This is a genomic window from Paraburkholderia sp. (genome assembly GCF_028283785.1).
GTDB lineage: Bacteria > Pseudomonadota > Gammaproteobacteria > Burkholderiales > Burkholderiaceae > Paraburkholderia.
In genome coordinates this window covers 1-56983 of record NZ_JAPWKB010000020.1, presented here as the reverse complement: position 1 = coordinate 56983, position 56983 = coordinate 1, and the positions used below count along the sequence as shown (strand labels likewise).

The window sequence follows — 56983 nt, the reverse complement described above, 5'->3', positions numbered from 1 at the left end:
GCCGACATCGACCAGCCGCTCGTTCAGCGACTTCGACGAGAAGCCGCCGAACACGACCGAATGCGTCGCGCCGATTCGCGCGCACGCCTGCATCGCGACGATGCCTTCGACCGACATCGGCATATAGATCACGACGCGGTCGCCCTTCTTCACGCCGCGCTTCTTCAGCGCGTTCGCGAAGCGCGACACGCGTTGCAGCATGTCCGTGTACGTGACGTTGGTGACGGTGCCGTCGTCCGCTTCGAAGATCACCGCGACGCGATCGCCGTTGCCTGCTTCGACATGACGGTCGAGACTGTTGTACGACGCGTTCAGCGTACCGTCTTCGAACCAGGTATAGAACGGCGCTCTGGATTCATCGAGCACCTTGGTGAACGGCGTATTCCAGCTCAGCGTCTCGCGTGCGAGACGTGCCCAGAAACCTTCGTAATCGCGTTCCGCTTCGGCGACGAGCGCCCGGTACGCATCCATGCCGGAGATCGACGCCTCGGCCGACGATTCGGCGGATGGTGGGAAAACGCGGCGTTCCTGAAGAACCGATTCAATCGCTGACATCGACAACCCCTTGGTGAAGATGAAACGTCAATCTGTGCCGGCGCGTGCGTGACGCGCCCTATAGTGCGCGCGCAACGATGCGCGCGTGTCTCCTGTTCCGTGGCCGGCGCGCGGCGATTGCGCACCGCAGCATACGCGTCGGACCCACGGGATGCTGCCACGATAGAGGCCCCGGCTTACCCGGTACTTACATGCGGGCGGTGCCGTGCGTGGTGTTGCGCAACCCTTGCGCAAGGACAGGATCGATGCGCTTTTCGGGTGACGTCGTGCGCATGGGCCGGTGACCGTCGAAGCCCCTTCTCTCATCATGGTAGCCGATGCGTCCCCGCAGTGTCATGAGCCACGCAACGGCAACGCGGATTGCTTCGCGAGCGACACCAGGGTTATACCGGAGGCGATGATGCGTGCATGGCGCGGACGAACGACCGGGCGCAGGTGAATGCGCCGGGTTGGTCGTCGTTGGGGGGAAAGGATCGCTAGAACGGCGGAAAGTCGAAATCGGGAAGCGCGTCCTTGTGATACTGCGCCCGGATCAGACGCACCTGCTCCACGGTCAGGTGCATGTCGTGCGCGATGGCTTCATCCGATGCGCCCGTTTCCATCTGGTGGATCACCGCACGCTGGACGTCGGCGGCGGTTGCTGCGTGTTGAATGCCATGGCGAGCGTGGATCTGGGCCGTGTAGACCGCCAGTTCGCGTAGCAGATATTCGTCGCGAATCTGCTGGACCTCTCTTTCAGGAAGGTGCAGGTTCTGTGCGATCTGAGCCGTGGATGTCCCGTCGCCGATCTGCTTGATGATCTGTTCCTTTACCCAGGGGTGATAGGGGAATTGCGTCTCCTCGACGCGCTGGCGTTTAGCGGGCGGTCCCGACGATGTTTCAGGTTGACTGGTCGGTCCCGTCTCGCCGCCGGTGGAGGTGCCGGGTTGGGGCTCGCCCGACACTCCCGCGCGCCCGATCGCTGTAGAAGGTTGCGCCTGCCTGATGCGACGCACCGTCTCTACCTGAACATTTAGATCCTTCCCCACCTGCGCTTCCGTAGCGCCAGCATCCAACCGGGCGAGAATTGCGTCTCTCTTGGATTTTGTGAGTAGCGACCAGTTATAACCGACGCCTGCCAGCTCTTGCTTCGCGCTCGCCACTGTCCAGTTAGAAACATGCAGTTCTTTCACGACCTCGGCATTGCTCCAGCCGTCTCTGAGCAGTCCTCGAACCTTGTCCTTCGTATCCAGCTTTCTCGACCCCGATGGCTCGACAGGACCAGCCTCACCGCCTCCAGATGGGCCCGGTTGGGGTCCGCTTTGCTCCGGAGTTCCCGCGTGCTGAGTTGTAGCAGATGGACCACCTTGAGCCCCGGTCGCGTGGCTCGACGCAGCGTGAGCAGCTTGTCGGTTCTCACGAAGTACACGCACGGTCTCGGGCTGAATGCCCATCTCTGTTGCTATTTGCGTCTCTGTTTCGCCCCTACCCAGTCGATTGAAAACATCCTCTCTTCTAGTGGTCGTGGCCAGCACATTGGAATATTCCGCAGGTGGCTTTTCACGAAAGTAACTCTTGACCGTGTTCACGGCTACCCCTACTTCTCTGGAAATGGCCGAAAATGTCCAGCCGTCCCGAAGCAAACCGAAAATCTTTTCCCTCACAGCGGGAGGTAATCTGGGCGGCCCGCCGCCCTTCAACCCCACCTCGTCATGAGGTTCAAAAACGCCTTCCCTGTTCTTCGCAACGGGAATACCCGGTTTTGTCGGGTTCTCCGGCGGATAGACCCGCCACGTCTTGTTGTCGCGATCGTAGCGGACGGCATAGGTGTTCTTGCCGTCGCTGATGTAGTGCTCCCCTGCCTCGTCGATCTGCATGCCAGGATTGTCGTGATCCGGAAGGAGAACACCCTTGGGTTTCGAAGCGTACGACTGAGGCAGCATACGGTCAGCCGTTCCCGCACCCGTTCCGCCTTCATGCGTGCCTCCGCTCGCACTGCCTTTGCCTTCGACCCCGCCAATCTTGCCGCCGCCCAGGTGACCTGACTCGCCTCCCTCCGCGCCTTTCGCTGCGCCTCTCACCTCGCCTTCCTTCGGGAGACTCACGCGAGGTTTTTCCCCGTTTGCTTCAGCCGGTTTGATGCGCGGTGGACTTATCTTGAGATCCGCCATCCCGCCCAGCACACCCGACATGATGTCGATCCCCGTTCTCACATCCGGAGAGAGCGACTTCGCCGGCACGATCACATCCGCAAGCAGGTTCACGCCCGGAATCAGTCCGATGATGAACCGTCCCACCACGTCTTCGGTCTGCTGTTGCCACAACGGCTTGGGCGGCGTGTGGGTGTCCAGATACCGATCTTTGATCGGTCCGCGCTGGCTGGCTGCGTGATACATCTCCGCGTCGGCGCCCACACCCTGATTCATGTCCTTGTACCGGTCCAGCAGTTCCGCGCCGTAGTTGCCTCGATGCAAATCGTCCGTCTTCGCGTTCAGGAAGTCCGGCAACGCGGCCGGCAAGTTCGCCGTGCGCCGCAACGGATCGCTCTGGATCGTCGAGCGCGCCCATTCGGTTTTGGCGGATGCGTCGTCGTACCAGCTCTTGACGTCCTTAAAGCTGTCGGGATGCTGCTGCATCAGGTACTGAAACTCCTGCGCGTTACGCTCCGATGTGAAGGCCTGCTTGCTAAACGTGGTCAATCGATTGAAGGGCGTGGCATTGTCGAATTCGCCGGAATTTGCGCCGTGCAAGCTTTTGGCGTTGCTCAGCGCCGCATACAGTTCCTTGTCGGCGGCCGCCCACTCCTGGTCGATCTTCTTGCCGGCTTGTCCGATGCGGTTCTCAATCTGCTGCTGCATCTGATGACGGATTCCGGCAGCCTGCGCAAACACGGACTCACGCTCCTGAGGGGTTTTCGCGTCGTTGAACCGTGTGCGCAGTTCGTCGAGTGAGGCCGACTGATGCTCCCCTGCCGCGCCGAGGTATGCCGAACCATAGGGTGTGTTGAACTCCTGCTGGACCCGCTGCGCAGGGTCGGCGATGTGCTTCCCGTAGGCCGCATCCACCGCCGCGTCTACGTTTTTAGCTACGGCCTCTCCGGCCTTCTGGCGATCCGCGTCCGTGGTCGCGGACTCATATGCGTTGATGCCTTTTGCCTGCATCCCGCTAAACCGGTCGCGATCCTGTTGCGGCAACGCTTCGATCTTCTGGCGGGTCAGCGCCTGCCGCGTTTCGAACTTGATGTGATCGTCGGACGTGCCGCGCAGGCCGTTCGCCTGCACAGTCGCCAGTGCTTTGGCATTTGCGCTGTCATTCGGATAACCCTGACCGTTCTCGTGACGTTCGATCAGTTGCTTCGCTTCGGCAGGTGATATGCCCTCTGGTTTCGCTGCATGCGTGGCGGATCGCGTAGCCGGCGCATTGGCAGATTGCGCGTGTTTTACCTGCGTGAGCGTCGGGATCGACTTCGGTTTTTCCGCCGGTTGGGATTGCGGGGTGTGTCGGCTCTGCTGAGCAGGTTGCGTCTGTTTGCCCTGCTGGCTCTGCTCACTCCGCTCCCCATCCTCCACCGCCTGACCGGCCCATACACCCGGATCGCTACTGCTGACTGAAATCGACATGTGCTCACCTCGCGTCGCTATCGGGAACGTCCGCACCAAATTGCGGACATCGTCATCACAGCCGATTCGCCGCAGCACACGGTAGTAGCCAGGTAGCCCGATCAAACCCACCGGCAGCGTCAACCGCTTCGTCATCAATACATAGATACGCCCGGACGATATTTCGATGTCTTTACGATCTGCTGAGCGGAGCCCATTCCACCTTGTCGGCCACGCGGTTCCGGCTTTCAAACACCCGCCGACTTTTAATCATGGAATCTCGACATGCAAGCAGCAATGCAAAGCAAGCTTTCCCAATACCCTGTCAACGTGAATACGAGCGTCAATAATGCGGCTGCGCAACTCGCTCGCAATGCCGCGTGCGGCGACGTCCGCGACACGAATGGCCGGATGACCGACATGATGGGCGGCTTCTCGAAGGCGTTGTACACCGCCGTCGGCCAGCCCACGATCAATGCTCGAACCGACACCGCCAACGTCGCCACGCAAGCCACGACCGGCAAACCCGGACAGACGGCAACGCAGGCGCAGATCAATGCCGCATCCAGCGACGCGCGCGGCATCGGCAACGTGCCGGCCGGTCAAGGCAGTAAAAACACGGGTTCAAAATGCGATACGCCGACCGGTCAACCCAGCAAGAATACGGATGCCAAATGCGATACACCGCCCAACCAAAGCGGCAAAAAAACAGATCCCAAATGCGACACCCCACCCAACCAGAACGGTAAAAACACCGACGACAAACACACGACTCCACCCAATCAAAACTGCAAAACCTCCACCGACACATGCAATGACGCAAGCAAGACACCGCCGCGCCGCGACGCCGACTGCAAAGACAATCCCACGACCCACTGGACCGACTCCGGCGTCTGCGACAACAAGGCAAGCGTCGATCTCGGCAACTACACGCTCGCCTTCAACAAGTGCGATTCGTCGATGACGATGATCAATTCGAAGAACGGCGACACCACCACCGTGTGGGGCGATCCGCATCTGTCGCAACACGCCGGTACCTCCAGCGCATCGGTCGGGATGTTCAACGGTCCGATGACGTTCATGCTCCCCGACGACACCAAAGTGACGGTCGGCATCGAGGCCGTCAAGAACAACGCGGCGCTCTCGTATGCGAACACGGTGACGATCACGCACGGCAACGACGCGTACCGGGTCTCGGGCCTGAGCGAACAAAACAGCGCGGGCCTCAGCATCCAGCGCAGCAACGACGGCCGCCGACTCGACGCGGCGACGCCCGATGGTTACACCGTGCTCGCGAAACGCGACGGCAGCGGCTGGATCGATCCGGTCAGCGGCAAGCAACCGACCGCCGCCGACCTCGCGAAAGCCAAGGGCTGATCGACGTCCGATACCTGAGGGCGATCGCCCTCTGCGGATGCCGCGCATCGTCCAACGCCTGCGCGGCATCCGGCGCGTCACCCCGGCCCGTCTTCGATCCCGTCACCCGACGCCCACGCGACCGCGATCCGCAACCGGCGTTTCGCCTCGTCATGCCGAACCCGCTCGATCCGCCATCGCGACAACGCGTCGCTGGCGGCATCGCGCGCCGCCGCATGCGCGTGTCGTGCGTCGTCGAGACTCTGATGCAAACTCGCCGCGCCGGCATCGTGCGCGCGCAGCGTCGCATACCATTGGGCGCCCGCACGCCGATCGCGGCGGCATTCGGCCAGCACCCGCAACCGTTGCTCCGCATGCCGTTGCAGCGCGTCGAACGACTCCGTCACCTGCACGGCCGCATGCCGCTCTCGCCGACGCGCCTCCGCCAGCGCACGCAGCTTGCGTCGAACCCGCACGCCGCGCACCCGCGCGAGCAACGCCCATAGATCGGCGTCTCGCGCCGCGCGCGTCGTTGGGCCCGTCGTTGTGCGTCGTCGTGGGTCACTCATCGGCCGTCGCGCCAATCTTCGGCATCGCTCGCGTCGTCGCTCAACACCGCCAGCATCGCGCGCGTTTCCTGCCACGTGCTGCACACGTCGTAAGGCTGACGCAAAAACCGCTGGATTGCCGGACGTCGGTCGATCGCCCGATCGGTCAGTGGATCGTGACCGCGCTCGTATTCGCCGATCTGCAGCAGCATCTCCACATCCTCGTAACGCGCGAGCCAGTCGCGGACCCGACTCGCATGCGCCTGTTGCGCGGCATCGGTGACGCGATTCATCAAGCGGCTGCGACTACGCAGGATATCGATGGCCGGATAGTGTCCCGACGCGCCCAGCGCCGACGACAACTGGATATGCCCGTCGAGCAGCGAGCGCGCCTCTTCCGCGACCGGATCCGACAGATCCGCTTCGTCGGCGAGGACCGTGTAAAACGCGGTGATGCTGCCCTGCGCGGTCACGCCCGCCCGCTCGATCAGACGCGGCAGACGCGCGAACACGCTCGGCGGAAAACCGCCTCGCAACGGCGGTTCGCCGACCGCCAGTCCCAGCTCGCGCAACGCGCGTGCATAGCGCGTCAACGAGTCGAACAGCAGCAGCACGTTGCGTCCGGTCGCACGCAAATCCGCCGCCACCTGCGACGCCAGTTCTGCGGCCTTGATCCGCTCCGCTGCCGGACGATCCGACGTCGCGACGATCACGACCGTCGAGCCGCGCCGATGGTCGAGGTGATCGTGAATAAACTCGGCGACTTCCCGGCCGCGCTCGCCGATCAGCGCGATCACGATGGCGTCGGTGCGCGCACCGTTCGCGATCATGCCCATGATGGTGCTTTTGCCGCCACCCGCCGACGCGAAAATGCCCGTGCGCTGACCGACGCCGCAGGTCAACAGTGCGTCGATCGCACGCACGCCCGTGACGAACGGCGTCGTAATCACCGGCCGTTCGAGCGGATTCAGCGAAGCGGCGTGGTCCGGCGTGTCGCGCGAAGCGACCGGCGTTTCGACCACGGTCTCCGCGCCAGACAACGCCGCGCCGCCGTCGAGCGGATTGCCGAGCCCGTCCACCACGCGTCCCAGCAAGCTCGCCGCATCGACGCGACTCCACGCCGAGCCGCAGCCCTGCACTTCGGTGATATCGGACAGCCCGGCCAGTCCGGCGAGCGGCATCACCAGCGCGCCGTCCTGCGCAAAGCCGACCACTTCGCCGTATTGCGCCTCCAGCGTGTCGGGGCGCACCAGCCGCACCTTCTCGCCGATCCGCAACGACACGCCGACCAGGCGCGCAATCACGCCGCGCGCTTCGACCACCCGGCCTCGCAACGATGGCACGGACGCCACCATGCACGGCAATTCCATCGCGCTGTTGTCAGAAGGATTCATCGTGCGCGCCTCACGCTGCACCGAGCGTCGCGATGGTCTGGACGCGATAGAGGTCGAGCGGAATCTCCTCGATCGCCAGCACCTCGACGTGTCGCCCAAAGTCGCGCAGCAAACGCGCCAGATGCGGACGCAGCACGGCGTTCGTGACGACCAGCGGGATTCCGTCGAGCTCGGTCGCGAAGACCTGCTGCACGTGCTCCAGTTCGTCGGCGGACAGCGTGCATTGCGGCTCGCCATCGACGCCACTCCTGATCTGCGCTTCGAGGCTCGCTTCCCAACTCGCCTCCAGCACGGCCGCGTCGATCGTCCACGTCGTGAGGTCGGCGTAGTTGCGCGCGATCTGACGGCCCAACTGGATCCGCGCGTCGCGGACCATCCGGTCCATGCTGCGTTCGGCGGCCGGCACGCGCACCACCGCTTCGAGAATCGCCCGCAGATTACGGACCGGAATGCGCTGTTGCAGCAATTGCCGCAGCACGCCCGCGAGCTGGACCGTGCTCGCGGCCTGTCCCGCCTGCGTGACCAGTTCGCGGAATTCGACCGCCAGTTGATCGAGCAGAAAGCGGGTCTCCTGCGTGCCGAGAAAATGCGCGGCCGATCGCTCGCAGACTTCGCCGAGGTGCTCGCACACCACTTCGTCGGCGGTGGCTTTGAGAATCGCCGGATCGTCGATCGACGCGGCGGTCGCCTCCGTCACCCACACCGATCTCGCCGCGAGCGGCCGGTACCCTTCGACGCCGTCGAACACGATGCGCGCCGCCTCGCCGCTGACCAGCGTATGCGCGGCGACCAGCGAACCGCTCGACCAGGGCACGTCCTCGATATCGACGATGTAGCGCTCGGGTGCAAGCCGCCCATCGCGCAGCAACGCGAGTCCGGGAAACGGCACACCCAGTTCGACCATCAACCGACGCCGCAACAGGGCCAACTGCCGGTTCAGCGCGTCGGGACGCAACGCATCGAACGCGCCCGCGCCGAGCCGGAGCCGCAGCGCCGCGCTGGTGCCGAGTTCGACATCGTCGAGTATGCGCGGCACGTAATGGCCGCCGTCGCGCGTCATGGCCCGGCATCAGCGCGCGCTGTGCGTGCGTCGCGAGCGCGGCCTTGCGCATTAACGTGAGCGCCAGCGCGAGCAGCACGCCGCCCGCGATCGCGAACTGGACGTGCGGAAAATCCGGGATCGCCGCCAGCGACAGACACGCGACGCCCGCCATCGCGATCGCCTTCGGATGCAGCGTCAGTTGCCGGTAGATATCGCCGCCGAGATGCGTGTCCGGACGATCGGCCGACGCGACGCGCGTGACCAGAATCCCCGCCGCCACCGACACGATCAGCGACGGAATCTGCGACACCAGCCCATCGCCGACGGTCAGGATCGTGTACGTGCGCAGCGCGTCGCCGAACGACATGTCGCGCTGCGCGATGCCGACCGCGAGCCCGCCGACGATATTCACCAGCGCGACGACGAGGCCCGCGATCGCATCGCCCTTGACGAACTTCATCGCACCGTCGAGCGAGCCGTAAAAGTAGGTTTCGCGTTCCAGCGACGCGCGCATCGCGCTAGCCTGCGCGGCGCTCAGCACGCCGCTGCGCAAGTCGGCGTCGATACTCATCTGACGGCCCGGAATACCGTCGAGCGTAAAGCGCGCCGCGACTTCGGCGACGCGGTCTGCTCCTTTCGCGACCACGATGAACTGGATCGCGGCCAGCACGACGAACACCACGAGGCCGACCGCGACATTGCCGCCCGCGACCATTTCGCCGAACGCGCCGATGATCTTGCCCGCGTGCGCGTGCAGCAGGATCATCCGCGTCGACGCAATCGCGAGCGCGAGCCGCAACAGCGTCGTGACCAGCAGCAGCGACGGAAAACTCGCGAACTCCGCGGCTTTCGACATATATAGCGTGGTGGTCAGCATCATCAGGCTGACGGCAAAACCCGCGCAGATAAACAGATCGAGCACGAACGGCGGCACCGGCACGATCAGCAGCGCCAGCACCGACAACAGCGCGACACCGACCGCGAGATCCGCATGACGCGCGAACAGCGACGACAGATCGTAACGGACGAGAATGGAACGGTTCGACATGTTATTGACCAAGCTCCCGATGAATCGCGCGTCGACGGCTTTTGATCTGCGGGTCGCCTTCGTCGTCGCGGAATTCGCGTTTGATTTCGCTTTTGTCCATGCGCATGTCGCGCATCCACAGAAAGCGCTGGATGAAATAGTCGGCGGCGCCGGGCACGATCTGCGACGCGGCCATCCACGCGAACAGATGCGAATGCGTGATCGCGATATAGCCGAGATGCGCCGGCACCGGCCACGCATAGACCGGCGCGAGTTGCCGCAACGCGGTTAGCAACGCCTGCACGAACAGCGCCAGCAGGATCGCGAACTGGAGCAAGGTCAGCGCACCGTCCCACAGCACGCGGATGCTGACAAGCTGCCTGAGTCCGTTAACTGGATTCAGGTGTTTGGGATCGGGCGCGACGCGCTTCCATGCGAGCATGCCGCGGGTCTGCATCGATTCCGGCACGAGCACGGCCAGCGCGCCGACGCCGAGCGCGACCAGCGACGGCAGCACCAGCACGTCGAGCATCGCGAGCGTGTGCGCGAGACGCTCGCGAAACGGCAGACGCGCATCGAGACTTGTGATCCGTTCGATCAGGCTCGCAAACAGCGCATACAGACGCGGCGCCTCGATCGACAGATACAGCCACCACGCGAGACCGCTGAACGCCGTGGTCAGATGCGCGCTCTTCGCGGTCTCGCCGTCGCGGCGCGCGCGGCGCAGGCGTTTGGCGGTGGGCGCTTCGGTCTTGTTGCTCATCGCGCGCTCATCGCAAATGCAGCGCGTGATCGAGCACGATGCGCAACTGCGCAAACAGCGCGGGCACGCTGAGCATCGCCGCGAACGAAAAAATCAGCGCCTTCACCGTGCGCGCGGTCGCGAACGGATTGAGCCGCTTCGCGTGCCGCGACATCAAACCGAACGCGATATCGACCAGCAGCGCGAGACCGAGCAACGGACTGGCGAGCCGCACGCCATCCGTCAAAACCTGTGCAAGCTCGCGCAACGCGAGCCGCTGGAACACGTCGTGGAAATCGACACGCCAGCGGCCCGGCGGCCACACCACCCACGCATCGATAAAAAAGCCGAACAGTAGCGGCAAGCCCGGACCCGTGAACATCGTCAACGCGGCGAACTGCAGGAACAGCGTTTCGAAAAGCGCCGCTTCCGACTGAAAATGCGGATCGTAAATGGCGCCGCTCGCGTAGCCGCCTTGCAGATCGAGCACCGCGCCCGCTGCGGCGGCTGCCTGAAACACGGTGCCGAGCGTGAGTCCGAGCACCACGCCGGTGACGGCTTCGACGCACATCGCCGCGAGCAGATGCGGCGGCCATCCGACCTGCTGCGGCAGCATCGCGATCGACAGCAGCACCGGCAGACGCAGCGCGATCCCCACCGAGCCGCTCTGACCGAACGGGATCAGGAACAGCGCCACGGCCGGTCTGATCGCGCAGAACGCCCAGCCTTCGAGATATGCGGTGTGTTCCATGATCAGTGCGAACGCCCCGCCGCGATATACGCGAACACGTGCCCGAGAAAGCGCGCCAGTTCGCGCCCCGCCCACGGCGCCGTCACGATCAGCACCGCGCCGACGCAAATGATCTTCGCGCCGTACGGCAGGCTCTGATCCTGAATCTGCGTGATCGACTGCAACAGCCCGAGCAACAGACCGACGAGGGTTGCGACCGCGAGCGCGGGCAGCGACAGCCAGAACACCAGCAGCAGCGCGTCGGCGGACAACGACGAAAGCGAAGGCATTGCGTTCATCCCGCATGCCCGACGTTTCCAACGTTTCCGGCATAGCCGACGATCAGGCCGTGCATCAGCTTCGACATCCCCGACACCGACACGAACAGAAAGAGCTTCAACGGTATCGACACCGTGCTCGGCGACAGCATCACCATGCCCATCGCGGTCAGCACGTTGGCGACTACCAGATCCACCACCAGAAACGCGATGTAAAGCAGAAAACCCGCTTCGAATCCGCTCGAAATTTCGCTGATCAGAAATGCTGGAACCAGCAGCGTCAGATCGGTCTCGCGCGCGTCGCGCGCCGGGTCGATCCGCTTCGCCGCGCCGACCAGAAACACACGCTCGTCGGCACGCGAATGCGCCAGCATGAATTCGCCGAGCGGACCGCGCACCGCCTGCAACAACTCGCCGGGACGTGGCAGCACCAGCGCGTCACCGTCGCCATCGCCGTCGCCCGGCGGCAACGCGGCTTCGATCTTCGCCAGCGTCGGCGACATCACGACCAGCGTTGCGGCGAGCGCCAGTCCGGAGATCGTCAGGTTGCCCGGCGCCTGTTGGACGCCGAGCGCCGAGCGCAGCAAATTCAGCACGATGCTGAACTTGGTGAACGAGGTGGTCATCACGACCGCGAGCGGCAACGCGCCGAGCATAAAGAACGCCGTGACGACCTGAAGCGGGTCGGGTTGGGACATCATGCCGCGACGTCCTCGTGCGTCATGCGCGTGATCCGCACGCCCATCGATCCTTCGACATCGATCAACTCGCCGCGCGCGAACGGAATCCCCTGGCACAACAGCGTGACGGTCCGCTCGCGCGCGGGCAGCCGGAACGCGACGATCGATCCCTGACGCAGATGCGCCAGTTCCTCGACCGAGAGCGACAGCGTGCCGAGCACTGCATCGAAGGCGAAGGTCAGCGCATCGATCGGCAGCAGTTCGCTCGTCACTTCGACGGGCGGCGTTTCATCGTTCATCAGTTGATCGATCAAGGTGTACTCCTCGGTAAATTTCAACAGGATCCGGCACGCGCCGATCCGCAGCGACACGCGCAGATGACACGAATGCCGGTCGAACAGCAGCGCATCGCCGACGGCGAGTCTGCGCAAACGCGGCAGCGACATCGACGGTCCGGTCACGCAGACCGGCAGTCGCACATACAGCCGCCGCCATACCGCGTCGCGTTGCGGCGACGCGGACGGATGCAGTCGCAACCAGGTATCGACGGCTGCGCTGCGAAACGAAAAATGCGCGGCGCGGCCGCTTCTCAGATGCGTGACCGCGATCCCGTAAGCACCGGGTTCAGGAACCGCGTCGAACGCAACGGCGGTCAGTTCGATCGTGAAACCGAACAGGCCTTCGATTGCGCAGAGCCAGTCGCTCAACGCGTCGGCGAGATGGATCGACGCGCTGTCGCCGCGCGCCGCGATCACGGCGGGCGTCAGTTCCGGCAGCAACGCGCCGGCATCGCAGACCGCGGTGAACGGCGCGCCGGCTGCCACGCCCAAAAGTTGCACCGGATAGCGGGCGCGGCACGGCTCGAACGCGAGCGAGAAAGCCCGCGCGCCGACCTGCACGTGTCGCGGCCGACCGACGTGCTGCAACGCGAGGTTGTGGCGTCGCGCGTCGTCGAAACTCAGGGTCTCCATGTCAGGCCAAAGCGTCATACGGCCTCCCGTGCGCGGGCAATCGGCATGGATGGCGTCGGCGGTTCCGCGACCCGCGATCCGCTCAATGCCGCAACGGCGTCGCGGACATCGTGTTCGAGCAAGGCGAGGCTTGCCCGTAGCGCGACCGGATCGTCGCCGCGCAATGCGTCGGCGACGCCGTCGCGGATACCGCACTCCAGCGCGCGCAACTGCACCGCGAGTCCGCCGTCGATCACGCCGCGCTCGGTTTCGATCACGCACGAATGGCGCGGCAGTCCGGCATCGGCGAGCACACTGCATAACGACATGCCGAGTTCCCGCTCGATCGTGGCGAGCAGTCGCACCGCGTCGTCGAATGCGGACGGCGCGACCCGCACCGACACCAGCCGCTGCGACTGCGACACTGCCAGCGCACGACGCAACTGCTGGGTCAACGCAGCCGACGGCGGCAACTGGCCGACTATGTCGGTGACGGCGCCGAGCACGATCTGCGTCAGCCGCGCTTCGACCGACCGCGCCGCCAGCGCCACCGACGCCGCGCCGCCGACGAACGCGCACAGCGCGGCGCGTTTGCCTGCCGCGTGTCCGCGCCGCCATGCGCGTCGCTTGAGTTCGCGCACCCGTCGGCCCAGCGTCTGCCGCGCGTCGGCGGCTTGCGCGGCGCGTTCGGCCTCGATCGCCCGCAAGCCATCGAGCGACGCAAGTTCGGTTGCGCTCAGCATGCCGTCCGACTCGATATGCCATGCGCCCAGCCGGCAGATCAGCATGGCAAGCTCCCCATCAGCCGCATCGCATCGGTCACCAGCGCGCGCGCCACCTGCACCGGCAATCCGTCGATGCGATACACCGCCGCCGCGTCCGACACCGCGCGCGGCAAACGCAGACGCCACCAGAACGCATGACCGTCGTGCGCGGCCGCCCGTATCGCTACCGCGAGGCCGAACGCGGTCATCCCGAACCGGCTATCCAGCGACACCCCCGGCGCGATGCACAGATCGGCGTCGGCGGCACGCGGATGCCGTTGAATCGCCGCGAGCAGATGCGGCGCGACGCCCGCCGCGAATGCCGCGCGCGAATCGGCCGTCACCACCCGGCGCATCGCGTTGGCAAAGCCGAGCGCCGCCACCACGCGGCACAAGCGCGCGCACGCAGGCCGGGGCCAGCCCGGCAGCATCGGCGGCACATCGGCGGTGGAACTTAGCCGGGTCAATTGCGGATAGCGGCCGAACAGACTCGCGTGCGCCGCGCGGGCCGCGCGCTCGTCACGCAGCGGACGGCCGTCGTCGAGCCAACTGTGATGCGCCCAGTCGCCGGGCGCGCAAAAACGGGGGGACGTCATGCGTCGTCTCCAGTGCGGTACGCGGACGCGGACGCATCCGCAGCGGTGGGTGAAGCGGCCGGATCGGCTGCGTCCGGCCCGGTTTTGCCGGCCTCGCGCGACGGCTCGCGACGGCGGGTTTTGCGTTCGAACCACGCACGCGTCTCCGAGCGCCACAACCACGTAAAGCTGGACACGAGCAGCACCATCAGCGTGAGCACGACCAGCGTTCCGGTGACGCGCGACGGTCCTTGCGGACGGTCGGACCGGCATGCGGTGGCGACCACGCCGCCTGCGGCGCTATCGACATCGGCGGCACGCGCGCAGGCATCGGGAAACGACAGCACCGGCGTCACCGCGAGCAGCGTCAGCGAGACCCGCTCCGGCGTCAGCCCTTCGACGCTGCCGGCCACCAGCGCGCGAATCCGGTCGCGCATCGGTTCGAGGTTGTAGTCGCTGCGATAGCGCATCATCACGGACGCCGACGGCAGCGTGTTCTGCGCCGGGTCCATCGGATCTTTTTCGGGCAGCACGAGATGCACGCGCGCGAGCAGCACACCGTCGATCTTTTCGAGCGTCTCGGACAGTTCCTGCGACAGCCCGTACACGTAACGCACCCGATCTTCTTCGGGACTGGAAATCAGTCCCTGGCGGCTGAACAGTTCGCCGAGATTCGCGTGACCGCCGCGTGGCAACGCATACGCACTGGCGAGTTCGGTGGCGACCACCGCGTCGCCGTCGTCGACGGAGATATTCCATGTGCGATCGGGGTTGCGCTCCTTGTAGCCGCTGATGCCGTGATGACTCAGCGCCGCGACGATGCGGTTGGCCTGGTCCTCGTCCAGGCCTTCGAACAGCGAGGTTCTGCAACCGGCGAGGAGCAGCACGGACGGCAGCAGGATCAGGGCGCGGCGCATCAGTTTCGCTGCGACAGCGTCTGGATCGCGCGGCCGACCTCGTCGGCGATGCGCACCGTCATCTGCACCTGCACGGCGAACGTGCCCATCTCGCCTTGCAGACGCAACATATCGACGGTGGACATGCGGCCGGTGCCGATCTGCCCGAAGCGCGTATTCAGCGTTTGCGCCGACGTGTCCTGCAGGGTCTGCGCATGCGTCAGCAGACGCTCGACCAGCGAAGGCGTCGGGCCTGCTTCGTCCGCGAGAAGCGCGGTGGACGGCGCGGCGGACGGTGAGGCGAAAGCGGTCGCCGGGAGCGCGGCGCCGGTAGGTGCCGGAATCGGTGTCATCGGAAGTTGCAACATATCAATGGCCGCCTCGAAGGGTCAGTCGTTTCAGGGTGGAAAAGGCAACCGCCGCGCGGACGACGTTTGCCGCGTTCGCCGCGTTGGTTGCATTTGCCGCGTTCACGGCGGCGCGGTACGGCGCGCATTCGGGCAGATCGAGAAACGCCGCCGCCATCGGCGCCGCGCCCGGCTCGTCGCTGTCGACGGCCGTCGCCAGCAGGCGCGCGCCGCGCGCGTAGTGCCCGTCGAAGACCAGGCAGACGCCGAGCCACGCGCGCGCCAGCGCGCTGTCCGGCGCAACCTCGACCGCATGGCCGAAGCGCTGCGCCGCAGCCCGATAGTTCGCGCGATCGAGTTCGACGAGTCCCAGTCCGAGATACGGAAAAGCGCGCTGCGGATACAGCAGCGCGAGCCGCTCGAACAGGTAACGCGCCTCGTCGAAGCGCCGGAAGACGCGCGCGGTGTGGCCGATCGAAATCAGCAGTTCCAGGGTGTCGTCGTGCATCGGCATGGTTTCCGAAGACGCCGCGCGGACGTCTTCGTCCTCGTTGAATGCGTCAAGGCCTGACAGCGCCGACGCGTTGAAGGGAGTCAAGGGTCGCGGCTCGCGGCCCTCTGGCGCTCGCCGGCGGCAGCGTCAGCGCGACGCGCGTGCAGTCTCCTTCTGCGCGTCGGTCATGCCCTGCACGCACGCGGTCGCCGTGCTCTGCGTGACGTTGACCGAGCCCATCGCCTGCTGGACCTTGATCATTTCGACGTTCTTCTGCTTGTCGGGCGCGGCTTCGGCAGCTGCCAGCTTTCGCTCGAAGTCGCGGTTTTGCGCCGCGAGGATCTTCGCGAGGACTTCGCTGACCTTCTGCGACGACATCCCGCCCGATTCCCCAGTCACCGAACTGTTGGCGGTGGTGCCGCCCAACTCGGTTGCCGTGTTCGGCGACATCGTCGTGTTGACGGTGGTCATGGTTCACTCCTTACTGTTTTGATTGCGCGCGTGTGTGAAGCCGACGCTTCGTTGCACCACCAGCCGAGCCGCGCGCAAACACTCGACCAGCAGGATCAGTTCTCTTTTCGACGCGGGCGATGCCGTCGCGAGCGCGTCGTTCGCACAGCCGATTTCAGCGGCGAGGCGCGCGAGCAGCGCGTCGCGTCCGGCGCTGCCGGGACCGGCGAGTTGCGCTTCGAGCGGCAGATCGGCGCACGCGCCGAGCGTGCTTTTATGGGCAGGTTCGCGGCGCATCGGCGGCATCCAGAAAGAATTCGTAGATCGATCCGTCGTCGCGCACGACATCCGCCGCGCAGCGCGACAGCCGCGCGATCCGCCCGACCGGCAGGCGTGCGCCGGTGAAATAGCGGACGCCCTGCGCATCGGTCAGCCACGTCGCGTGACGGCTCGCGAGCAGGTTCAGACCCAGTGCATCGAGCGGCACGCGCACGCGTTCGCCGTCTTGCGCGTGACCGGGAAAATCGAGGCGGCGCAAGCCGTCGATCTCGGCGCGCGCGAGACGTGTCACCCGTGCGTAATCCCACGATTCCGCCGACACGAACCCGCTCGCGTCCGGCAGGTGCGCGATGAATACGCCCGGCTCGCCGTCGCGTAACGCGACGCCGCGGTAATAGCGCGCGAGGAATTCGCCGACCTGGTCGTGCAGTTGCGTCAGCACGATCACGCGCATCACCGGCGCGCGATGGCGGCTCCATGCGCTCGCCGTCAGCGCGGACAGATCGGCGCCTGACTGCACATAACCGTCGTAGACGATCGCGCCGGACTTCACGTCGGGATGCGTCGCGACGAAACGGAACCGGTCGTCGCGCGGCGCGGCGGACGGCGCGGGATGCGACCACATCGACGCGATGCACGCAATCAGCCCGCAGACGAGCGGCGCCGCGAGTACGACCGCTTTCGACACGCGCGGTGCATCGCGCCAGCGCCGCGTCAGATAAGCGAGCGGTGCGTGGCGCAGCAGATACGCGCGCCCGGCATCGCGGGCGAGCGCCGCGCTCGACGCGGCAAACGGATCGCCGCCACGGAACTGGAAGGTCACGGCGCCCAGCGAAAACGTCGCGCCGCGTGCGAGCAACGTGCGCCGCTGCGGCGTCACGCGCTGGCCGAACACGGTGACGTTCGGGTGATGCGCGAGCAGTGCGAGCGCGTCGCGTTGCAACTCGACGGTGACGTGCAGCGCTTCGACACCGTCGTCGATCACCATCAGGTCGGCGTCGCTGCCGCTGCCGATGCGTAGCGGCTTGCCCGCGACTAGCGGCACGCTTGCGCCGGTGTGTACGCCGTCGATGACGACGATCGATGCGTCATCGGTCATAGCGGCGCTCCCACGGCATGCTGTGAACCGGCAACAGCGCATCGCGTATCGCCGGTCGCGGTGCGGGTGTTGTTGCGTCTGGTGATGGTGATGGTGATGGTGATGGTGATGGTGCTGGCGTTGATGCCCCCACCGGTGCAGCCATCGCCGGCAACGTCACGGGCATCGGCGATGCAAGGGTCACGGCGGGTCGCACCAACGCATGCAGCGATGCGTCGATTTCGGTCGCGGTTCCATCGTCTGCCGCACGGAACTGCGCCGCGTCGTCCGGAATCCGCTTGATGCGCGGCGTAATCACGATCAGCCGTTCGAGGCGCTCGCGTCGGGTTTCGGTATCGCGGAACAGCGCGCCGAGGTACGGCACGTCGCCCAGCACCGGCACCTTCGACGTGCTGCTCTCGCTGCGTTCGTACTGATAGCCGCCGATCAGCAGACTGTCGCCGTCGCGCACGATCGCCTGCGTGACGACCGAATGCCGGTCCACCTTCGGAATGCCGTCGACGACCATCGCCGAGCTGAACGCGCCGTCTTCGATCTGGATGTTGAGCCGGATATTGCGGCGCGGATCGCCACCCGATTCGACGCCCGGCGTCACCTTCAGCGTCAGCCCCGTATCGATGTTGAACAGGTCCACGGCTTCGTTGCCCGCGACGCGCACATACACCGAACTGCGCGACGTCAGCGCCGCCTCCATGTTGTTCAGCGTCAACACCTGCGGCCGCGACAGCACCCGCGCCTGACCCGCCGCCTCCAGCGCCTGGATCTGCGCGAACAGATAGCGCGCCGAATTGCCGACGAGTGTGGCGAGGTTCAGGCCGGCCATCGCGCTGGCGGGCATCAGCAGATCCGGCGCACCGAAACCCGACGGCGCCGCGGCCGCGCCCGACGCCACATTGATGCGTCCGTCCGCGCCGCCCCACCGCACGCCGAGCGTGCGCGATGCATTCGACGCCACGTCGATCACCACGGCGTCGATTTCGACCAGTTCCTGCGGCTGATCGAGCATCGCGATTGCGCGCTCGTAGTTCGGCATCATCGACACGAGATCGCTGATGACCACCGAATTGGTCCGCTGATCGGCGACGATGTTGCGGCGTGCCTGGGTCGCGGCGGGTTGCGCGGTCGCGGCTGCGCTGTCGGGGTCGCTTTCCGTGCTGCTATCCGCGTCGTTGCCGGGCAGCGGCACGGGCGCACCGCCCAGACCGAGACCGAGCAAACCCGGCAGCGGTGGCGGCCCGCCGCGTGCCGCGCGGGCGTCGGCACGAACGTCGGCACGGGTGTCGGCGCGTGAGCGCAGCGCGAGCGGCGCGGCGGACTTCCACGTATCCGACATCAAGCGGCGCAGCAGCGACGCGACGCCGGGCATCGTCTGCTCCTGCGCGCCGACCGTGTAGTGAATGTCCTGCGCCTGCGCATAGCGCAACGGAAACACGCGGATCGCGGTCTCGTCGTACGACGGCTCGACGGTGGCTTGCCGCTGTGCCTTGTCGATCGCTTCCGCGACCGCATCGACGAATTTCGACGGCCCCGCGACCCTGACCGTGGTTGCCGAATACCGGACCGGCAAGCGTGCGTCGTCGAGATCGAGGTTGCGCAGCAAGACCGCGACCGCTTCGCGGGTCATCGGCGCGAACGGAATCACGCGGCTGCGGACATCGGACGCGGTGCCGATGTGCATCACCTTGCCGTCGAAATACCAGACGAGCCCGTACGCCTCCACCAGTTGCGTGAAGACATTCCCCGGCGTGTCGTCGAACCGGCCGTTGACCGCGCCCTTCACACCGCGACCGATATCGACGCTCATGCCTTCGACGGCCAGCACATCGCGCAATACATCGGACAGCGGCGCACCGTGCACCGCGTAGTGAACCGGCGCGCCCTGCCACACCGGCGTCGCGGCATCGGCGACGGAGATCAGCCCCGCCATCGATGCGACGCCGAACGCCATCGCGAGATGCCGCGCCGCAGCCTGCGCCGGACACGCCGTCAGGCGCGGCAGGCCGCTGTTGTTCATCCGGTCGATTGGGTCGTTGCGCCGCTTCCTGAGCATTAAAAGTTTCCGCCTCGTTCATTGACTGCATGGAGGAGAAATTTAATTCCATCGAAAAATGCAAGGTGATACAGATTTAATACAGCGATAAATATCCTGGCAGAATTTGCACTGCCGGCATTCGTGTATCGAAATACATAAAAACATCAACAAATCGGGTTTTTAAAATGACCGGTCGCATCTTCCGCTTATCTATAAATAAGGAAAAACACAGGGTTTTGTGCGTCATACAACTGTACGACCCATCTGTTTTTATGCAGATCAGGATTGATCAATCGACAAATCGATTTAAACCCACCATGACAAACGACTCGCTCCATTCACGCCGGCGCTTCAGATATGTCCCGACGCCGCGTCACGCCGCTTCAGGCGTTCAGGTCGTGCTCGCCGCTGCGCGGCGCAACGCCCGGCGGCTCGGGCTCCAATGAGGACCACACAGTACTGCAACTTTTCTCCGCGACTCACGCGTCCCAAATTGCGTTCTATCCGGGTTAATGGATTTGCAACATGTTTGCGACTCGAGGAGATTTATTGGCGAATCATTGAGGAAATAGCCCGCCAGGAATCGCTGACAGTTGGGAAGCTGATTTCAAAGTGGTCTCTTGAAATTGATATGACGCAGGAAACCATCTGCAACTTCACGTCATTGATCAGGATCATCTGCGTGACTCAGGTTCTGGAACAGAAATACCGGATCGATATGACGACCATCGACCCGGAGCCACTCCCCAATAATCACTTCGCCGATCAGGGAGGATAAGCAGCCCACATTATTCATTTTTCAACTTGCGTTCCCGAGAAACTGTAAAGATTAATTCCCGATTAAACAGGATCCGACAATGACAGATGCAATCGACGGTATGGGCAGCGGCGCGTCATTCGACATGAGCACGTCCGCCAACACGCAGACCGACGCGGGCGCGGGCGCCAGCGCGTCGCCGCAGATTCACAGTCCCGACGCCGGCGCGGCGGGTGGTGGCGAACACGCTGCCGGCGGCGCGGGCGGTCAGGGCAAGAAAGGCGGCGGCATGGAAGCGATGAGCCAGATCATGGACGTGGTGAAGTCGATCGTGTCCGCTGTCTCGTCGGTGGTCGCGCCGGTGCTCGACATGGTCACCGGCCTGTTGGGCGGCGCGGGTGGCGCCGCCTCCGGCGCGCCCAGCGCGGCCAGCAGCAGCGGCAGTTCCAGCAGCTGAACCGCGTGACGGCGCGATAAGACCGGCCGGCCGCGCAACGGCCGGTGCGGGTCCAGGGCGGCGCGGCCGCCCTGCTCCAAGGCCCGCTGTTTCTCGTCGATCTTGTTCGACGCTTTCCGCGACCTTTTCTTCGACTTATTCCTCGACCAGGCAATGACTCTTTCTCGCGGGCCGAGCCCGATCGATCGCCAGCGCGTCGACGCACTCGCACGACATTCGAACGCAATGCTGTCCCATCCGGTCGCCGGTTTTATCGACGGCAGCTACCGGCATATCAACCCCGCCCTGCGCGGCGACGCACTCGTGGACGTGGACATCGAGGCGCAGCATTTCATCGCCGCGCTGGCGTCGATGAACGACTACGTCGGCACGTCCTACCGCGTGTCGCAGATCGCGCACCAGGGTCTCGCCACGCTGTTGCTCGTGCCTGCGCAACCCGACGGAACCACGCCGGTGTTTATCGACGCCGCGCCGCAAGCCGCGTTCGTGCTGCCCGGTCACGCCGCTGCGTGGGCGCAGCGTGCGCCGGGCGTGATGCCTGTCGTCGGGATGTGCCGGCTGTTCTCGATCTTCGATGAATCGGTGCCGCAAAAGAATCTGTCGACGCCGCGACATCCGGATCTGGTGGTCGTGGTGCCCGACACGCCGTTGCGTCTGAAAGCGTTGCGGATCGTGCCCGCGCGCGAGCGGAACCCGTCCGCAGCGCGCGACGGGCGGCACGACCCGCACGACCCGGATGAGCCGCCGCGCATCCGGTGCGGCGACCGGCGACCGTACATCGTCGCGCACTTCGGCGCGGCGGCGGACACGCATCCGCACGCACCGCGCTACGTTCTGTTCAGCGGCGCGCGGCAGCAAGCGCCGGTGGCGTGCGAGCCAGCCCCGGCAAGCTGACGGATGCGATTCGCCGACGCGTCCGGTAAACTGCGCGACGGCATGCGCAACCGTGCGCATGCCGCCTGCACTTATCCGGATCGACCTGTTTTGAATCGCTATTCCCTGTTACTTATCGCGTCGATGCTGCTGGTCGGCAGCAACGTCGGTATCGGCAAATCGATCGTCGCGTTTATCCCCGTCACACTGTTCGCGTTGTTGCGCTTCGTCATCGCGATGGCGGTGCTGTGGCCTGTGCTACGGCCGGCCAAGCTGCGCCGGGTTCGATCCGGCGAATGGGTCAATCTGTTTCTGCAGGCGCTGTTCGGCACCTTCGGATTTACGCTGCTGATGCTCAACGGCGTGCATCGCACGAGCGCGGTCGCGGCCGGTGTGATCACCAGTACGATCCCGGCCGTGGTCGCGCTGTTCTCGTGGGTGTTCCTGCGTGAGCGTCCGGACAATCGCGCGTGGGCGTCGATCGGTCTCGCGATCGTCGGCATTCTGGTGATCAACCTCGCCCACGTGCAGCAAGGCGACGGCGGCGCGAGCCAGGCGGAATCCGCGAGTTCGTTGGCGGGCAACCTGATGGTGCTCGGCGCGGTGTGCTGCGAATCGCTGTACATCATCCTGTCGCGTCGTCTGACGCAAACCCTCGCCCCGATCGACATCTGCGCGTACACGCACCTGTTCGGCCTGTTGCTGATGCTGCCGGTCGGCGTGAGCGCGCTGCGCACGTTCGACTACGCCAGCGTGCCGTCGGGCATCTGGATGCTGGTGCTGTGGTACGGACTGTCGGCGAGCGTGTTCTCGTTCTGGTTGTGGATGAAGGGCATCCGTCACGTGCCCGGCAGTCTTGCCGGCGTGTTCAGCGCGGTGCTGCCGGTGGCCGCCGCGATCTACGGCATCGCGTTTCTCGGCGAACGTCCGACGCTCGCGCACGGCATCGCGCTCGCGTGCGTCGTCGCGGGGATCGGGCTCGCGAGCATGAAAGGCAAACGCGTGCCGCCGGTTGCCGCGCCTTGAACCGGCAGTGAGCGTCGCGCGCCAGCACACCTGCCACTGTCACGACGCGCCGCCATCCTGCCCCCTGTAGTCGCGTGCCCGGCCCGCGGCATCCCGTCGCAGGCACGCTGTACAATAGCGCGCCTGGCGCGTGGGCAAACGGCTTCGTCTGACCGTTCGCCGGCTGTCGCGCCTTCCGGTTTTTAGCGTTTTCATCACCACACATCCGACTATGTCCGCTCCGCGCCCCACTTCCGGCCACGGCCGTCGCCCGTTGCGTCCGCTGCCGGCGATCATCTTTATGAGCCGCTGGCTGCAGGTGCCGCTGTATCTGGGTCTGATCGTCGCGCAAGCCGTCTACGTCGTGCTGTTCCTGAAGGAAGTCTGGCATCTGGTGAGCGCGTCGATGACGCTCGACGAAACCAGCATCATGCTGGTCGTGCTCGGTCTGATCGACGTGGTGATGATCTCGAACCTGCTGATCATGGTGATCATCGGCGGCTACGAGACGTTTGTGTCGCGGCTCGGCGTCGAAGGTCATCCGGACGAACCGGAATGGCTCGACCACGTGAACGCGGGCGTGCTGAAGGTCAAGCTGTCGATGGCGCTGATCAGCATCTCGTCGATTCATCTGTTGAAAACGTTCATCAGCCCGGACCAGAACACGACGCACGCGATCATGTGGCAGGTGATCATTCACTGCACGTTCCTGCTGTCCGCCGTCGTGATGGCGGTGGTCGATCGTCTGACCACGCATACGCATCCCAAGCATTTTCAGGAACCGGCGCACGGCGCGGGTTCCAACGGTTTTACCTCCCCGAAGGCGCACGACTGACCGCGCAGCCCTTGCGATCAGGACAACACGCGCCCGTAGTCTCCCCACTGAGCTAGCCATGACCGTCATCAAACAGGAAGATCTGATCCAGAGCATTGCTGATTCGTTGCAGTACATCAGCTATTACCATCCGCTCGACTACATCCAGGCCTTGGGCCGCGCGTACGAGCTCGAACAGAGCCCGGCCGCGAAGGACGCGATCGCGCAGATCCTGACCAACAGCCGCATGTGCGCCGAAGGCAAGCGCCCGATCTGCCAGGACACGGGCATCGTCACGGTGTTCGTGAAGGTCGGCATGGACGTGCGCTGGGACGGCGCGACGATGGGCGTCACCGACATGATCAACGAAGGCGTGCGCCGCGGTTACATGAACCCGGACAACGTGTTGCGCGCGTCGATCGTGAGCCCGCCAGAAGGCGCGCGCAAGAACACGAAGGACAACACGCCGGCCGTGATCCACTACGAGATCGTGCCGGGCAATACCGTGGACGTACAGGTCGCGGCCAAGGGCGGCGGCTCGGAAAACAAGTCGAAGTTCGCGATGCTGAATCCGTCGGATTCGATCGTCGACTGGATCCTGAAGACCGTGCCGACGATGGGCGCCGGCTGGTGCCCGCCCGGCATGCTCGGGATCGGCATCGGCGGCACGGCTGAAAAGGCGATGGTCATGGCGAAGGAATCGCTGATGGACCCGATCGACATTCAGGACGTGATCGCGCGCGGCCCGCAGGACTGGATCGAAGAACTGCGCGTCGAACTGCACGAGAAGGTCAACGCGCTCGGTATCGGCGCGCAAGGTCTCGGCGGCCTCGCCACCGTGCTCGACGTCAAGATCATGGCGGCACCGACGCACGCGGCATCGAAGCCGATCGCGATCATCCCGAACTGCGCGGCGACCCGTCACGCGCACTTCACGCTCGACGGTTCGGGCGTGGCGAAACTCGAAGCGCCGTCGCTCGACGCATGGCCGAAGGTCCAGTGGGAACCGGACACCGAGAAGAGCCAGCGCGTGAATCTCGACACGCTGACGCCGGAACAGGTCGCGGCATGGACGCCGGGTCAGACGCTGCTGCTGTCCGGCAAGATGCTGACGGGCCGCGACGCCGCGCACAAGCGCATCGCCGATATGCTGGCGAAGGGCGAGACGCTGCCGGTCGACTTCACGAATCGCGTGATCTATTACGTCGGCCCGGTCGATCCGGTGCGTGACGAGGCAGTCGGTCCGGCCGGCCCGACCACCGCCACGCGGATGGACAAGTTCACCGACCTGATGCTGTCGCAAACCGGTCTGATCTCGATGATCGGCAAAGCCGAGCGCGGCCCGGTCGCGATCGAGGCCATCAAGAAGCACAAGGCGGCGTATCTGATGGCCGTCGGCGGCGCGGCGTATCTGGTGTCGAAAGCGATCCGCAGCGCGAAGGTGCTCGCGTTCGAAGACCTCGGCATGGAAGCGATCTACGAGTTCGACGTGCAGGACATGCCGGTGACGGTCGCGGTGGACTCGACGGGTACGTCGGTTCATCAAACCGGACCGAAGGAATGGCAAGGGAAGATCGGAAAGATTCCCGTCGCGACGGTTTGATTTCACTGATCGACGGTTGACAACGCATCGAAAAACAGAAAGCCGGGGCATTAAACCCCGGCTTTTTACATGTGAAATGAGAACGTTACTCAACACGCCAAAAACCCTATGAAATCAAGCTAAAAACTGGTTTTTGACCTTGGCTTTTTCAACGCTGGCGTTTATTGTTCTGGGAAATTCAAAAGCCCCTACAAGGAAACCCTATGCAAGGCGATAAAAAAGTCATCGAATTCCTGAACGCTCAGTTGAAGAATGAACTGACCGCGATCAATCAGTACTTCCTGCACGCACGGATGTACCGTCACTGGGGTCTGGAAAAGCTCGGCAAGCACGAGTACGACGAGTCGATCGGTGAAATGAAGCACGCCGACTGGCTGATCGAACGTATTTTCATGCTCGACGGTCTGCCGAATCTGCAAGACCTGCACAAGCTGCTGATCGGTGAGGAAACCAAAGAGATTCTCGAGTGCGATCTGAAACTCGAATACATCTCGCAAGGCACCTGCAAAGAAGCAATCGCATATTGCGAATCGGTTCGTGATTTCATCTCGCGCGAAATCTTCACGAAAATTCTCGACGACACCGAAGAACATATCGACTGGCTGGAAACGCAGATCGATCTGATCGACAAGATCGGCATCCAGAACTATCAGCAAACGGCAATGGGCGAAATCGGCGCCTGAGATCGCGCCGGTTAATCGGCTCGATTCACGCTGTTCAAGCTGCTTAAGCTGTATCCATGCCGGAATCTCCATCCGGCATCGCAACACATCAGCACCTGTTTTACGCGATTCGTGCCGTGCGTCCAGAGTCGACGCGCGGCACCGGACATTCGCGCTTCACCCTGCTATGCTCTCCCCGTCTTAACTGACCGCCGCTGTCGCCCCGCGTGATGTCCACCAATCCGTCGCTCCCGCTTTCCGCTCCTGCTGCATCATCGCCTTCCACGCTCAATCGCGCGCCGATCGGTATTTTCGATTCGGGCCTCGGCGGGTTGTCGGTGCTGCGCGCGGTTCATGCGCATTTGCCGGACGAGGCGATTCTCTACGCGGCGGATTCGCGTTATGCGCCCTACGGCGAACGCGACGACGATTTCATCGGCGATCGCACGCTCGCCATCTGCGAATGGCTGGCCGCACAAGGTGCGAAAGCGCTGGTCGTCGCCTGCAACACGGCAACGGCGCAATCCATTGCGCTGGTTCGCGAGCGTCTGTCCATTCCGTTGATCGGCGTCGAGCCGGGCATCAAACCCGCCGCGCTCCGGTCGACATCGCGCGTGGCCGGCGTGCTCGCCACTCAAGTGACATTGCGCAGCGCCCGCTTCCAGGATCTGTTGAACCGTTACGCAGCCGATTGCCGGTTTCTGTGTCAGCCCGGCCACGGGCTCGTGCAGGCCATCGAACGCTGCGATGTCGGATCGGACGCGTTGCGCGCGTTGCTGGTCGGCTATCTGCAACCGATGCTCGACGCGGGCGCCGACACACTGGTGCTCGGCTGCACGCACTACCCGTTTCTCGACGCGACGATCCGCGACATCGTCGGTGACCGGCTGGCGTTGATCGACACGAGCGTTGCGATCGCACGGCAGCTCGAACGCGTGCTCGAACAGCGCAACCTGCGCGCGGCGCCCGGCAGCGCGCCTGGTCTGCCCCGCTTTTTCTCGACCAGCGACGGCGCGCATCTGCATCAACTCGCCGCCACGCTGCTCCATCTCGACGCACCGGTCCAGCACGTGTCGATTCCGTCGCGCCGCACGTCGGCGTCGGATTCGCAGCCGGACTCGCTGCCTGCCTGAGCGCATCCGTCGAGCTTTCGACCTGATTTCATCCATATTTCAGGCCAGTAACCGCTCGATTTCGACACGCTTTCGGCCCCTTTTTCACCCGTTTCGAACCGTAGCAGCACGTTGATTCAGGTCATTCTGACCGCATCGCCGGCCAGGAGACCCTGCTAACCGGCTGGTTTTGTTACAAAAATCCCCGTTAGGCGCTTGCCAAACGATCCAAACAAAATGATAATAATTCGCATTAACGTTAGCTATCGATGCCAACCATGATCGTATGCGTGTGCAAGTCAGTATCAGATCGGAAGATCCGTGCGTCTATCGCAGAAGGCGTCGATTCTTTTGATGAACTGCAATTCGAATTAGGTGTCGCAATGTGCTGCGGCAAGTGCGAAGCCACCGTGCGCGACGTCATGGCGCAAAGCGGGGTCTGCGCAAGCCGGTGCGGCGTCGAGCATCACGCGCAGCCGGTACCGCTGACGTTCTACGAGCGCAAAGCCGCCTGATTTCCGCTGAAGGGTTTACCGCGGTTCACGCCGCGTGAAGCGAGACCCCGCTTTCTGCGGGGTTTCCCGTTTAGTCCACTGCCGTCAGCAAGCCAGTACGCGTACAAGCCAGCTACCGCTCACCCTTGTAGGAGTTCGAGATGGAATTGCTGATCGGTTTCGTGACCACCTTGTGTATTTCGCTGCTGATCTTCCGAAAATGACGCCGTATCGTTTGACATGCCGTTTTGACGGCGCGCGGCCCCGCTAGCATGCAGGCTTCGCAATCAGTTACGGCCGGCGGCCCGCCGGCGCCCTCCCGTTCGTCGAATTCCCGTGTGGTGGTGGCAACCGTCGCAGTCGCGGCGCTGCACGTGGCGTTGCTCGCGGTCCTTCTGACACTTCGTCACGAGCCAGCGCAGCCCGTCGCACTCGAATCGCGTGCGATTACCGCTCAATTGCTGCCGCCGACGCCGGTGGCCGCGCCTGTCGCGTTGCAATCCACTGCAACGCCGCCGCCCAAACCGACGCCGCCCGTGCAGAAGCCCAAGGTGCAGCCCAAGCCGCACATAAAGCCGACGCCGACGCCCTTACCGCAAGCCGCAGCCCCGTCGCCGAACGAAATCTCGTCGCCCGAGCCTACGCCGCCAGCGCCGCCCGCACCCCCGGTGCCGGCCGCTCCGGCCGCGCCCGCGGCACCGGCTCGCCCTACAATGGACATCAGCGCGCCGAAAAACGTGTCGCACCTCGATTGCAAGATCGTGGAACCGGAATATCCGGCAATCTCGAATCGTCGCGGTGAAGCGGGCACGGCTTACGTTCACTTCGTGGTGGGTTTGACGGGCAAGATCGAGTCGATCGACCTCAAGAAGAGCAGCGGCTACAGCCGTCTCGACGACGCCGCGATGGATGCGCTACGCGCCAGCACGTGCAAGCCGTACCTGGAAAACGGCCAGCCGATCCGCGCGCAATTCACGCAGCCTTACGAGTTTAGTCCGCGAAACTGAGTGGATCACAGGGGTTGATCCATCGGCTCGTTTCGCCGGTTTCCGAATATTTATCGACCAGATTTCAAGAAAGGAATGGCAATGCAGAACTACGGTATCGCGCACGTGTGGGCGCAAGGGGATTTCGTTACGCGAGGTATCGCGCTGGCGCTGTTGATCATGTCCGTGCTGTCGTGGAGCGTGATCGTCGTCAAGGGCTATAACGTGATGCGCCTGAACCGTCTCACGAAGAACGCCGAACAGGCGTTCTGGCATTCGGACGACCTCGCCGACGGCATCCAGAAGCTCGGCAGCAATACGTCGTCGCCGCAGGACAACCCGTTCCTCGCGCTGGCGCTGTCGGGTCAGGAAGCCGCCGATCACCACCACCAGACGCAACCGCATCTGCATGACCGGATGGACGTGTCCGACTGGGTCACGCGTTGCCTGAAAGACACGATGGACGAAAGCGTGTCGCGCATGCAAAGCGGCCTGGCCGTGCTCGCGTCGATCGGTTCCACGGCACCGTTCGTCGGTCTGTTCGGCACGGTGTGGGGCATCTATCACGCGCTGCTGTCGATCGGCGCCGCCGGTCAAAGCTCGATCGACGCCGTCGCAGGCCCGGTCGGCGAAGCGCTGATCATGACCGCGTTCGGCCTGTTCGTCGCGATTCCGGCCGTGCTCGGCTACAACGCGCTGACCCGTGCGAACAAAGCGATCGTCAGCAAGCTGAGCCGCTTCGCACATGGTCTGCACGCCTTCTTCGTGACGGGCGCGCGCCTGTCGTCGAGCAAGCGTGGCGACGGCCTGCGGATCGCCGCACGCAATCAATAATCAGCGAGGCAATCGATGGCAATGAGCCCTTTCGCCGGCGACGATGACGACGGCCTGATGAACGAGATCAACATGACGCCGCTGGTCGACGTCATGCTGGTTCTGCTGATTGTGTTCATGGTGACGATCCCGGTGATCCGTCACGCGGTCAAGATCGATTTGCCGCATGCAAGCAGCCAGAAGGAAGACACGAAGCCTGCCCAGGTCAACGTGTCGATCGATGCGAACGGCGCTGTGTCGTGGGACGACCAGAAGGTCACCGACGACCAGTTGCAGGCGAAGATCGCACAAGCCGCGCAGCAGAATCCGCAACCGGAACTGCACCTGAACGCGGATCGCAAGGTGGCGTATGAGAAGGTCGCCGAAGTGATGTCGGAAGCGCAGTCGGGCGGCTTGACGAAGATCGGTTTCGTCACCCAGCCGAAGAGCAAATAAGCGGCAAATCAGCGCTGAAAAGCCCTTGTTTCAAGGGCTAAAAGTAAAAGGCCTTCATCGTCGGATGAAGGCCTTTTTTTGTGCGCACTCGGCGCCTTCGGGCGGCGTGGTCACTTGCCATCGGAATGATCGCTCGTGTCACTGCATGCGACAGCCGTGCTCGACACGGACAGCGCTGTCAGCCCTATCAGGCTCGCTATGATAGCGGCCATGAGTTTTCGCATAAGAGACTCCTTAGCGAAGGGATTTCAATATAGCCCCGGCACGCGCTGCATTCAAGGAAACGGCCATTGAAAGTACTCATGACAGCCCACGCTTAAATGCCAAAAACGATGCGCACGGGACTTGCAGGCTGCCGCTGAACTTACGCGCGCAACGCCTCTGCCAGCTCGATCCGGCGCGCTTCGTCCTGCGCCGGACACTCGCCCATGATGTGCTTGCCGGTCTCCGGATCGAGCATCTCGACCAGATAATCGACGAACGCGCGCACCGCCGGCACCATGCCCTGCCGCGACACGAACACCGCGTACAACTGCGGCGACGGCAAGGTCCAGCCCGGCATCACCGGCGACAGTTGCCCTGCCCGCAACGCCGCGCCGTACATCATCTCCGGCAGCGCCGCGATCCCCACACCGGCCAGCACCGCTTCACGCACCGTCATCAGATCGGCGGTGACGAGGCGCGGCTCGTGTTCGTGCGCGTGACGCGTGCCATCGGGCGCGATCAGGTTGAAGACGTGACGGCCATCGCCCGTCGGCGTGTCGAGTGTTTCGAAGCGCGTGAGATCGTCGGGTTCCAGCGGCGGCGCATTCTGCTGCAACAGGCTCGGCGCGCCGACCAGCATCTGCTGCGTGCGCCATAACGGCCGCGCGACGATATTCGCGTTCTGCGGCGGGTCCGAGCGCACCCGCAACGCGACATCGATCGAATCCTCGAACAGATCGACCACCCGGTTCGTCACGCGCATCACCACGCGCACTTCCGGATAACGATGCATGAACTCGGGCAGGATTTGCGACAGCAAGGTTTGCGAGATCGTCACCGGCACGCTGACACGCACCGTGCCGCGCGGCGACGAGCGCAGTTGCTGCACGACGTTGACGGCCGCCTGCGCCTCGGTGAGCATCGCCTGACAATGCTGGTAGAACAGTTGACCGGCTTCGGTCAGCGCGAGCTTGCGGGTCGAACGTTGCAAAAGACGCACGCCCAACGATGCTTCCAGCTCCGTCAAACGCCGCGACAGACGCGATTTAGAGATGCCGAGCACCCGCTCGGCCGCCGAAAATCCGCCGTGCTCGACGACCTGCGAGAAGTACATCAGGTCGTTTAGATTGTGGGAATCGATCTTCATCCGTTGTTCCATTCTTAGAACAATCCATTGCGTTGAGGCGGCTAGCACCACGAAAAACGGTCCCTATAATAGCTCCATGTTTCAAAAATGACGCTATTCCCCATTTTTCAAGGTGATTTGATGAGCACGACACGCACGATCGAACGCACGTATCCCAGCGTTCGCACGACCGAAGGCGGCGGCTTTATCGTCCACCGGCCGTTCCCGACGCGCATGCTGATGGACTTCGACCCGTTTCTGCTGCTGGACGAAATGGGACCGGTCGATTACGCACCGGGCGAAGCCAAAGGCGCGCCGGATCATCCTCATCGCGGCTTCGAAACCGTCACGTATTGCCTCGAAGGCCAGTTCGGCCACAAGGACTCCGCCGGGCATTCCGGCACGCTGATGGCGGGCGACGTGCAGTGGATGACGGCCGGCGCGGGCGTCGTGCATAGCGAAATGCCCGACCCCGAATTCACGCGCACGGGCGGGCGCGTGCACGGCTTGCAGGTGTGGGTGAATCTGCCGCGACGCGACAAGATGATTGCACCGCGTTATCAGGAGATGCCGGCGGCGCAGATTCCCATCGCCACCTCCGCCGACGGCGCGGTGCGCGTCAAGGTGATCGCGGGTGAAGCGCTCGGCGTATCGGCCGCGATCGAAACCCGCACGCCGATCCTGTATCAGCATTTCACGTTGCAACCGGGCGCGTCGATCGCGCATCCGGTGCCGGCCGGGTATCGGGTGTTCGCGTACGGTCTGTCGGGCACCGGCTTTTACGGCGCCGGCAAACGTGAAATCGGCGCGCAGCAGATGATCGTGTTCGGCAACGACGGCGACACGGTCACGCTCAGCGCGGGCGACGAGGTGCTCGACGTGCTGCTGCTCGGCGGCGTGCCGTTGAAGGAACCAGTGGTGCGCTACGGCCCGTTCGTGATGAACACCGAAGATGAAATCCGTCAGGCCGTGACCGACTATCAGGCGGGCAAGATGGGGCTGATCGCGCACTGACCGGGCTGGCCGTCTGCCGCGACGCCGCGATAGCGTGGCTATCTCGCGGCGATGCGGCGATACAGTGAAGGCGCGTCGGACCGGGCGCCACGAAGCGGCACGAATTCGTTCACAATAGCGGCTCGTGCTGCGTGGCGCGTTTCACGCGTCGCGCAGCGAACCCGGTTTCCGCTCAGGAGCGCGCATGGCAGAGTCCAAGGTCAACGCCCACATCGGCTCGACTCCCTTTCTCGTCAATTTCGAAGACGGCGGCCACACGTGGATCGCCGACGAGCCCGAGTCGCTCGGCGGCGGCGATCGCGGTCCGACGCCGGTGTCGTTGCTGCTCTCCGGCCTCGGCGCGTGCACGTCGATCACGCTGAAGATGTACGCGCAACGCAAAGGCTGGCCGCTCGCCGACGTGCACGTCGAACTCTCGATCGAAACCGGTGACGCCGGCTCGACGATCGACCGGCACATCACGCTCGAAGGCGAGTTGTCCGACGAACAGCGGGAACGGCTCTTGCAAATTGCCAATGCGTGCCCGGTCCACAAGATCCTGACGCGCCAGATCACGGTCCGCTCTGACCTCACTGCTGCCTGAGGCCGTCGCGTCGACCGGATCGCGCACGGCGTCGCGCGCCGTGCGAACACTGTCCATTGAATGTAGCGCAGCGTTTTAAAAGGAAGCTGTCGTCTTGAACTTCGAACATCTCATCCAGATCAACGACCCGTTGAATCCGCTCGTCGAGACCATGACCCGCGACCAGTTGTGGGAAGGGCTCGTGTTGCGCGCGGAGCAGCCGCAGCTGTTCGTGATCGGGCTCGACAGCTGCACGATCGTCGAGCGCACGGAAATCACGCTCGAGCGCGAACTGCACTACGGCAAGGCCACCGTGCGCGATCGCGTGACGCTGCTGCCGAAAGAAAGCGTGCGCTACGACATCATGCCGACGGAGACGTACGTGGGCGGCTCGCTGATCATGACGATCGAGCAGCCCGACGACCTGCAACTGTTTCTGCGCTTCGAATACAGCACGACGCTGCCAGAATCCGCCGATCCGGATGCGCATCAGACGCAGGAAATCGTGAAGTCGGCGTATCGCGAATCGGACATCGACACGGTGCGCCTGATTCGCCAGTTCGTGCAGGCGCCGAAAGACGGCGGCAACCAGCTGCATTGAATACCCTACCCGTGCGACGACGCCCGGTTGTCGCACGAACAAGCTTTCAGTTTCATTTCAGATCACTATCGCGACGATTCGTCTAATAAAAAATTCTGCCTTGTGCAAATTAGTTAGGCACCCATAGAATCAACGCGTTGTCATGGCGGCCAGGTCCGCACATCTCATCATTCGCGTGCCGTCCGGTACTGGATCCAACGGATCGCCGGCGACACTTCGATCCCATTCATAGTCGCGCCATTGTTCCGGCCAGGGAGAGCGTTCGCCTGAATAGTTAGGATTCCGCTTTTTATGTTTGATTGACTATCTTCCCTAATCGCGTCGCGCGCGGCGAATTGCCCGCAGGCGCATCTTCGTGAAGGAGCAACCCAAATGCTTTCTAAAACCTACGCTGACGTAGTGAGCCTTTCGTCGCTCTCCGTGCAATTCGAAACGGGCCTGAGCGACGGCAAATTATATGCAAACGGCCGGCATCAGATTGGCGTGGTGGTGTCTGTGACCGCGCTGGATTTGGAGCGCGCGCCAATTGATCTGACGCCCGAAGAAATCATCGGTCACTCGTGGCTGGTGGATTATGTTGACGGTACGGAGATGAATCGGGAGTTGCAGTCGGGGTGGAATTACAGCGTCACGGAAACGAAATTTCACGTGGGCGCGAACAGCACGCTCGGCGTATCGCAGTGCAAGTTCTTCCTGATGGCGGCGTCAGACTTTACGACCAATCCGAAGTCGGTTTCAGTCTGCTTCGACTTGCCTGACGGCACTGTTGTTTCGACCGCGAAAGGCGGTACGGAAGGCTTCGATAGTCACGTCACGTGTCGCGGGGACCCGGCAAAAAATTACACCAACGACGATATTGATTTATCTCGAGAAGATACTTACCACGACTCCGTCTATGATCAGGATAACTACTACTGCAAAATCAAAGACGAGAATTTTCATTGGGTACATATCGATGTAGTCGATTCCGAACGATTTGCCGACACGCCTTACGATACAAACAATATCCCGAGCGAGGAGTGTTACCAGTACCGATCTTATTGGGGCGTCAACAAGATGTTGCAGCGCCTGAGCGTCGCCGTACAGGTCGGCCCGAAGGGCCAAACGGGAATAGGGACGTTCGTCAGCGCGCGCTCAACGCGGGACGTCAACTCCAACGGATACTGGCAGGTCAATCAACGTGAAGGCCAGGTCACGATTGTGCGCGTAACGGCAGATGGTACCTTTGCTAACGTGCCCGAGACGGTGACTGACATGAACCTCGAGTACCAGAACGTCAGGTTTTATGACCAGTATGGCAACACCGGCGCGTTTTACGTCAAGCCTTCCGACGACGGCAACACGCTCTCGCTGATTGATGGCCAAACCACGCCATACCCGTACGCATCGCCAGACACCCGCACACCAACCCCACGCGGTGCCAGCCGATGACCGCGCCCTTCTACTCACACGCGTTCAATTTCAGCAGTTCCACACAGCGCGGCGTCGATCCACGCACCGGCCTGTTCAATCCCGCCACGCCAATCTGCAAACTGGTCGGCAATGCCAACCTGGGGCCGAGCCTCGATGTCACGCTCAACTACAACCCGTTGCTCGATGGAAACAACGGATTCGGAAGCGGCTTTTCGCTGCAATACTCGACCTATGATCTCGACCAGAAACGCCTGACGGTTTCCACCGGCGAGGTCTATATCGTCGACGAAGACAGCAGTGGCGTCTGGCTTCGTCAACAGGGGTTGGAGACGTTCCGGTTCGAACGGCTGCGGGACGCGTACAAGATCACGCATCAATCCGGCGATATCGAATTACTGGCCGGCCCGGATACCGCAGACAGAATTAAGGTGCCCTTCGCGCTTTATGCACCTTCGGGGCATTCGCTCAATCTCGAATGGACGTATAGCCCCGAGCCGCGATTAATCCGCATCGGCGACGAGACCGCCGATCTGCTCCGGATCGCCTACGACGATCGATATTCGGCGGTGTTTCATATCTGGCCGGACACGAAAGAGGCGTACGACGTTTCGCTGTATCTGTCCAACGGACATCTGACCAGTATCGAGACGCCGTGCAACGGCGATACGCTGAACTGGACCTTCGGCTATGACCAGATCGACTCGTACTATCTCGTGTCGAACATCACCGCGCCGACGGGTCTCGTCGAAACCGTGACCTACGGCGCTCGCCTGAATTTCCCGGACAACGCGCACCAGCCACCACTGCCCGCCGTCACGCGATACGTCCAGGACCCGGGCCAGGATCAGGCGGCCATCGTCAGCACCTATCAATACACGCCCGAAAATTATCTGGGTTACGGCAGCGACGCCGCGTGGCATCCGGATGCCGATTATCTGTACGGCGTGTTGACCGATTACGTCTACCAATCGGTTGAAACCACCCGGAGCGACGACGACGTCATCACCGTGACGCGCAGCTACGACAACTTCCATCTGCAGATCGAGGAGACAACGCGTCAGCGCGCCTGCGAGAAATCGACGCGGACCACCTACTACGCGTTCGTCAACGCACCGTTCGACGAGCAACCGCCGCAATTCCAGTTGCCCATGCAGGTCGATGTCGTCTATTCGGACGACACGCGTGCCGACGGCGCACAGTCGCGCTCCGAATCCACGCTCACTGAATTCGATACGTCGGGCAATCCAACGCGGGTCATCGCGCCCGATGGCACGCAGATCGATTGCGATTACTACCCCGCCGAAGGCAGCGCCGGCGACTGTCCGCCCGACCCCAACGGCTTTGTCCGTTTCATGCGTACGAAAACGATCACGCCGCCGGCCACCTCGTTCGATGCGCCGGTCCGCTCCGAACGCTATCGCTACACCGCAATGCCGGCCGTGCAGCAGAGCGGCAGTCCGGTCGCGTCGTTCGTGGCACTGACGCAGGAATCGCTGACAAGCGACGGCATACCGCTGATCGACAAAACCACCGACTACATCAACACGCCGACGTCGTCCGGTCACGCTCGCATCAGCCGCATTTCGACGCAAATCCATCATCTCGACGCGTCGTCCGGCACGTACGCCAGCACGCTCGATTTCACTTTCGCCGTAGACACCGCGAACGGCACGCTCACGCAAACCACGCGCGTGTCGGGACACGACGGCCTCACCGCTTGCGTCACGCGTTGTCAGTCCAGCTATAGCGGACGCGTGGCGTCGGAAACCGACGCGCAGGGCAACGTGTCGGCGTTCACCTACGATTCGCTCGGACGCCGGCTTACGGAGACGCGCGATCCCGGCACCGAATTCGAACAGACCATCCGCACCGCGTACGCACGCACCGAAGACAGCGCGACCGGCAAAGTCAGCCGCGTGTCGACAACCCGCACGGATGTTCACGGCAATACGCTGCAAACCAATGTGGACGGTCTCGGCCGGGCGATCCGCCAACTTGCGAACGATATCGACAATCCCGTCGCGCGCCATCCGGCTGCGGCCCCCGTCTACGAGATCGGCTCGAAGCAATACGACGGCCTCGGCAGGCTCGCTTCGGGCGTCAGTCAGGACTATCTGCGCGATGCCGGCGGCCAGGTGACCGGCGCGTCGTTGACGGACATGGCGACGATCGGCTACGACGACTGGGGACAGCGCAACGCGACCGCATGGAACGATGGCCTGAGCGTGCTGAACAGTCACGATCCGGTCGGCATGACATCGGTGGCGCAGACTCAGGGATCGTCGTTCAGCGCGTCGGGCGCGACGCTGAGGTCGGGCCGCCGCGTCACCGAATACAACGTGCAGCATCTGCCCACCGCGATCACCGACTACGATGTCGACGGCGTCGCGCAAGGCGCGATCGTGCAGCAGTACGACGGTGCCGGCCGGCTGCGTCGTCGCACGGACGAACTCGGCCAGACCACGCACTTCGCGTACGACGCGTTCGGCCGCGTGACCACCACCACCCTGCCCGACGGCACCTTCGTCGATAAGAGCTACGCGCCGTTCAGCGTGGATACGCTCGTCACCGGCGTGTCCGTCACCGACGCGCAAAACCGGGTGGTCGTGCTCGGCTCGCAAGACTTCGACAGCCTCAAGCGCAGGGTGATGACGCAAAGCGGTGGGCGCACCTATCTGTTTCGCTACGACGGCGCGGCGCGCCGCCCGGCGACAGTCACAACGCCCGACGGCGAGATCATTGCGTGCAGCTACGTGTCGCAACTGGACGAGTCGCTGGCTCAACTGACGGCGGGCAGCACCGCGCAGTCGTTCAGCTACGATCCCGCGACCGGCGCAATGCTGAACGCCACCGAAAACGACACGAGCGAGCGTCGCTGGGTGTATGCGCCGTCCGGCACGCTGTCGTCGGAAAGCGTGGTGAGCGGCAACGGCACCGATCAGGCCGCCCGTTTCGACGGCTCGCTGCGTGGACGGCTTCAGCAATCGGTGGACGTCACCGGCGACGCACAAACGTATCGGTACGACAGCCTCGGCCGCAACACCGACATCGTGCATCCGGCCGGGAGAGTCCAGACGGCTTACGACGCGATGGGCCGGATGACCGGTTACACCACCACCGACGCCGTCACCGGAACCAGTCTGCGCGTCGCGTTGACACTCGACGACTTCGACCGGGAAATCGCGCGCGACTTCTTCCAGGGCGACGCGCGGGTATTGCAGATCACCCAGGCGTGGAATGCGAACTGGCAGCTTGCGTGGCGCACGACCCGGCAAGGCGACCGCCCGTTGCGCGACGAGCAGTTCAGCTACGACGTGCGTAACCGCCTGAGTCTGTACGCGTGCAACGGCGACACGCCGAATATCGATACCTATGGCAATGCAGTCGCGTGGCAGTCGTTTCACTACGACGCGCTGAACAACCTGCTCGAAACCGTCACCACTTTTGTCGATCCGGCGATGGGCAGCGACACCGCGACGTTCCACTACGACAACACCGACGACCCGACCCAATTGACGTCCATCACGCACACGCACGCGGGCTATCCGGCCACGCTCGCGTTTCAGTACGACGCCAACGGCCGCATGACATGCGACAGCGCAGGCCGCTCGCTCCGCTATGACGCGCTCGGGCGGCTTCGGTCGGCAAGCAGCGGCGGAGAAACGCTTGCGTCGTACGACTACGACGCGCTCAATACGCTGATCAAGCAGACCATCGGCAGCGACGACCGGATCGAGCTTTACTATCGCGCGGGTCTGCTCGCGAACGAAGTGCGGCCGGCGTCGCGCGAATACGCGAGCACGATGCGGATCGGCGATGACTGCGTCGGCGTGGCGAGCGGTCCTGTCACGAGCAAACAGGTGCCGTTTTCGCAACCCGTTTTCACGCTGAAGACAATCAGGATGCCGTAATGGCCGCGCCGCCATCCATTGCATCCGTCCACGGAGAAGCACTCATGACATGGAACCCGCTCGCGCTCGACAGCGCCGGCAACGTGCTGGCGTCGGCTGACTCGGGAAAACTCGTCGCCAGCTCGGGATATCTGCCCTACGGCGACGCGCCGCCGTGGGCTGTCGGCAGCCTGCCTCGCTTTACCGGCGAACGTCGCGATCCGGTGACGGGCGTCTATCACCTCGGCAATGGTTATCGCGCGTATGACTCGGTTCTGATGCGATTCACCTGCCCCGACGCGTTCAGTCCGTTCGGTCCGGGCGGCATCAATCCCTACGTCTATTGCGCGGGCGATCCGGTCAACCATGCTGACCCGAGCGGACATCTGAGCTGGCAAGCGGCGGTGGGCGTCGCGACCGGCGGGCTCGGCATCCTGCTAGCCATTTTTACGGCCGGCGCGTCGATTGCCGCCGAAGCAAGCGTGCTCGCGGCGCTCAGGGCAACGTCGAAACTCAAGTTGATCGGCGGTGCGGCGGGCGTGTTCGCCGACATCACCGGTATCGCCAGCGCGTCGACGGAAGACACGAACGCGCAGGCATCCGAGGTACTCGGATGGACGTCGCTCGCGGCAGGCCTGCTGTCCAACGGATTAGAAATGACCGATAAAACCTCGCAGATCCTCACGACGGTAAAACAGAAAACCGTTGCCGCCGTGAGTCCCAGATCGTCACGTGTGGGGCCCTCGCGCGCGTCGTCCACGTCCACGTCCACGTCCACGACGGATAGCGTGGACGTCGTGTTGCGGCAACATCGATCGGGCGCTTCGGCGGGGTCCGGCGGCGGGTCATCGGCAAAATCCGGCCATGCGAGCCATGCGTCGGGCGCTCCGCATCGGGGGACGCATACGCAGCAGCGCAATGCCAACAAGTCGAAGGACCGTTCGACCGCTCGCTACGCGTGGACCGCCGATTCGCACGATGGTGGCGATCGCCATGCAGGGACGTTGTCGTCGCACGGCGTCGCGTCGTCCGATCCGCATGCGCATCGCCAGTCGGGTTCCCACGATGCCGCCGCGCACGACGAACACGCGTCTGCTGTCGCCAGCCATGCGATCGCGCCGGCGTCGGCGCAGATACACGTCAGTCACGCCACCGGTCGTCAGGCGCGCAAGATGAAGCTTCCGTGGGTGCCTCACGGGCCGGAGTTAGTCTGAGCCGGCAAACGAACTGTATGTGGGAAGTCGTCGGCACAGCATGTGGAATTCGACGCCTGGTTGTCGACGACTATCGGAATTCAGATCCGATCAAAACCTTTGCTTGTAAATGGGAACGATTATCATTTAGAATGGTTTCCATCGAATGACGAACAACAGGAACAGACGCCATGACCGACTTCTCGCGCAGTTCCACGCTGAGCCTCCGTCGCGCGCCGTCGGCAGCACTGACGAGCCGCCCGAAAGCGGTTGCAGCAGTGGCGCCGAAGCCGGCAGCGGATCGCAGCAAAGCAGACAGCGCGGATCGTGCCGTTCGTAGCGATACGCTCTTGCAAGGCCAGACCCACGTGAGCATTCTTCACAACGGCGAGACGTATCAATTGCGCGCCACACGTCTGGGCAAGCTGATCCTGACGAAGTAACAAGCAACGCGAAGCACACAGCAACACCGTAACGAATAGCAGCACCGGGTATTGTGGGGACCACCTCCTAGAGGGGTGTTCGGCAACAGCCAGCCACGACGGCTTGCACGTGAGAATTAGACCCCTTCGTGCAGACACCAAGCCAGCCGTCGAAGCAAGCCAAGCCATTTTTTTTGGTTCTCACCCAAAGCGGACGCTTGCCGGACAGGCAAGGTCGCACACAACCGATATGTAAAAAAGCCGTGTGGATGACCTCATCCACACGGCTTTTTTACATTCAGCGTTCAGCGTTTAGCTTCGCCGCGCGCTCAACTAACCCAGCTTCAACCACCTTCGCGCTACCGATCCGCTTCGAGGCCCAATGCCGCGATACCCGCGCGCGCGACCGCCGAATCCTGCTCCGATTTCACGCCCGACACACCGATCGCGCCGATCACCTCGCCATCGACGACGACCGGCACGCCGCCCTCGACCATCAGCAGCACGGGCGCGCTCAGAAACGCCGCGCGGCCGTTCTTGATGATGTCCTCGTAGATCTTGCTGTCGCGACGACCGAGCACGGCTGTCCGGCCCTTGCCGCACGCCATGTCCACGCTGATCGGCGCGGTGCCGTCCATCCGGTGCAAATGCAGCAGATGGCCGCCGTCGTCGAAAATCGCGATCGTCACTTTCCACTGATTGTCGACGGCGTACGCTTCGGCCGCTGCGGCCATGGTCTTGACGTCGTCGTCGGTCAATGCGGGTTTGGTTCTCACAGGCAACCTCGTCTCAGTTGTCGTCCAGAGGACGTGAACGCACACGCGCCGACCTGCGTTACCAGCCCCAGAACATCAGCCACCACGCACTGTCGACGACCGCGAGCGCAGCCGCGAACCAGACCATCGCCAGGCCACGCTGGAACAAGCGCTCGCTGTAACGACGCGTCACCAGCCAGCCGAGCCACGCGCTCCACACATTCGCGATCACCAGAATCGCGATCCGCACCTCGGACGCCCACCACAGCGGCACATGCTCCGCGCGCAACAGCGACAGCGTGGTCGCCGACAGCCCGAGAAACACGCCCGTGCCCGCGATCGGAATCAGCCCTTGCACGAGGTGATGCAGACGCACGGTGCTGAAGCGGCCGAGCATCCGCGTCGCGCCCGCCATCAGCGCGAGCAGCGCGGTGCCGTAGACCAGTCCGGTGAGCAGGATGTAGCCGATCACCATCGTGCCGTCGAGCCACGTGAACACGTCGTTCTGTTCAGGATAGTGCGTGAACAGGAACCACGGCGCATTGGTTGCGAACGGCCACGAGATGTCGTGATCGATCAGCCAGTTCGCGAAGAACATTTTCGCGCTGATGAACCACGGCGACGCGGTCCAGTGAAACGCGCCGATCGCGATGCCCAGCAACCCGTACAGCACCAGCGCCGTATCCCACGCGCTCGCCTGCTTGTCGCCGAGTTCGACCACTTCGTGCGACGGCGCGCGCCACGTCAGCGCGATCGCGTCGCGGTGACCGCTGCAGCGTCCGCACATATGGCAGGCCGCCGCGCCTTTCATGTTGCGCAGCGGCAGCAGCGGCGCGCAGTTGATCGGAATCACGCGATGCCCGTGCTCGCCCTCTTTATACGAGCGGCGCCACGCATCTTCGTTGACCTTGAAGTGGAACGGCGCGAGACGCGCCAGAAGCGAAAAAACCCCGTTGACGGGGCAGAGATATTTGCACCAGACGCGTTTCTCGCGCCCGTACAGCAAACCGATGATCATCGCGGCGAAGGTCGAGCCGCCCAGCACCAGCAACACCGCCTTCGGATACTGGTACACGCTGACCATCTGTCCGTAGATGGTCGTCAGCCCGAATGCGACGAATGGCCAACCGCCCCAGCGCATCCATCTAGGAATTGCGCGACCGCGGCCGAATTTACTGGTGAACTCGGCGAGCGCGCCTTCCGGACACAACACACCGCACCACACGCGTCCCAGCAGCACCATCGACAGCAGCACGAACGGCCACCAGATGCCCCAGAACACGAATTGCGCGGCGAGCGTCAGGTTGCTCCACAGATGCGCCGTGTCGTCGGGCAGTTCGGTGAACGCGGGCACCAGGATCAGGAACGCGTACACCGCCACCACCACCCACTGGATGCCGCGGATCAAGCCGCCGTGCCGCTGCATCCAGTGGCCCGCCTGCGCGAGCCGCCCCGGGGAATGTGGAACACTGCTCATGCTGCGCCAGCCGCCCGTCGCACGGGCTTCGTGTTCTTGCGATTCGCGCGGCGCACCAGCAGCCACACCACGCCCCAATACGCTGCGTACGCGATCAGGTTCATCAGCGCCGGATGCGCGCGATAACCGGTCAGCGTGGCAACCAGCGAACCGAAGGTGCTGGAGTCATCGAGGATCTTCGACGAATCCCACAACTGGTCGATGATCGTCGGCAGGAATTCCTTGTCGATCAGCTTGTCGACGCCCGTCTGAAACAGACCCGCGCCGAGGAACAGCAGCATGATTTCGGTCACGCGGAAAAACAGCCGCCACGAGAAGATCTTGCCGCCCACTTGCAGCAGATAGAACGTCAGGAACGCCAGAGCAAGGCCGAGCCCCACCGCCAGATACTGGCTCGGATCGACATGGCCCGACTGACCGAAACCGAGGCCGTACAGGAAAATGACGGTTTCGCTGCCTTCACGCGCAATCGCAAGCGCAACCAGCACCGCGACGCCCCACCAGTTCGAGTCCTGCTTGCTCTTTTGCAGCGACTGTTCCATATCGCGCTTGAGCGTGCGGCCGTGCTGCTTCATCCACAACACCATCTGCACGATCAGCACACAGGCCACCAGCACCATCGCGGTCTGGAAATAGTCCTGCGCGTCGCCCGACAACACTTCGGTAAAACCGACCAGCGCCGCGCCGAGCGCGATCGCTGCGAGAATCCCTGCGGCCACGCCGCCCCACAGATACGGCAGACCGCGCTGTGCGTCTTCGTCGCCGTTCTTCAACCACGCATACAGGATGCCGACGACCAGCAACGCCTCGACGCTTTCCCGCCATACGATGAACAAAACCTGACCCATCTTCAGACCCCTCTTACAGCCCTTGCGGACGCTCAATGCATGCGTACCCCGCTCATCCCGAGTGCCGGAATGGCGCCCAACTTACTTCGCGACGATGGTGCCCTGCGCCTGCTGGTGAAAATCGTCAAAAAACTTGTACTCGCCCGGTTCGAGCGGCGCGATCACGACGAACGAATCGGCGCCCGGCGCGAGGACTTTTTCCTTGCGCAACTGCACGCTTTCGAACTCGGCGGCGCCCTTGCCGCTGTTCTTCACTTCGATCTTGATGCGCTTGCCGGCCGGCACTTCGATACGCGGCGGCGTCAGCTTGCCGTCGGCCATATCGAGCTTGAATGTCGGCAGATCTTCAGCATGCGCGATGCCGACGAGCGATGTCGTCATGGCCAGGATCGCGATCTTGCGATTGATTCTCATGAGCCCTTTGCGAAAAACGCGACGCGCGCACGATCCGCGCGACGCCTGCCGCGCGCTACGGGCGCGGCGAAGGTTCGATGCCGGTCCGGCAGCGGCTGCGGCTGCGCACCGCGACGACGCAAGCCGTGCGACTGCCGCAACCGCGACGCCGGAGCGTGAACGGCAACGAGGCGTGACGGCTTAGTAGCCGCCCTTCTTGCCGATGCCGGCGTACGTGAAGTCGTACTCGAGCGTGAACGGCTTGAACCACGGACCCACGCCGGTTTCCTTGTCGACGTGACGGCCGAATGCCATATGACCGGTTTGCATCGGCGGTGCGATAAACAGCTTCAGGTGGTACTTGCCCGGGCCTTGCAGCTTCACGTTGTCGCCGTAGTGCGGACCGTCGTTGGCGACCATCGCCATCATGTCGCCCTTCTGCGTCGTGCCGCCGACCTTCGACACTTCATAGCCGATCTGCAGATACGGCATCCAGTCGCCTTCCGCGTAGCCGGTCGGGTTGTTCTTGACCGCGTGGATGTCGGCTTCCAGATGGACGTCCGACTCCGACGCCTTGCGCATCATGCCTTCCGGTTCCATCGTGATCGGCTGCAGATACACCGCGCCGATTTCCATGCCGGCCTGGATCTGCTGTTTGCCGATCGGATACTCGGCAGCGCTCGCCGACATCGCGGCTACGACAGCGACAGCGGCCACACCGCCGCGCAGGAAAGAAGAGGCCTGCATCGAAACTCCTTATTGTTGTCAACCGAAAACGATTCAAAACCCATGGACCCGGTTCGCGACGACGCTGTTCGCGCCGGCTGCGTCAGGCTTTTGCCCCGAGGCATCGAGCGTTAATGCGAACCATTCTCAATACATTGGGGAGTTTAGCACTGTTTGGGGCGTGCAACAAATCGGCTGGCAGCCAGTAGCGACGCCACAAGGCAGCAGAAACGCGGCTCTCCGGGCTGTGGGGCCGGATCGGTACAACGCTTGTGTCCCCTATATGAAAAAAGCCGTGCGGCGAATCGCCACACGGCTTTGAACGACACAAGGTAAAACTGACCGACGAGCGACGCCGACGCTCAGTCCGTCCCGGTCAGATGATCGCCGACATTCGCGCCGAACACCCGCTGACGCAACAGCGCAAGCTGGTCACGCGCCTGCGCGGCCTTCTCGAATTCGAGATTTTTGGCGTGTTCCATCATCTGCTTCTCGATGCGCTTGATTTCTTTCGAAAGCTGCTTCTCGGACATGTCCTCGAACTTCGCGCGCTGCTGCTGTTCTTTCAGCTCCGCGCGCGCTTCGTCGACGTTATAGACGCCGTCGATGATGTCCTTGATCCGCTTGACCACACCACGCGGCGTAATGCCGTTTTCCAGATTGAAGGCAACCTGCTTGGCCCGGCGTCGTTCGGTTTCGTCGATGGCGCGACGCATCGAATCCGTGATCCGGTCCGCGTACAGGATCGCCTTGCCGTTCACGTTCCGCGCTGCCCGGCCGATCGTCTGGATCAGCGAGCGCTCGGCGCGCAGGAACCCTTCCTTGTCCGAGTCGAGAATCGCGACCAGCGACACTTCCGGGATATCCAGCCCTTCGCGCAGCAGGTTGATCCCGACCAGCACGTCGAATGTGCCCAAACGCAAATCGCGAATGATTTCGACGCGCTCGACGGTGTCGATATCGCTATGCAGATAGCGCACTTTCACGCCGTGATCGGACAGGAACTCGGTCAGTTGCTCGGCCATCCGCTTGGTCAGCACCGTGACCAGCACGCGGTCGCCGACTTTGACGCGTTCGTTGATTTCGCCGAGCACGTCATCGACCTGGCTGCGCGCCGGGCGCACCTCGATTTCCGGATCGACGAGGCCCGTCGGACGCACCAGTTGTTCGGCAATCTGGCCCGACGTCTTCTTTTCGTAGTCGGCCGGCGTGGCGGATACGTACACCACCTGACGCATCTTCCGTTCGAATTCGTTGAACTTCAGCGGCCGGTTATCGAGCGCGGAAGGCAGCCGGAAACCGTAATCGACCAGATTTTCCTTACGCGCGCGGTCGCCGTTGTACATGCCGTTCAACTGGCCGATCAACACGTGCGACTCGTCGAGCAACATCAATGCGTCGGACGGCAGATAGTCCACCAGCGTCGGCGGCGGCTCGCCGGGCGCAGCGCCCGAAAAGTGCCGCGAGTAGTTCTCGATGCCTTTGCAGAAACCCAGTTCCTGCAACATTTCCAGATCGAAGCGCGTGCGCTGTTCGAGCCGTTGCGCCTCGACCAGCTTGCCGTCCGAATAGAAGAATTCGAGCCGGTCGCGTAATTCGGATTTGATCGTTTCCACGGCGCGCATCACGGTCTCGCGCGGCGTCACATAGTGAGACGACGGGTACACGGTGAAGCGCGGAATCTTCTGGCGGACCCGCCCCGTGAGCGGATCGAACAGTTGCAAGGTCTCGATTTCGTCGTCGAACAGTTCGATGCGCACGGCCATTTCCGCGTGTTCGGCCGGGAAAATATCGATCGTGTCGCCGCGCACGCGAAACGCGCCGCGCGAGAAATCGGCTTCGTTGCGGTTGTACTGCATCGCAATCAGCCGCGCGATGATGTCGCGCTGGCCAAGCTTGTCGCCGGTCCGCAACGTCAGGATCATCTGGTGATACTCGGACGGATTACCGATACCGTAAATGGCCGATACCGTCGCGACGATCACGACATCCCGACGCTCCATCAGACTTTTCGTCGCCGACAGCCGCATCTGTTCGATGTGCTCGTTGATCGACGAATCTTTCTCGATGAACAGGTCGCGTTGCGGGACGTACGCTTCCGGCTGATAGTAGTCGTAGTACGACACGAAATACTCGACCGCATTGCGCGGGAAGAACTCGCGGAACTCCGAGTACAGCTGCGCGGCGAGTGTCTTGTTCGGCGCGAACACGATCGCCGGACGGCCCAGACGCGCGATGGTGTTGGCCATCGTGAAGGTCTTGCCGGAGCCGGTCACGCCGAGCAGCGTCTGAAACGACAGACCGTCTTCGACGCCTTCGACGAGCGTATCGATCGCGCTCGGCTGGTCGCCGGCGGGCAGATACGGCTGGTAAAGCTGAAACGGCGAGCCCTCGAATTTGACGAATTTCGATTCGTCGAGCGCGTCTTCGACTTCGGTCAGATGATGTTGTTCGGACATGGGGGCGGCACCAGGAGCCTGGGCAAAGGACTATTCTAGCGGTTTGCGAGATGGCGGGCGGACGGTGACGCGCACGGGCGCGACTGGCCCATGGCGCCCCGCCGGCCGATGCGTGTAAAGCATGCAGCGGACAAAACCTGTTGCGCGCAGATGGCGCCAAACTGCTGTTTTTCAAGCATTTAACCGACCGACGCGACGCGCCGCGCCGAAAAAAGCCTCAGGATTCGCTACAATGGCAAGCTGCGCGCCCGACGCCCACGCGTACCGCCGCGCACGATGTCACGCGGCCTGGGCGCCACCCTCTTCTCACTACTCCAGATCCATCATGTCTCTGTTCTCCGCCGTCGAACTTGCTCCCCGCGACCCGATTCTGGGCCTGAACGAAGCCTTCAACGCCGATACGCGCACCACCAAGGTCAACCTCGGCGTCGGCGTGTACTTCAATGAAGAAGGCAAGATTCCGCTGCTGCGCGCTGTCCGCGAGGCCGAAAAAGCCCGCGTCGAAGCTGCGCTGCCGCGCGGCTATCTGCCGATGGAAGGGATCGCCGCATACGACGCAGCCGTGCAAAAGCTGCTGCTCGGCAATGAATCGTCGCTGATCGCGGCGGGCCGCGTCGTGACGGCGCAGGCACTCGGCGGTACGGGTGCACTGAAGATCGGCGCCGACTTCCTGAAGCGCGTGAACCCGAACGCGAAGGTCGCGATTTCCGATCCGAGCTGGGAAAACCACCGTGCACTGTTCGAAAGCGCAGGCTTCGACGTCGTGTCGTACCCGTACTACGACGCCGCCAGCCACGGCGTGAACTTCGACGCGATGCTGAGCGCGCTGAACGGTTTCGATGCGGGCACGGTCGTCGTATTGCACGCGTGCTGCCACAACCCGACCGGCGTCGATCTGACGGCGGCGCAATGGCAACAGGTCGTCGAAGTCGTGAAGTCGCGCAACCTCGTGCCGTTCCTCGACATCGCGTATCAAGGTTTCGGCGACACGATCGATAGCGACGCGGCCGCGGTGCGTCTGTTCGCACAATCGGAAGTGAACGTGTTCGTGTCGTCGTCGTTCTCGAAGTCGTTCTCGCTGTACGGCGAGCGCGTCGGCGCGCTGTCGATCATCACCGGCAGCAAGGAAGAAGCGTCGCGCGTGCTGTCGCAACTGAAGCGTGTGATCCGCACGAACTACTCGAACCCGCCGACGCACGGCGGTTCGGTGGTCGCTGCCGTACTCGGCTCGCCGGAACTGCGCGCAACGTGGGAAACGGAACTCGCCGAAATGCGCGACCGGATCCGCGCGATGCGTAACGGCCTGGTTGCCCGCCTGCAGGCAGCAGGCGTCGATCGCGACTTCAGCTTCGTGAACGCGCAACGCGGCATGTTCTCGTACTCGGGTCTGACGGCACCGCAAGTGGACCGTCTGCGCGAAGAATTCGGCATCTATGCAGTCGGCACCGGTCGTATCTGCGTGGCTGCGCTGAACACGCGCAACCTCGACGCGGTCGCAAGCGCGATCGCGCAAGTGCTGAAGTAAGGGGTGAAGGGTCGCGCCTCGTGGCGCGGCCCGGTCAGTAAAAAAGGCGCCACCGGATTTCCGGTGGCGCCTTTTTTATTGCGGCGTGCGTGCGTTTCGGTACACGCCCGCCGCGCGCGCGGGTTTCGTCAATCGCGATGGATATCGTGCGTGATAAACCCGGCGTCGTTCGTCGGCATCTCCAGCCAGTCCGGACGCGCCAGCGACGCGCGAATATCGACGAGCCCGCTTTCCCAATGCTCGCGCATCGTCGATAGTCCGAACTGGTAGTCCTTGTAATGCCCTTCGTACTCCTTGTGCCGATAGATCAGATGCACGACGTTGTAGCGCTTAGAGCACGACAGTTCTTCCGCGAGTTTGCACCACGGATCGTCCCGATGCTCGGGCGACACACGATCCAGCACTTCTCGCAGCACATGCCGGAAGCGCTGCGAGCGTTGCAGCATATCCGTGACGAGACGCGTGCGGCTCGAAAACTGGACGTCTTTCATCCGGCCTTGCACATCGGTGATGCTGTCCGGCACGGGCCCGCGCGCGCTCCATAGATCGACCTGAAACGCGAGCGTGTCCTGACGCGGCGACGTCTGCACGACTTCGTACAGCGGCGTATTCGACATCAGGCCGCCGTCCCAGTAATACTCGCCGTCGATCTCCACGGCAGCAAAACCCGGCGGCAACGCGCCCGACGCAATAAAGTGCTCGGGACGCAGCTTGATATGCGTGTTGTCGAAATACGCGAAGTTGCCGCTCCCCACGTTCACCGCGCCCACCGACACGCGCATCTCACGCGAGTTGATCCGGTCGAAATCGCACAGACTTTCGAGCGTCGCTTTAAGCGGCGAGGTGTCGTAATAGCTGGCGAGTTGCGGCGATGCAGACACGGTGGGCAACGGCGGCGGAAACCGCGGCACGAAAAAGCCCTTCTGCCCTTCGACGATCGCGCTCATGGCCTGCAAACCGGTGAAGGCTTTGCGGATGGCGTCTGTCGAGTTGAAGAACGCGTGCTCGATGAACGCCGGCAACGGCGGACCGAACGCAGGCTGGCAGATGGTCTCCCAGAATTCGAGCAGCTTCTCGACGCGCCGCTCAGGCGGATTGCCCGCGATGATTGCCGTGTTGAGCGCGCCGATCGAAATGCCGGCAACCCAGTTGGGCTGGATGCCGGCTTCGTCGAGACCTTGATAGACGCCGGCCTGATAAGCGCCCAGCGCACCGCCGCCTTGCAACATCAGCGCGACGGTTTCGTACTTCGGCAACTGGATGTGGCGGTGCGCGCCGGTATGAACCTGCGGGCTGGCAGGACCGCCTGCCGGATCGCCCGCCGCCGTGCCGGCACCGTCGCTCATGCCGTCGCCCGGCTCGCCCGCGCGAGCCCGCTTGACGTTGCGTTGCGCCATCACGCGCTCCTTATTGCATGTACCAGCCGTGGCTCACGATAAACGACTGGCCCGTCAGCGCTGCGCTCGGGAACGTGGACAGGAACAACACGGTTTGCGCGACGTCTTCGACCGTCGTGAAAATGCCGTCGACCGTGCCGCCGAGCATCACGCGCTTGATCACGTCTTCTTCGCTGATACCGAGTTCTTTGGCCTGCTCGGGAATCTGCTTGTCGACCAGCGGCGTGCGCACGAAACCCGGACACACCACGTGCGAACGAACGTTGTGCTTCGCGCCTTCCTTGGCCAGCACGCGCGACAAGCCCAGCAACGCATGCTTGGCCGTCACATATGCCGACTTCAGCGGCGACGCTTCATGCGAGTGGACCGAACCCATGTAGATCACGATGCCGCCGCGATCGTCCTTGTACATGTGCTTGAGCGCGGCCTTGGTGGTCAGGAACGCGCCGTCCACGTGGATTGCCTGCATCTTTTTCCAGTCGGAAAACGAGTAGTTTTCGATCGGGTTCACGATCTGGATGCCGGCGTTCGAAATGAGGATATCGACCGAACCGAGTTCAGCGGCGACCTTGTCGATGCCTTGATTGACCGCGTCTTCGTTTGTGACGTCCATCGCCACGCCGATCGCCTTGCCGCCGCCTTTCGTGATTTCTTCGGCGACGGCATTCGCGCCGTCCTGATTCAGGTCGGCAATCGCGACCGCCGCGCCCGCCGCCGACAAGGTCAGCGCGATCTGCTTGCCGATTCCGCTTGCCGCGCCCGTAACCACCGCGACCTTGCCATTCAGATTCGTGTTCGATGACGACATCCAGCACCTCCATCCAGTTGATGAGCAATGACACCACGGCACGCAGGCGGCGTGAAGTCGGCCGAACGGCATAGGCCATCCGGCTGAATGCTGCACTGCGGCCAACCCTGCTATTGTGCATGAAGCCTATGCGTGTCGACGCAGCGGCGCGCACAAATCGCGTTATGGCTAAACTGTGAAATTACGCGTGCTGTTTCAGCTCGCCGTCAAATTGCTTACGGTTCGGGGTGTGCCCTGAATCCCGCAGCGTCAGTTGACGTTTCGCTCAACTGCCCTTAACGCTTGATGGAGGAATGCATGAACTATCGACGTCTCGGCCGTTCCGGCCTGCAGGTCAGCGAACTGTCGATCGGCTCGTGGGTCACGTATGGCAGTCAGGTCGACACGCGTGCGGCGCGCGAATCGCTGGCAGCCGCGCGCGACGCGGGCGTCAATTTCTTCGATAACGCCGAAGTGTATGCCGGCGGTCAATCCGAAGAAATCATGGGCACGGCGTTGAAAGAACTGGCGTGGCCGCGCGTCAGCTACGTGGTGTCGACGAAGTTTTTCTGGGGTTTGCAGGAAGCGCCGAACCAGTTTCACACGTTGAACCGCAAATACCTGATGAACGCGATCGACGGCTCGTTGAAGCGGCTGCAACTCGATTATGTCGATCTCGTGTTCTGTCATCGTCCCGATCCGAATACGCCGGTGGAAGAGACGGTGTGGGCGATGAGCGACATGATCACGCGCGGCAAGGCCTTGTACTGGGGCACGTCCGAATGGAGTGCCGACGAAATTCGCGCCGCGTACGAAATCGCGGAACGGCACCATCTGCATAAGCCGGTGATGGAGCAGCCGCAGTACAACCTGTTCCATCGCAAGCGCGTCGAGCAGGAATACAAACGGCTATACGAAGACATCGGCCTCGGCTTGACGACGTGGAGCCCGCTTGCGTCGGGACTGCTGACCGGTAAATACCGCGACGGTATTCCGGCTGACAGCCGCGCGCAGCTGAAGGGCTACGAGTGGCTGCAAAAGTCGGTGACGGATACGGGCAAGAACGGCGTGGTCGGCAAGCTCAGCGGCCTCGCGGACGAACTCGGGTGCACGGTGGGTCAACTCGCGCTCGCGTGGGTGCTGAGCAATCCCAACGTCAGCACGGTCATCACCGGCGCGTCGCGGGTCGAACAGATCGCGGAAAACATGAAGGCGCAAGACGTGGCCGCGCAGATCACGCCGGAGATCAAGCAGAAGATCGAAGAGATCGTCGGCGACGCTTACGATTGAACGAGTGTTAGCGGGTTTCTTGCTAGCTGGTTTTTACGACCGTCGGGCGTACCGTTGATGGCACCTCGACTGCAACCGCCTGGCGCAGCACGTAACGGACGCGTACGTCGCGTACAATACGCAGCCGCATTGCTTATGCATTATCGACTGGCGATGCGGCGCGCAACTTGCCTTGATCGGCGTGAGCGCGGCGTCGACGACGCTGCGCGCTTGCGCTGATCCGCCTCTTCCGGCACGCCCTCTTTTCAGCTTCGCCCCTCATCATGCTCAGTTACCGCCACGCCTTCCACGCAGGCAATCACGCCGACGTCCTGAAACACGCCATCGTCGTGCAGTTGTTGCGCTACCTCGCCCAGAAAGACAAGGCCTACTGGTACATCGACACGCACGCGGGCGCGGGCGTCTACTCGTTGCAGGAAGGTTACGCGACCAAAACCGGGGAATTCGCGACGGGCATCGCGAAACTCTGGGACCGCACCGATCTGCCGCCGATTTTCGCCGACTACGTCGACGAAGTGGCCGCGCTGAACACCGACGGCAATCTGCGCTTCTATCCCGGCTCGCCGTACCTCGCGTTCCGCTTGATGCGCGAGCAGGACCGGATGCGTCTGTTCGAGATGCACACCACCGAAATCGACGTGCTTCGCCACAACTTCCGCGATGCCGGACGTCGCGCGATGCTGTACGCGGGTGACGGTTTCGAAGGCGTGAAGGCGCTGCTGCCGCCGCCGCCGCGTCGCGCGCTGGTGCTGATCGATCCGTCTTATGAAGACAAACGCGACTACACGCGCACGCTGAATTGCGTCGAGGAAGGCTTGCGCCGGTTCGCGACGGGCACGTACGCGGTGTGGTATCCGCAGGTCACACGCCTGGAATCGCAGCGTTTTCCCGATCAGTTGAAGCGTCTTCAGGAGCGCAACTGGCTGCACGTGAGCCTGACGATCGGCAATCCGCCCAAGGACGGTTTCGGGCTGTTCGGCAGCGGCATGTTTATTTTCAATCCGCCGTACACGCTCGCAAAGACGCTGAAGGACGCGATGCCGTGGCTCGTAAGCACGCTCGGCATCGACAAGGCCGCGACGTTCAAGGTCGAATATCGCGGCGATTGATCCCGATCTGGCGACAGTCCGGCGTTCGTCTGATCGCGGTCGCCGGACTTGCGCTCATTTGACCAGCGTGGCGGCCTTCTTCGCGAAGTCGTTCGTGTAGGTCGCGTTCACGTCGATTTTTGACGGATCCAGCCGGTTGTCGAACGACGACAGCGCACGCAAAGCGGTAGCCGGACCGTCAGCGGGCATCAAGCCGTCCGGCGAATAAGCGTCGCGCACGTTGTGGAACGCTTCCACATACAAGGCCTGATCGTTCAGCAGATAAGCGGGCGGCACCATTTTCACGAGATCGGCGTCGCTCGCGGTCTGCAACCACCGGTCCGCACGAACAATCGCGTTCGTGAGCGCCTGGATCGTCTTCGGATTCTTCTGGATGAACGTCTCGGGCGCGTAAAGCGTCGCCGCCGGCATCGTGCCGCCGAAAATCTCCTGCGTGCCCTTCACCGTCCGCGTATCGACCAGCACCTTGATCGCGCCGCTGCGCTGTAACTTGGTCATCATCGGATCGACGTTCGACAACGCATCCACCTGGCCGTTATTGACTGCAGCCAACACCAACGCGCCGCTTCCGACGCCGATTGCAGAAATATCCGTGCGCTGGACGCCTGCCTTGCGCAGCGCGACCGTCAGAACCAGATCCGTCGACGATCCGGGCGCGCTGACACCGACCTTGGCGCCCTTGAAATCGGCCAGCGATTTAAGCGTACCGATCTTGTCCTTCGTCACCGCGACTACGATTTGCGGTGCCCGCCCCATCAATGCAAACGCCCGATAGTGCTGGCCTTTGGCTTGCATGAACAACGTATGCTCGAATGCGCCGGCACCGATGTCGGCGCTGCCGCCCACCACCGCTTCCAGCGCTTTCGAACCGCCCGCGAAATCTTCGAGCGTAACGTTGAGACCTTCGTCCTTGAAATAACCGAGCTGCTGTGCGGCGAGAACCGGCAGGTAGTAGAGGCCCGGCAATCCGCCGACAGCCATTGTCAGCGTGGGTTTCTCCGGCGTGTCTTTAGCCTGCGCCGATGTGCAAAAGGCAAATGCGAGCGTGATCGCACAAGCCGCCAGCACGCGTTGGATGAGGGAAGTGGGCATTCGTGTCTCCGCTTTTATTGTGTTCGGTGCGGCGGATAGGCAGGTCTATGCCTGCCATTCGTGGCGAACACCGCCGCTCCTGCACGACCCGCTTTGAAGTCGCGTGACGATTGTCGACGGATGCCTGGCGGCGCGCCATGCGCCGAAACCCGAATGACGGGCGCAGCGTGGCGCGTATAGCGAATAGAAGGTTGGGCGTTACTGAGGCGCGACGCGACGGACCGGCCGTGTTTGCGTCTGGGACTGGGACGACTGCGAACCGTCCGGCGACAATTGGATGTATGGCGCGACGATCACCGGCACCGACGAATTCGGCGTGAGCTGAGTGGGCGTGGCAATGGGTTGCGCCTGTACGATCGGCGCGCGCGACAGCGGCGCGGTTTGCAGTACGGTGCCGCTCTGCCCGTCGCTGATGCCGTGTTGTGTATCGAGCACAAGCGGCGCGCGTGTACTGGTAGACGCCGCAACCGCCGACGAAGCCGGAGCGATGACAGCGGCGATCGTCACGAACGATGCAGCAACCGCATGCGCCCGAACAGCACGCACAGAAAGCACTGAAAACATGGAATGCCCCGCCGATAACGTATGACGTTCTACGCAAAGCGCGCAAAACACGCTTCACATTACATCGGCCGCCCATTTCCGGCTAGTCAGACAGATACCTGATCGCGAGCACGTTGCTCTTCAACCCGGCAGACCGCTCATCGCCGGCTGCGTGAGTGAGCCACGCGCCAGCCAGATGTGACAAAGCCCCGGAAAGTGCGGGGCTTGAGCTTTTACTACTTCACTTCTACTGCGTTGCTACAACGGTGATGACGGCGTGAACAACGTTGGCAGCGACGATGTGCTGCCTGGCCGGTCCAACGTCTTACAGCGAGTAGCCGCCGGTTTCGAGCGAACGGATGCGTTGTTCGAGCTGGACGATATCCGACGACGATGCGAGATAAGCCTCGCGACGGCTACGTTCAGCTGTTTCAAACCAGGTGCTCAGCGTTTCAAGAAGGTATGCAAACATGATGTTCTCCAAGGATCAAAAGTTTCCCCGGTGGGTTGGACATCAGGGATTTCCCTAACAAAAAGGGTTAACCCGGATTATAGACCTCGCGGCTTGGAACGCTAGTGAAATGCACGAATGCCGTGCATTCCGTTTTGGAATGGTGCATCATTTTTTACGACTTACCGACTTGATTTTTAACACTTAAATTTTGCGTATTTGGGTGCCACATCAACACTCAGGTGATTTACGCACGCTTATGGTGCTTTTCGCACGCCGATGGGTCGCTATCCGGATCGTAATCCGCCAGACTTTCGATGATCGGACAATCGGGCCTGTCATCGCCATGACAGTGGGTCGCGAGATGGGCCAACGTATCGCGCATTTCCGTGAGTTCCGCAATGCGGCGATTGAGTTCGGTCACGTGCTCCAAGGCAATTTCCTTCACCTCGGCACTCGCGCGCGAGCGGTCGTGCCAGAGCGCCAGCAAACGTCGGATGTCGTCGACAAGAAAGCCGAGCCGGCGCGCCTGGCGGATAAATCGCAATGAATGAACCTCTTGCGGGCCGTACACACGATAGCCGGCCGCCGTGCGTGCTTTCGCCGACAGCAATCCGACGCTCTCGTAATAGCGGATCATCTTTGCTGTGACGCCCGATTCACGAGACGCTTCTCCAATGTTCATGCGCTTCTCCGCAGTCCTGACGTGATCGATCCTACCCTACAGTGATGGGAAGGTTTCAGCACAAGTGCTAGCCGCCGGGCATAATTCAAGGATCGATCATCTATTTTGAAGGCGGTTCCGATGAGTATTCAGTTCAAGGTTGAAGGCATGAGTTGCCAGCACTGCGTCGCGGCGGTCACTCGCGCGGTCCATGAACACGACGCGGCGGCCGAGGTGCGCGTGAACCTTGCGGCGGGGCAGGTTGAGATCGAGTCGACGCAACCGGCCAACGTGCTGCAAGCGGCAATCGACGAAGCCGGTTACACGGTTGTCGGACCTGTTGCTGGAAATGTTGGTTGATCGGCGATGTTCAAGGTTGCGCTGATCGGGGCGTCCGGACTACTTGGCCGTGCGGTTGCTGAGGAGCTCACACGGCAATTGTCGTGGACAGTGGTTCAGACCGCATTTCGACGGGCGGGGCCGGATCGAATTTCGCTCGACATACGCGATGAAGATGCGGTTTTCGCGTTCTTTGAAGTGGAAAAGCCGGACGCGGTGGTTTTGACGGCTGCCGAACGACGTCCGGATGTTTGCGAGAATGATCCCGAATTTGCGCGCGCGCTCAATGTGGATGCGGTGAGAATTATCGCAAGCGCTGCCGAAAAATATGGCGCGTGGACCTTGTCCATCTCAACTGATTACGTGTTCGACGGGACAAGTCCGCCTTATCACACCGATGCCGCGCCCTCGCCGATCAACGCGTATGGCCGGAGCAAGCTCGATGGTGAGCGCGCATTGGCTCAGGCGAGCGCGAACAGTTGCGTATTGCGCTTACCGCTGCTGTATGGACCGACCGACGATTGGTCCGAATCTGCCGTGACAAGCCTGATTCCGGCGATATTGGCTTCGGTTTCCGCGGAAAACGCGGACGCAGTGATGGATGCGTGGGCGATTCGGTATCCGACTTACACGCCCGACGTTGCGGTTGTAATACGCCAGATGCTCGAGCGACATCGATCCGGCGAGGCTATTTGTGGCATGGCCCACTGGTCCGCCGACGAGCCGATGACGAAATTCGATATAGCGCGCGTGATAGCGAAGGCTTTCGGGGTTAGCGCTCGACTAACGCCGCAGTACGTTCCAACTGATTCGACACCACGTCCCCATGATTGTCATCTGGGTTCGGAGCGCCTTC

56 protein-coding genes and 2 pseudogenes (1 of these 58 cut by a window edge) are annotated in these 56983 nt (G+C 62.9%); 25 read left to right on the top strand and 33 right to left on the bottom strand.

Annotated features, from left to right (window positions below; all coding sequences use genetic code 11):
- Both acs and PW947_RS29450 read right to left on the bottom strand, forming a co-directional pair.
- Nucleotides 1-555, bottom strand: a pseudogene (gene acs, locus PW947_RS29455) (acetate--CoA ligase); it reaches 1429 nt to the left of the window's first position.
- A 476-nt stretch (nt 556-1031) separates the two neighbouring features.
- Nucleotides 1032-4289 carry a hypothetical protein gene (locus tag PW947_RS29450; RefSeq protein ID WP_299636177.1) on the bottom strand — a complete coding sequence of 1086 codons (3258 nt, stop codon included), beginning with the start codon at nt 4287-4289 and terminating at the stop codon, nt 1032-1034.
- 129 nt (nt 4290-4418) lie between these two features.
- Here PW947_RS29450 and PW947_RS29445 point away from each other — a divergent pair, with 129 nt between their 5' ends.
- Nucleotides 4419-5510: a DUF1521 domain-containing protein gene (locus tag PW947_RS29445; RefSeq protein WP_299636176.1), complete on the top strand. Its 1092-nt coding sequence runs from the start codon at nt 4419-4421 to the stop codon at nt 5508-5510.
- Between the two features lie 77 nt (nt 5511-5587).
- On the opposite strand, the gene PW947_RS29440 is transcribed toward PW947_RS29445, so the two are convergent.
- From PW947_RS29440 to sctC, 18 genes and pseudogenes are all read right to left on the bottom strand, one after another.
- Complete coding sequence (locus PW947_RS29440; RefSeq protein WP_299636174.1) at nt 5588-6058, bottom strand: hypothetical protein; 471 nt, start codon at nt 6056-6058, stop codon at nt 5588-5590.
- Nucleotides 6055-7431: a FliI/YscN family ATPase gene (locus PW947_RS29435; protein ID WP_299636172.1), complete on the bottom strand. Its 1377-nt coding sequence runs from the start codon at nt 7429-7431 to the stop codon at nt 6055-6057. Before PW947_RS29435 ends, PW947_RS29440 begins: the two co-directional genes overlap by 4 nt.
- 10 nt (nt 7432-7441) lie before the next feature.
- The gene (locus PW947_RS29430; RefSeq protein WP_299636170.1) at nt 7442-8491 is read right to left on the bottom strand and encodes an FHIPEP family type III secretion protein; all 1050 of its coding nucleotides are present in this window, start codon (nt 8489-8491) and stop codon (nt 7442-7444) included.
- Nucleotides 8492-8582: 91 nt separating this feature from the next.
- Nucleotides 8583-9521: pseudogene (locus tag PW947_RS29425) on the bottom strand (FHIPEP family type III secretion protein); the annotation flags it as partial.
- A 1-nt stretch (nt 9522) separates the two neighbouring features.
- Complete coding sequence (locus tag PW947_RS29420; protein WP_299636169.1) at nt 9523-10263, bottom strand: EscU/YscU/HrcU family type III secretion system export apparatus switch protein; 741 nt, start codon at nt 10261-10263, stop codon at nt 9523-9525.
- Between the two features lie 7 nt (nt 10264-10270).
- A complete protein-coding gene (locus PW947_RS29415; RefSeq protein ID WP_299636168.1) occupies nt 10271-10993 on the bottom strand; it encodes a flagellar biosynthetic protein FliR in 723 nt (240 codons plus the stop codon).
- 2 nt (nt 10994-10995) lie between these two features.
- The gene (sctS, locus tag PW947_RS29410; protein WP_299636167.1) at nt 10996-11262 is read right to left on the bottom strand and encodes a type III secretion system export apparatus subunit SctS; all 267 of its coding nucleotides are present in this window, start codon (nt 11260-11262) and stop codon (nt 10996-10998) included.
- Between the two features lie 5 nt (nt 11263-11267).
- Nucleotides 11268-11951, bottom strand: coding sequence for an EscR/YscR/HrcR family type III secretion system export apparatus protein (locus tag PW947_RS29405; RefSeq protein WP_299636166.1), 684 nt, complete (start codon nt 11949-11951; stop codon nt 11268-11270).
- On the bottom strand, nt 11948-12919 hold the full coding sequence (locus PW947_RS29400) for a FliM/FliN family flagellar motor switch protein (RefSeq protein WP_299636165.1): 972 nt from the start codon (nt 12917-12919) through the stop codon (nt 11948-11950). The genes PW947_RS29405 and PW947_RS29400 overlap by 4 nt, the downstream gene beginning before the upstream one ends.
- On the bottom strand, nt 12916-13668 hold the full coding sequence (locus PW947_RS29395) for a FliH/SctL family protein (RefSeq protein WP_299636163.1): 753 nt from the start codon (nt 13666-13668) through the stop codon (nt 12916-12918). The genes PW947_RS29400 and PW947_RS29395 overlap by 4 nt, the downstream gene beginning before the upstream one ends.
- The gene (locus PW947_RS29390; RefSeq protein ID WP_299636161.1) at nt 13662-14240 is read right to left on the bottom strand and encodes a hypothetical protein; all 579 of its coding nucleotides are present in this window, start codon (nt 14238-14240) and stop codon (nt 13662-13664) included. The genes PW947_RS29395 and PW947_RS29390 overlap by 7 nt, the downstream gene beginning before the upstream one ends.
- Complete coding sequence (gene sctJ / locus PW947_RS29385; protein ID WP_299636159.1) at nt 14237-15136, bottom strand: type III secretion system inner membrane ring lipoprotein SctJ; 900 nt, start codon at nt 15134-15136, stop codon at nt 14237-14239. The genes PW947_RS29390 and sctJ overlap by 4 nt, the downstream gene beginning before the upstream one ends.
- Complete coding sequence (locus tag PW947_RS29380; RefSeq protein WP_299636158.1) at nt 15136-15483, bottom strand: acyl carrier protein; 348 nt, start codon at nt 15481-15483, stop codon at nt 15136-15138. The genes sctJ and PW947_RS29380 overlap by 1 nt, the downstream gene beginning before the upstream one ends.
- A 1-nt stretch (nt 15484) precedes the next feature.
- Nucleotides 15485-16060 carry a hypothetical protein gene (locus tag PW947_RS29375; RefSeq protein WP_299636156.1) on the bottom strand — a complete coding sequence of 192 codons (576 nt, stop codon included), beginning with the start codon at nt 16058-16060 and terminating at the stop codon, nt 15485-15487.
- Between the two features lie 42 nt (nt 16061-16102).
- Complete coding sequence (locus tag PW947_RS29370) at nt 16103-16426, bottom strand: hypothetical protein (protein ID WP_299636154.1); 324 nt, start codon at nt 16424-16426, stop codon at nt 16103-16105.
- A gap of 3 nt (nt 16427-16429) precedes the next feature.
- Nucleotides 16430-16702 carry a hypothetical protein gene (locus PW947_RS29365; RefSeq protein ID WP_299636151.1) on the bottom strand — a complete coding sequence of 91 codons (273 nt, stop codon included), beginning with the start codon at nt 16700-16702 and terminating at the stop codon, nt 16430-16432.
- Nucleotides 16680-17783, bottom strand: coding sequence for an FHA domain-containing protein (locus PW947_RS29360; RefSeq protein ID WP_299636149.1), 1104 nt, complete (start codon nt 17781-17783; stop codon nt 16680-16682). The genes PW947_RS29365 and PW947_RS29360 overlap by 23 nt, the downstream gene beginning before the upstream one ends.
- Nucleotides 17773-19833, bottom strand: a complete 2061-nt coding sequence (gene sctC / locus PW947_RS29355; protein ID WP_299636147.1) for a type III secretion system outer membrane ring subunit SctC — start codon at nt 19831-19833, stop codon at nt 17773-17775. The genes PW947_RS29360 and sctC overlap by 11 nt, the downstream gene beginning before the upstream one ends.
- Nucleotides 19834-20257: 424 nt before the next feature.
- On the opposite strand from sctC, the gene PW947_RS29350 reads away from it, so the two are divergent.
- The 12 genes from PW947_RS29350 (at nt 20258) to PW947_RS29295 (ending at nt 29847) form a co-directional block, all read left to right on the top strand.
- Entirely contained in the window at nt 20258-20593 is a 336-nt protein-coding gene (locus PW947_RS29350; protein ID WP_299636145.1) for a ribbon-helix-helix domain-containing protein, read from the top strand.
- A gap of 79 nt (nt 20594-20672) precedes the next feature.
- Complete coding sequence (locus PW947_RS29345; protein ID WP_299636143.1) at nt 20673-21029, top strand: hypothetical protein; 357 nt, start codon at nt 20673-20675, stop codon at nt 21027-21029.
- Between the two features lie 153 nt (nt 21030-21182).
- On the top strand, nt 21183-21923 hold the full coding sequence (locus PW947_RS29340; protein WP_299636142.1) for a hypothetical protein: 741 nt from the start codon (nt 21183-21185) through the stop codon (nt 21921-21923).
- 90 nt (nt 21924-22013) lie between these two features.
- On the top strand, nt 22014-22928 hold the full coding sequence (locus PW947_RS29335; protein WP_299636140.1) for a DMT family transporter: 915 nt from the start codon (nt 22014-22016) through the stop codon (nt 22926-22928).
- A gap of 211 nt (nt 22929-23139) precedes the next feature.
- Entirely contained in the window at nt 23140-23742 is a 603-nt protein-coding gene (locus tag PW947_RS29330) for a TIGR00645 family protein (RefSeq protein ID WP_299636138.1), read from the top strand.
- 58 nt (nt 23743-23800) lie between these two features.
- Nucleotides 23801-25324, top strand: coding sequence for a fumarate hydratase (locus tag PW947_RS29325; protein ID WP_299636136.1), 1524 nt, complete (start codon nt 23801-23803; stop codon nt 25322-25324).
- 203 nt (nt 25325-25527) lie between these two features.
- Nucleotides 25528-26007 carry a bacterioferritin gene (gene bfr, locus PW947_RS29320; protein WP_299636135.1) on the top strand — a complete coding sequence of 160 codons (480 nt, stop codon included), beginning with the start codon at nt 25528-25530 and terminating at the stop codon, nt 26005-26007.
- Nucleotides 26008-26216: 209 nt separating this feature from the next.
- Nucleotides 26217-27119, top strand: coding sequence for a glutamate racemase (gene murI, locus PW947_RS29315; protein WP_299636134.1), 903 nt, complete (start codon nt 26217-26219; stop codon nt 27117-27119).
- Between the two features lie 257 nt (nt 27120-27376).
- Entirely contained in the window at nt 27377-27613 is a 237-nt protein-coding gene (locus tag PW947_RS29310; protein ID WP_299636503.1) for a (2Fe-2S)-binding protein, read from the top strand.
- Between the two features lie 251 nt (nt 27614-27864).
- Nucleotides 27865-28599 carry an energy transducer TonB gene (locus PW947_RS29305; protein ID WP_299636132.1) on the top strand — a complete coding sequence of 245 codons (735 nt, stop codon included), beginning with the start codon at nt 27865-27867 and terminating at the stop codon, nt 28597-28599.
- 81 nt (nt 28600-28680) lie between these two features.
- Nucleotides 28681-29412, top strand: a complete 732-nt coding sequence (locus PW947_RS29300) for a MotA/TolQ/ExbB proton channel family protein (RefSeq protein ID WP_299636130.1) — start codon at nt 28681-28683, stop codon at nt 29410-29412.
- Between the two features lie 15 nt (nt 29413-29427).
- Nucleotides 29428-29847 (top strand): biopolymer transporter ExbD, encoded by a 420-nt coding sequence (locus PW947_RS29295; RefSeq protein ID WP_299636129.1) that lies wholly within the window; start codon nt 29428-29430, stop codon nt 29845-29847.
- A 364-nt stretch (nt 29848-30211) separates the two neighbouring features.
- On the opposite strand, the gene PW947_RS29290 is transcribed toward PW947_RS29295, so the two are convergent.
- Nucleotides 30212-31198, bottom strand: coding sequence for a LysR family transcriptional regulator (locus PW947_RS29290; RefSeq protein WP_299636128.1), 987 nt, complete (start codon nt 31196-31198; stop codon nt 30212-30214).
- A 120-nt stretch (nt 31199-31318) separates the two neighbouring features.
- Here PW947_RS29290 and PW947_RS29285 point away from each other — a divergent pair, with 120 nt between their 5' ends.
- The 7 genes from PW947_RS29285 (at nt 31319) to PW947_RS29255 (ending at nt 40293) form a co-directional block, all read left to right on the top strand.
- Nucleotides 31319-32191: a pirin family protein gene (locus PW947_RS29285; RefSeq protein ID WP_299636127.1), complete on the top strand. Its 873-nt coding sequence runs from the start codon at nt 31319-31321 to the stop codon at nt 32189-32191.
- A 184-nt stretch (nt 32192-32375) separates the two neighbouring features.
- Nucleotides 32376-32774 (top strand): OsmC family protein, encoded by a 399-nt coding sequence (locus PW947_RS29280; protein ID WP_299636126.1) that lies wholly within the window; start codon nt 32376-32378, stop codon nt 32772-32774.
- A gap of 94 nt (nt 32775-32868) precedes the next feature.
- Nucleotides 32869-33354 carry an SRPBCC family protein gene (locus PW947_RS29275; RefSeq protein ID WP_299636124.1) on the top strand — a complete coding sequence of 162 codons (486 nt, stop codon included), beginning with the start codon at nt 32869-32871 and terminating at the stop codon, nt 33352-33354.
- A 372-nt stretch (nt 33355-33726) separates the two neighbouring features.
- A complete protein-coding gene (locus PW947_RS29270; RefSeq protein WP_299636122.1) occupies nt 33727-34785 on the top strand; it encodes a hypothetical protein in 1059 nt (352 codons plus the stop codon).
- Nucleotides 34782-38678 (top strand): RHS repeat domain-containing protein, encoded by a 3897-nt coding sequence (locus PW947_RS29265; RefSeq protein ID WP_299636120.1) that lies wholly within the window; start codon nt 34782-34784, stop codon nt 38676-38678. Before PW947_RS29270 ends, PW947_RS29265 begins: the two co-directional genes overlap by 4 nt.
- A gap of 44 nt (nt 38679-38722) precedes the next feature.
- Nucleotides 38723-39871 carry an RHS repeat-associated core domain-containing protein gene (locus PW947_RS29260; protein ID WP_299636118.1) on the top strand — a complete coding sequence of 383 codons (1149 nt, stop codon included), beginning with the start codon at nt 38723-38725 and terminating at the stop codon, nt 39869-39871.
- 170 nt (nt 39872-40041) lie between these two features.
- Nucleotides 40042-40293, top strand: a complete 252-nt coding sequence (locus PW947_RS29255; RefSeq protein WP_299636116.1) for a hemin uptake protein HemP — start codon at nt 40042-40044, stop codon at nt 40291-40293.
- Between the two features lie 338 nt (nt 40294-40631).
- Here the strand turns inward: PW947_RS29255 and PW947_RS29250 are convergent, their stop codons facing one another.
- The 6 genes from PW947_RS29250 to uvrB form a co-directional block, all read right to left on the bottom strand.
- Nucleotides 40632-41048, bottom strand: coding sequence for a heme-binding protein (locus PW947_RS29250; protein WP_299636114.1), 417 nt, complete (start codon nt 41046-41048; stop codon nt 40632-40634).
- Nucleotides 41049-41106: 58 nt separating this feature from the next.
- Nucleotides 41107-42504, bottom strand: coding sequence for a 4Fe-4S binding protein (locus PW947_RS29245; protein ID WP_299636112.1), 1398 nt, complete (start codon nt 42502-42504; stop codon nt 41107-41109).
- Nucleotides 42501-43352 carry an FTR1 family protein gene (locus PW947_RS29240; RefSeq protein ID WP_299636111.1) on the bottom strand — a complete coding sequence of 284 codons (852 nt, stop codon included), beginning with the start codon at nt 43350-43352 and terminating at the stop codon, nt 42501-42503. The genes PW947_RS29245 and PW947_RS29240 overlap by 4 nt, the downstream gene beginning before the upstream one ends.
- An 81-nt stretch (nt 43353-43433) precedes the next feature.
- Nucleotides 43434-43766, bottom strand: coding sequence for a cupredoxin domain-containing protein (locus PW947_RS29235; RefSeq protein ID WP_299636109.1), 333 nt, complete (start codon nt 43764-43766; stop codon nt 43434-43436).
- A 180-nt stretch (nt 43767-43946) separates the two neighbouring features.
- On the bottom strand, nt 43947-44492 hold the full coding sequence (locus tag PW947_RS29230; protein WP_299636108.1) for an iron transporter: 546 nt from the start codon (nt 44490-44492) through the stop codon (nt 43947-43949).
- A 341-nt stretch (nt 44493-44833) separates the two neighbouring features.
- Nucleotides 44834-46930 carry an excinuclease ABC subunit UvrB gene (gene uvrB / locus PW947_RS29225; RefSeq protein WP_299636107.1) on the bottom strand — a complete coding sequence of 699 codons (2097 nt, stop codon included), beginning with the start codon at nt 46928-46930 and terminating at the stop codon, nt 44834-44836.
- 325 nt (nt 46931-47255) lie between these two features.
- Between uvrB and PW947_RS29220 the strand changes: the two genes are divergently transcribed.
- Nucleotides 47256-48455: an amino acid aminotransferase gene (locus PW947_RS29220; protein ID WP_299636106.1), complete on the top strand. Its 1200-nt coding sequence runs from the start codon at nt 47256-47258 to the stop codon at nt 48453-48455.
- 128 nt (nt 48456-48583) lie between these two features.
- On the opposite strand, the gene PW947_RS29215 is transcribed toward PW947_RS29220, so the two are convergent.
- Nucleotides 48584-49852, bottom strand: a complete 1269-nt coding sequence (locus PW947_RS29215) for a patatin-like phospholipase family protein (RefSeq protein WP_299636105.1) — start codon at nt 49850-49852, stop codon at nt 48584-48586.
- Between the two features lie 10 nt (nt 49853-49862).
- On the bottom strand, nt 49863-50660 hold the full coding sequence (locus PW947_RS29210; protein WP_299636103.1) for a 3-hydroxybutyrate dehydrogenase: 798 nt from the start codon (nt 50658-50660) through the stop codon (nt 49863-49865).
- 297 nt (nt 50661-50957) lie between these two features.
- On the opposite strand from PW947_RS29210, the gene PW947_RS29205 reads away from it, so the two are divergent.
- Nucleotides 50958-51929 carry an aldo/keto reductase gene (locus PW947_RS29205; protein ID WP_299636102.1) on the top strand — a complete coding sequence of 324 codons (972 nt, stop codon included), beginning with the start codon at nt 50958-50960 and terminating at the stop codon, nt 51927-51929.
- Nucleotides 51930-52192: 263 nt separating this feature from the next.
- A complete protein-coding gene (gene rlmJ / locus PW947_RS29200; RefSeq protein ID WP_299636100.1) occupies nt 52193-53038 on the top strand; it encodes a 23S rRNA (adenine(2030)-N(6))-methyltransferase RlmJ in 846 nt (281 codons plus the stop codon).
- 54 nt (nt 53039-53092) lie between these two features.
- On the opposite strand, the gene PW947_RS29195 is transcribed toward rlmJ, so the two are convergent.
- The 4 genes from PW947_RS29195 to cueR form a co-directional block, all read right to left on the bottom strand.
- Nucleotides 53093-54130 carry an ABC transporter substrate-binding protein gene (locus tag PW947_RS29195; RefSeq protein WP_299636099.1) on the bottom strand — a complete coding sequence of 346 codons (1038 nt, stop codon included), beginning with the start codon at nt 54128-54130 and terminating at the stop codon, nt 53093-53095.
- Nucleotides 54131-54328: 198 nt separating this feature from the next.
- Nucleotides 54329-54694 carry a hypothetical protein gene (locus PW947_RS29190; protein WP_299636098.1) on the bottom strand — a complete coding sequence of 122 codons (366 nt, stop codon included), beginning with the start codon at nt 54692-54694 and terminating at the stop codon, nt 54329-54331.
- Nucleotides 54695-54998: 304 nt separating this feature from the next.
- Nucleotides 54999-55145 (bottom strand): DUF3563 family protein, encoded by a 147-nt coding sequence (locus PW947_RS29185; RefSeq protein WP_299636096.1) that lies wholly within the window; start codon nt 55143-55145, stop codon nt 54999-55001.
- A gap of 226 nt (nt 55146-55371) precedes the next feature.
- Nucleotides 55372-55809 (bottom strand): Cu(I)-responsive transcriptional regulator, encoded by a 438-nt coding sequence (gene cueR, locus PW947_RS29180; protein WP_299636094.1) that lies wholly within the window; start codon nt 55807-55809, stop codon nt 55372-55374.
- Between the two features lie 120 nt (nt 55810-55929).
- Between cueR and PW947_RS29175 the strand changes: the two genes are divergently transcribed.
- Nucleotides 55930-56148, top strand: coding sequence for a heavy-metal-associated domain-containing protein (locus tag PW947_RS29175; RefSeq protein ID WP_299636093.1), 219 nt, complete (start codon nt 55930-55932; stop codon nt 56146-56148).
- A 6-nt stretch (nt 56149-56154) separates the two neighbouring features.
- Nucleotides 56155-56983 (top strand): SDR family oxidoreductase (locus PW947_RS29170; RefSeq protein ID WP_299636091.1); only part of this gene is annotated, 829 nt, incomplete at its 3' end.

What these genes read in the sequence shown, in the direction of transcription:
- PW947_RS29450 (WP_299636177.1), bottom strand. Translation starts at nt 4,289, where the DNA reads ATGACGAAGCGGTTGACGCTGCCGGTGGGTTTGATCGGGCTACCTGGC.
- PW947_RS29445 (WP_299636176.1), top strand. Translation starts at nt 4,419, where the DNA reads ATGCAAGCAGCAATGCAAAGCAAGCTTTCCCAATACCCTGTCAACGTG.
- PW947_RS29440 (WP_299636174.1), bottom strand. Translation starts at nt 6,058, where the DNA reads ATGAGTGACCCACGACGACGCACAACGACGGGCCCAACGACGCGCGCG.
- PW947_RS29435 (WP_299636172.1), bottom strand. Translation starts at nt 7,431, where the DNA reads ATGAATCCTTCTGACAACAGCGCGATGGAATTGCCGTGCATGGTGGCG.
- PW947_RS29430 (WP_299636170.1), bottom strand. Translation starts at nt 8,491, where the DNA reads ATGACGCGCGACGGCGGCCATTACGTGCCGCGCATACTCGACGATGTC.
- PW947_RS29420 (WP_299636169.1), bottom strand. Translation starts at nt 10,263, where the DNA reads ATGAGCAACAAGACCGAAGCGCCCACCGCCAAACGCCTGCGCCGCGCG.
- PW947_RS29415 (WP_299636168.1), bottom strand. Translation starts at nt 10,993, where the DNA reads ATGGAACACACCGCATATCTCGAAGGCTGGGCGTTCTGCGCGATCAGA.
- sctS (WP_299636167.1), bottom strand. Translation starts at nt 11,262, where the DNA reads ATGCCTTCGCTTTCGTCGTTGTCCGCCGACGCGCTGCTGCTGGTGTTC.
- PW947_RS29405 (WP_299636166.1), bottom strand. Translation starts at nt 11,951, where the DNA reads ATGATGTCCCAACCCGACCCGCTTCAGGTCGTCACGGCGTTCTTTATG.
- PW947_RS29400 (WP_299636165.1), bottom strand. Translation starts at nt 12,919, where the DNA reads ATGACGCTTTGGCCTGACATGGAGACCCTGAGTTTCGACGACGCGCGA.
- PW947_RS29395 (WP_299636163.1), bottom strand. Translation starts at nt 13,668, where the DNA reads ATGCTGATCTGCCGGCTGGGCGCATGGCATATCGAGTCGGACGGCATG.
- PW947_RS29390 (WP_299636161.1), bottom strand. Translation starts at nt 14,240, where the DNA reads ATGACGTCCCCCCGTTTTTGCGCGCCCGGCGACTGGGCGCATCACAGT.
- sctJ (WP_299636159.1), bottom strand. Translation starts at nt 15,136, where the DNA reads ATGCGCCGCGCCCTGATCCTGCTGCCGTCCGTGCTGCTCCTCGCCGGT.
- PW947_RS29380 (WP_299636158.1), bottom strand. Translation starts at nt 15,483, where the DNA reads ATGTTGCAACTTCCGATGACACCGATTCCGGCACCTACCGGCGCCGCG.
- PW947_RS29370 (WP_299636154.1), bottom strand. Translation starts at nt 16,426, where the DNA reads ATGACCACCGTCAACACGACGATGTCGCCGAACACGGCAACCGAGTTG.
- PW947_RS29365 (WP_299636151.1), bottom strand. Translation starts at nt 16,702, where the DNA reads ATGCGCCGCGAACCTGCCCATAAAAGCACGCTCGGCGCGTGCGCCGAT.
- PW947_RS29360 (WP_299636149.1), bottom strand. Translation starts at nt 17,783, where the DNA reads ATGACCGATGACGCATCGATCGTCGTCATCGACGGCGTACACACCGGC.
- sctC (WP_299636147.1), bottom strand. Translation starts at nt 19,833, where the DNA reads ATGCTCAGGAAGCGGCGCAACGACCCAATCGACCGGATGAACAACAGC.
- PW947_RS29350 (WP_299636145.1), top strand. Translation starts at nt 20,258, where the DNA reads ATGAGGACCACACAGTACTGCAACTTTTCTCCGCGACTCACGCGTCCC.
- PW947_RS29345 (WP_299636143.1), top strand. Translation starts at nt 20,673, where the DNA reads ATGACAGATGCAATCGACGGTATGGGCAGCGGCGCGTCATTCGACATG.
- PW947_RS29340 (WP_299636142.1), top strand. Translation starts at nt 21,183, where the DNA reads ATGACTCTTTCTCGCGGGCCGAGCCCGATCGATCGCCAGCGCGTCGAC.
- PW947_RS29330 (WP_299636138.1), top strand. Translation starts at nt 23,140, where the DNA reads ATGTCCGCTCCGCGCCCCACTTCCGGCCACGGCCGTCGCCCGTTGCGT.
- PW947_RS29325 (WP_299636136.1), top strand. Translation starts at nt 23,801, where the DNA reads ATGACCGTCATCAAACAGGAAGATCTGATCCAGAGCATTGCTGATTCG.
- bfr (WP_299636135.1), top strand. Translation starts at nt 25,528, where the DNA reads ATGCAAGGCGATAAAAAAGTCATCGAATTCCTGAACGCTCAGTTGAAG.
- murI (WP_299636134.1), top strand. Translation starts at nt 26,217, where the DNA reads ATGTCCACCAATCCGTCGCTCCCGCTTTCCGCTCCTGCTGCATCATCG.
- PW947_RS29310 (WP_299636503.1), top strand. Translation starts at nt 27,377, where the DNA reads ATGATCGTATGCGTGTGCAAGTCAGTATCAGATCGGAAGATCCGTGCG.
- PW947_RS29305 (WP_299636132.1), top strand. Translation starts at nt 27,865, where the DNA reads ATGCAGGCTTCGCAATCAGTTACGGCCGGCGGCCCGCCGGCGCCCTCC.
- PW947_RS29300 (WP_299636130.1), top strand. Translation starts at nt 28,681, where the DNA reads ATGCAGAACTACGGTATCGCGCACGTGTGGGCGCAAGGGGATTTCGTT.
- PW947_RS29295 (WP_299636129.1), top strand. Translation starts at nt 29,428, where the DNA reads ATGGCAATGAGCCCTTTCGCCGGCGACGATGACGACGGCCTGATGAAC.
- PW947_RS29290 (WP_299636128.1), bottom strand. Translation starts at nt 31,198, where the DNA reads ATGAAGATCGATTCCCACAATCTAAACGACCTGATGTACTTCTCGCAG.
- PW947_RS29285 (WP_299636127.1), top strand. Translation starts at nt 31,319, where the DNA reads ATGAGCACGACACGCACGATCGAACGCACGTATCCCAGCGTTCGCACG.
- PW947_RS29280 (WP_299636126.1), top strand. Translation starts at nt 32,376, where the DNA reads ATGGCAGAGTCCAAGGTCAACGCCCACATCGGCTCGACTCCCTTTCTC.
- PW947_RS29270 (WP_299636122.1), top strand. Translation starts at nt 33,727, where the DNA reads ATGCTTTCTAAAACCTACGCTGACGTAGTGAGCCTTTCGTCGCTCTCC.
- PW947_RS29265 (WP_299636120.1), top strand. Translation starts at nt 34,782, where the DNA reads ATGACCGCGCCCTTCTACTCACACGCGTTCAATTTCAGCAGTTCCACA.
- PW947_RS29260 (WP_299636118.1), top strand. Translation starts at nt 38,723, where the DNA reads ATGACATGGAACCCGCTCGCGCTCGACAGCGCCGGCAACGTGCTGGCG.
- PW947_RS29255 (WP_299636116.1), top strand. Translation starts at nt 40,042, where the DNA reads ATGACCGACTTCTCGCGCAGTTCCACGCTGAGCCTCCGTCGCGCGCCG.
- PW947_RS29245 (WP_299636112.1), bottom strand. Translation starts at nt 42,504, where the DNA reads ATGAGCAGTGTTCCACATTCCCCGGGGCGGCTCGCGCAGGCGGGCCAC.
- PW947_RS29240 (WP_299636111.1), bottom strand. Translation starts at nt 43,352, where the DNA reads ATGGGTCAGGTTTTGTTCATCGTATGGCGGGAAAGCGTCGAGGCGTTG.
- PW947_RS29235 (WP_299636109.1), bottom strand. Translation starts at nt 43,766, where the DNA reads ATGAGAATCAATCGCAAGATCGCGATCCTGGCCATGACGACATCGCTC.
- PW947_RS29230 (WP_299636108.1), bottom strand. Translation starts at nt 44,492, where the DNA reads ATGCAGGCCTCTTCTTTCCTGCGCGGCGGTGTGGCCGCTGTCGCTGTC.
- uvrB (WP_299636107.1), bottom strand. Translation starts at nt 46,930, where the DNA reads ATGTCCGAACAACATCATCTGACCGAAGTCGAAGACGCGCTCGACGAA.
- PW947_RS29220 (WP_299636106.1), top strand. Translation starts at nt 47,256, where the DNA reads ATGTCTCTGTTCTCCGCCGTCGAACTTGCTCCCCGCGACCCGATTCTG.
- PW947_RS29215 (WP_299636105.1), bottom strand. Translation starts at nt 49,852, where the DNA reads ATGGCGCAACGCAACGTCAAGCGGGCTCGCGCGGGCGAGCCGGGCGAC.
- PW947_RS29210 (WP_299636103.1), bottom strand. Translation starts at nt 50,660, where the DNA reads ATGTCGTCATCGAACACGAATCTGAATGGCAAGGTCGCGGTGGTTACG.
- PW947_RS29205 (WP_299636102.1), top strand. Translation starts at nt 50,958, where the DNA reads ATGAACTATCGACGTCTCGGCCGTTCCGGCCTGCAGGTCAGCGAACTG.
- rlmJ (WP_299636100.1), top strand. Translation starts at nt 52,193, where the DNA reads ATGCTCAGTTACCGCCACGCCTTCCACGCAGGCAATCACGCCGACGTC.
- PW947_RS29195 (WP_299636099.1), bottom strand. Translation starts at nt 54,130, where the DNA reads ATGCCCACTTCCCTCATCCAACGCGTGCTGGCGGCTTGTGCGATCACG.
- PW947_RS29190 (WP_299636098.1), bottom strand. Translation starts at nt 54,694, where the DNA reads ATGTTTTCAGTGCTTTCTGTGCGTGCTGTTCGGGCGCATGCGGTTGCT.
- PW947_RS29185 (WP_299636096.1), bottom strand. Translation starts at nt 55,145, where the DNA reads ATGTTTGCATACCTTCTTGAAACGCTGAGCACCTGGTTTGAAACAGCT.
- cueR (WP_299636094.1), bottom strand. Translation starts at nt 55,809, where the DNA reads ATGAACATTGGAGAAGCGTCTCGTGAATCGGGCGTCACAGCAAAGATG.
- PW947_RS29175 (WP_299636093.1), top strand. Translation starts at nt 55,930, where the DNA reads ATGAGTATTCAGTTCAAGGTTGAAGGCATGAGTTGCCAGCACTGCGTC.